43 protein-coding genes and 3 tRNA genes are annotated in these 51,763 nt (G+C 69.2%); 36 read left to right on the top strand and 10 right to left on the bottom strand.

Going from position 1 to position 51,763, the window contains the following annotated elements; genetic code table 11:
• Nucleotides 1–182 precede the first annotated feature (182 nt).
• On the bottom strand, nt 183–854 hold the full coding sequence (locus AAW13_RS23925; RefSeq protein ID WP_240528710.1) for an AfsR/SARP family transcriptional regulator: 672 nt from the start codon (nt 852–854) through the stop codon (nt 183–185).
• 1,073 nt (nt 855–1,927) lie between these two features.
• Here AAW13_RS23925 and AAW13_RS23920 point away from each other — a divergent pair.
• Nucleotides 1,928–2,140, top strand: coding sequence for a hypothetical protein (locus AAW13_RS23920; protein ID WP_071659666.1), 213 nt, complete (start codon nt 1,928–1,930; stop codon nt 2,138–2,140).
• Nucleotides 2,141–2,188: 48 nt separating this feature from the next.
• Here AAW13_RS23920 and AAW13_RS23915 read toward each other — a convergent pair whose 3' ends face one another.
• Together AAW13_RS23915 and AAW13_RS23910 are read right to left on the bottom strand one after the other, a co-directional pair.
• Nucleotides 2,189–2,845 carry an SDR family oxidoreductase gene (locus tag AAW13_RS23915; protein ID WP_046731119.1) on the bottom strand — a complete coding sequence of 219 codons (657 nt, stop codon included), beginning with the start codon at nt 2,843–2,845 and terminating at the stop codon, nt 2,189–2,191.
• 258 nt (nt 2,846–3,103) lie between these two features.
• Nucleotides 3,104–4,390, bottom strand: a complete 1,287-nt coding sequence (locus tag AAW13_RS23910; protein ID WP_046731090.1) for an amidohydrolase family protein — start codon at nt 4,388–4,390, stop codon at nt 3,104–3,106.
• A 278-nt stretch (nt 4,391–4,668) separates the two neighbouring features.
• Here AAW13_RS23910 and AAW13_RS23905 point away from each other — a divergent pair.
• The 8 genes from AAW13_RS23905 (at nt 4,669) to AAW13_RS23870 (ending at nt 9,815) form a co-directional block, all read left to right on the top strand.
• Nucleotides 4,669–4,741, top strand: a tRNA-Thr gene (locus AAW13_RS23905).
• A gap of 44 nt (nt 4,742–4,785) precedes the next feature.
• Nucleotides 4,786–4,858, top strand: a tRNA-Met gene (locus AAW13_RS23900).
• 91 nt (nt 4,859–4,949) lie between these two features.
• Entirely contained in the window at nt 4,950–5,114 is a 165-nt protein-coding gene (gene rpmG, locus AAW13_RS23895) for a 50S ribosomal protein L33 (RefSeq protein WP_003948671.1), read from the top strand.
• Between the two features lie 117 nt (nt 5,115–5,231).
• Nucleotides 5,232–5,696: a MaoC family dehydratase N-terminal domain-containing protein gene (locus AAW13_RS23890; protein ID WP_046731091.1), complete on the top strand. Its 465-nt coding sequence runs from the start codon at nt 5,232–5,234 to the stop codon at nt 5,694–5,696.
• A gap of 7 nt (nt 5,697–5,703) precedes the next feature.
• Nucleotides 5,704–6,132, top strand: coding sequence for a MaoC family dehydratase (locus AAW13_RS23885; protein WP_046731092.1), 429 nt, complete (start codon nt 5,704–5,706; stop codon nt 6,130–6,132).
• A gap of 366 nt (nt 6,133–6,498) precedes the next feature.
• On the top strand, nt 6,499–7,080 hold the full coding sequence (locus AAW13_RS23880; protein ID WP_079178935.1) for a TetR/AcrR family transcriptional regulator: 582 nt from the start codon (nt 6,499–6,501) through the stop codon (nt 7,078–7,080).
• A gap of 98 nt (nt 7,081–7,178) precedes the next feature.
• The gene (locus tag AAW13_RS23875) at nt 7,179–8,639 is read left to right on the top strand and encodes an MFS transporter (protein WP_046731093.1); all 1,461 of its coding nucleotides are present in this window, start codon (nt 7,179–7,181) and stop codon (nt 8,637–8,639) included.
• Between the two features lie 102 nt (nt 8,640–8,741).
• Complete coding sequence (locus AAW13_RS23870) at nt 8,742–9,815, top strand: UDP-N-acetylmuramate dehydrogenase (RefSeq protein WP_046731094.1); 1,074 nt, start codon at nt 8,742–8,744, stop codon at nt 9,813–9,815.
• Here the strand turns inward: AAW13_RS23870 and AAW13_RS23865 are convergent.
• Nucleotides 9,809–10,438 carry an NAD(P)-dependent oxidoreductase gene (locus tag AAW13_RS23865; protein WP_046731095.1) on the bottom strand — a complete coding sequence of 210 codons (630 nt, stop codon included), beginning with the start codon at nt 10,436–10,438 and terminating at the stop codon, nt 9,809–9,811. The two genes, AAW13_RS23870 and AAW13_RS23865, sit on opposite strands and share 7 nt — an antisense overlap.
• A gap of 151 nt (nt 10,439–10,589) precedes the next feature.
• Here AAW13_RS23865 and AAW13_RS23860 point away from each other — a divergent pair, with 151 nt between their 5' ends.
• Both AAW13_RS23860 and AAW13_RS23855 read left to right on the top strand, forming a co-directional pair.
• A complete protein-coding gene (locus AAW13_RS23860; RefSeq protein ID WP_046731096.1) occupies nt 10,590–11,213 on the top strand; it encodes a TetR/AcrR family transcriptional regulator in 624 nt (207 codons plus the stop codon).
• 18 nt (nt 11,214–11,231) lie between these two features.
• On the top strand, nt 11,232–11,897 hold the full coding sequence (locus AAW13_RS23855; RefSeq protein WP_046731097.1) for a hypothetical protein: 666 nt from the start codon (nt 11,232–11,234) through the stop codon (nt 11,895–11,897).
• Here the strand turns inward: AAW13_RS23855 and AAW13_RS23850 are convergent, their stop codons facing one another.
• Both AAW13_RS23850 and AAW13_RS23845 read right to left on the bottom strand, forming a co-directional pair.
• Nucleotides 11,898–12,938 carry an adenosine deaminase gene (locus AAW13_RS23850; RefSeq protein WP_046731098.1) on the bottom strand — a complete coding sequence of 347 codons (1,041 nt, stop codon included), beginning with the start codon at nt 12,936–12,938 and terminating at the stop codon, nt 11,898–11,900.
• Nucleotides 12,939–13,118: 180 nt separating this feature from the next.
• Nucleotides 13,119–14,345: a pyridoxal phosphate-dependent aminotransferase gene (locus tag AAW13_RS23845; RefSeq protein ID WP_046731099.1), complete on the bottom strand. Its 1,227-nt coding sequence runs from the start codon at nt 14,343–14,345 to the stop codon at nt 13,119–13,121.
• A gap of 261 nt (nt 14,346–14,606) precedes the next feature.
• Between AAW13_RS23845 and AAW13_RS23840 the strand changes: the two genes are divergently transcribed.
• From AAW13_RS23840 to AAW13_RS23765, 15 genes are all read left to right on the top strand, one after another.
• Nucleotides 14,607–14,679, top strand: a tRNA-Trp gene (locus AAW13_RS23840).
• Between the two features lie 106 nt (nt 14,680–14,785).
• Nucleotides 14,786–15,070: a preprotein translocase subunit SecE gene (gene secE / locus AAW13_RS23835; RefSeq protein ID WP_046731100.1), complete on the top strand. Its 285-nt coding sequence runs from the start codon at nt 14,786–14,788 to the stop codon at nt 15,068–15,070.
• Between the two features lie 80 nt (nt 15,071–15,150).
• Nucleotides 15,151–16,005 carry a transcription termination/antitermination protein NusG gene (gene nusG, locus AAW13_RS23830; protein ID WP_046731101.1) on the top strand — a complete coding sequence of 285 codons (855 nt, stop codon included), beginning with the start codon at nt 15,151–15,153 and terminating at the stop codon, nt 16,003–16,005.
• 192 nt (nt 16,006–16,197) lie between these two features.
• Nucleotides 16,198–16,632 (top strand): 50S ribosomal protein L11, encoded by a 435-nt coding sequence (gene rplK, locus AAW13_RS23825; RefSeq protein WP_037858373.1) that lies wholly within the window; start codon nt 16,198–16,200, stop codon nt 16,630–16,632.
• Between the two features lie 81 nt (nt 16,633–16,713).
• A complete protein-coding gene (gene rplA / locus AAW13_RS23820; protein ID WP_046731102.1) occupies nt 16,714–17,439 on the top strand; it encodes a 50S ribosomal protein L1 in 726 nt (241 codons plus the stop codon).
• Between the two features lie 366 nt (nt 17,440–17,805).
• A complete protein-coding gene (locus AAW13_RS23815) occupies nt 17,806–18,675 on the top strand; it encodes an SCO4651 family lipoprotein (protein WP_046731103.1) in 870 nt (289 codons plus the stop codon).
• A 346-nt stretch (nt 18,676–19,021) separates the two neighbouring features.
• Entirely contained in the window at nt 19,022–19,552 is a 531-nt protein-coding gene (rplJ, locus tag AAW13_RS23810) for a 50S ribosomal protein L10 (RefSeq protein ID WP_046731104.1), read from the top strand.
• 145 nt (nt 19,553–19,697) lie between these two features.
• Nucleotides 19,698–20,081: a 50S ribosomal protein L7/L12 gene (gene rplL, locus AAW13_RS23805; protein ID WP_107483391.1), complete on the top strand. Its 384-nt coding sequence runs from the start codon at nt 19,698–19,700 to the stop codon at nt 20,079–20,081.
• 555 nt (nt 20,082–20,636) lie between these two features.
• Nucleotides 20,637–24,122: a DNA-directed RNA polymerase subunit beta gene (rpoB, locus tag AAW13_RS23795; RefSeq protein WP_046731105.1), complete on the top strand. Its 3,486-nt coding sequence runs from the start codon at nt 20,637–20,639 to the stop codon at nt 24,120–24,122.
• 97 nt (nt 24,123–24,219) lie between these two features.
• Entirely contained in the window at nt 24,220–28,119 is a 3,900-nt protein-coding gene (locus AAW13_RS23790) for a DNA-directed RNA polymerase subunit beta' (RefSeq protein WP_046731106.1), read from the top strand.
• A 509-nt stretch (nt 28,120–28,628) separates the two neighbouring features.
• Nucleotides 28,629–29,000, top strand: a complete 372-nt coding sequence (rpsL, locus tag AAW13_RS23785; protein ID WP_003948652.1) for a 30S ribosomal protein S12 — start codon at nt 28,629–28,631, stop codon at nt 28,998–29,000.
• A gap of 2 nt (nt 29,001–29,002) precedes the next feature.
• Nucleotides 29,003–29,473, top strand: coding sequence for a 30S ribosomal protein S7 (gene rpsG / locus AAW13_RS23780; RefSeq protein WP_003992340.1), 471 nt, complete (start codon nt 29,003–29,005; stop codon nt 29,471–29,473).
• 39 nt (nt 29,474–29,512) lie between these two features.
• Nucleotides 29,513–31,639: an elongation factor G gene (fusA, locus tag AAW13_RS23775; RefSeq protein ID WP_046731107.1), complete on the top strand. Its 2,127-nt coding sequence runs from the start codon at nt 29,513–29,515 to the stop codon at nt 31,637–31,639.
• A gap of 169 nt (nt 31,640–31,808) precedes the next feature.
• Entirely contained in the window at nt 31,809–33,002 is a 1,194-nt protein-coding gene (tuf, locus tag AAW13_RS23770; protein WP_046731108.1) for an elongation factor Tu, read from the top strand.
• Between the two features lie 180 nt (nt 33,003–33,182).
• A complete protein-coding gene (locus tag AAW13_RS23765; protein ID WP_046731109.1) occupies nt 33,183–36,227 on the top strand; it encodes a glycosyl hydrolase 115 family protein in 3,045 nt (1,014 codons plus the stop codon).
• 131 nt (nt 36,228–36,358) lie between these two features.
• Here AAW13_RS23765 and AAW13_RS23760 read toward each other — a convergent pair whose 3' ends face one another.
• On the bottom strand, nt 36,359–37,636 hold the full coding sequence (locus tag AAW13_RS23760; protein ID WP_052768618.1) for a S41 family peptidase: 1,278 nt from the start codon (nt 37,634–37,636) through the stop codon (nt 36,359–36,361).
• 269 nt (nt 37,637–37,905) lie between these two features.
• Nucleotides 37,906–38,748, bottom strand: coding sequence for an FkbM family methyltransferase (locus AAW13_RS23755; protein WP_079178934.1), 843 nt, complete (start codon nt 38,746–38,748; stop codon nt 37,906–37,908).
• 314 nt (nt 38,749–39,062) lie between these two features.
• On the opposite strand from AAW13_RS23755, the gene AAW13_RS23750 reads away from it, so the two are divergent.
• The 4 genes from AAW13_RS23750 (at nt 39,063) to AAW13_RS23735 (ending at nt 41,300) form a co-directional block, all read left to right on the top strand.
• A complete protein-coding gene (locus tag AAW13_RS23750) occupies nt 39,063–39,938 on the top strand; it encodes a helix-turn-helix domain-containing protein (protein ID WP_046731112.1) in 876 nt (291 codons plus the stop codon).
• Nucleotides 39,935–40,162, top strand: a complete 228-nt coding sequence (locus tag AAW13_RS23745; protein ID WP_046731113.1) for a DUF397 domain-containing protein — start codon at nt 39,935–39,937, stop codon at nt 40,160–40,162. Before AAW13_RS23750 ends, AAW13_RS23745 begins: the two co-directional genes overlap by 4 nt.
• A complete protein-coding gene (locus tag AAW13_RS23740; protein ID WP_046731114.1) occupies nt 40,159–40,503 on the top strand; it encodes a hypothetical protein in 345 nt (114 codons plus the stop codon). Before AAW13_RS23745 ends, AAW13_RS23740 begins: the two co-directional genes overlap by 4 nt.
• 329 nt (nt 40,504–40,832) lie before the next feature.
• Entirely contained in the window at nt 40,833–41,300 is a 468-nt protein-coding gene (locus tag AAW13_RS23735; RefSeq protein ID WP_240528711.1) for a hypothetical protein, read from the top strand.
• A gap of 63 nt (nt 41,301–41,363) precedes the next feature.
• On the opposite strand, the gene AAW13_RS23730 is transcribed toward AAW13_RS23735, so the two are convergent.
• The gene (locus AAW13_RS23730) at nt 41,364–41,711 is read right to left on the bottom strand and encodes a hypothetical protein (protein ID WP_046731115.1); all 348 of its coding nucleotides are present in this window, start codon (nt 41,709–41,711) and stop codon (nt 41,364–41,366) included.
• Nucleotides 41,712–41,789: 78 nt separating this feature from the next.
• Here AAW13_RS23730 and AAW13_RS23725 point away from each other — a divergent pair, with 78 nt between their 5' ends.
• From AAW13_RS23725 to AAW13_RS23700, 6 genes are all read left to right on the top strand, one after another.
• Entirely contained in the window at nt 41,790–42,437 is a 648-nt protein-coding gene (locus AAW13_RS23725) for a hypothetical protein (protein ID WP_046731116.1), read from the top strand.
• A 12-nt stretch (nt 42,438–42,449) separates the two neighbouring features.
• Nucleotides 42,450–42,899 carry a hypothetical protein gene (locus AAW13_RS23720; RefSeq protein WP_046731117.1) on the top strand — a complete coding sequence of 150 codons (450 nt, stop codon included), beginning with the start codon at nt 42,450–42,452 and terminating at the stop codon, nt 42,897–42,899.
• Nucleotides 42,900–42,914: 15 nt separating this feature from the next.
• Nucleotides 42,915–43,514, top strand: a complete 600-nt coding sequence (locus AAW13_RS23715) for an SMI1/KNR4 family protein (protein WP_052768619.1) — start codon at nt 42,915–42,917, stop codon at nt 43,512–43,514.
• Between the two features lie 288 nt (nt 43,515–43,802).
• Nucleotides 43,803–48,449, top strand: coding sequence for an RHS repeat-associated core domain-containing protein (locus AAW13_RS23710; RefSeq protein WP_071659663.1), 4,647 nt, complete (start codon nt 43,803–43,805; stop codon nt 48,447–48,449).
• 3 nt (nt 48,450–48,452) lie between these two features.
• Entirely contained in the window at nt 48,453–48,917 is a 465-nt protein-coding gene (locus tag AAW13_RS23705; protein WP_046732364.1) for a hypothetical protein, read from the top strand.
• A 48-nt stretch (nt 48,918–48,965) separates the two neighbouring features.
• The gene (locus AAW13_RS23700; RefSeq protein ID WP_167391731.1) at nt 48,966–49,172 is read left to right on the top strand and encodes an RHS domain-containing protein; all 207 of its coding nucleotides are present in this window, start codon (nt 48,966–48,968) and stop codon (nt 49,170–49,172) included.
• A 124-nt stretch (nt 49,173–49,296) separates the two neighbouring features.
• On the opposite strand, the gene AAW13_RS23695 is transcribed toward AAW13_RS23700, so the two are convergent.
• Nucleotides 49,297–51,763, bottom strand: a 2,467-nt coding sequence (locus tag AAW13_RS23695; protein WP_071659662.1) for a poly(A) polymerase, incomplete at its 5' end; no start/stop codon positions are given.

Genomic DNA, 51,763 nt, shown 5'->3' with positions numbered 1-51,763 from the left:
GGACGAGTGGCGGTAACCAGAACAACCAGGCCTCGGATACCAGCGGGGTTAATCAGAACAACCAGGCGTGACCCTGTCGGTGAAGTGGTACAGCGAACCCGCCACTCACGGTGGTGGCGGGTTCGCGGATGTTTGCGGCCGAGCGCGTCGCGGTTTCGTCGGTCCGGCTCTCCTCGCGGTGCCTACCGTCCCCCTCCGGGTGGTGACTGCCGCAGGTCGGCTACGAGCTGGCGCAGCCGCTTTGTGGGGCGGAGCCCCAACTCGTTGCGGAGGCGCCGCGAGTAGCGTTCGAAGTGGTCAAGGGCCTCGGCAAGGTTGCCCTCCGCCAGGTGCGCGCGGATCAACGAGGCCTGGCTGCTCTCCCGCAGTGGATCTGCCTGCACGGCCGTATGAGCGGCCGTCACCGCCCCGGCGAACTGCTCGGCGTCGATGAATTCTCCGGTCAGTCTTTCAAGGGCATGAAGTCGAAGCTCGCGCCATTTCTCCGCCTCCAGCATGACCCACTCGTCGTACCACCCCGGCAGCAGGTCGGCGGAGAGATGGTCGACGGTCGCCGGATTGAGGCCGAGGTCCTCAGCCGGCACGCTGGGGTCGAGTATGCCCTGGGCCAGCGACCGAGCGTGGTAAAGGTCGACAGTGACCTTCCGCGCGAGACGCACCTCGCTGGGAGTGACATCCAGCGCTTTCCTGCCGAGGCCGTGCAGACGGGTGAGCGCCGCCCGGAGGTTCGTGTGCGCTTTCTGCTCGGATGCTTCGGGCCAAAGACTTCCGGCGATCAAAGCCCTGGGGACGGAGACGCGATAATTGAGCGCGATGAATGCCAAGAGCCGTTTCGAACCGACCTGGACTGTCACCGGGACATCGTCGACCACTAGGTCGAAACCGCCGAGAAGAGCTATGTGTACGGATGGACGGCTCTGTGCGGTCACAGAAAATGAGACGAGATAATCTGAGCTCATAGCTGTGTGATCGCCAGGAATCGGTGGCCCCGGGTGCCCGCAGACTGGCAGCACCGCCATTGCCGAAGGTCAGCGACCTCCACACCTCCCAACGGGTCCATGCTGCTCTGCCCGGTGAGGGTTGTCCAATGAGAATGTGTGAAAGTGGGACTGTTGAGCCGCTAAGTATCCCGGTGGTGCGGAGACGTGTCCATCCGGACGTGAAAATGCTGATCCTGGCGGCCCGTAGTAGACTCATTAGTCCCATTTCCCGGCGATAGTTGCGCTTGGCGAACTTGCGTGTGGCGCCGACGCGGAAAAATCGAATGTCACGACGTGGGAGTCGGCGATGGGACGGCACCGCCTGCTGTACTTGGCGCATCGACGCGCAGACGCACTCAGAAGCTCGCGAGGAAGCCTCGGCGCACCAGGGGAGTTCGACGCCGACCATCGGGGTGATGAATATGCGGAAGGTATTCCTGCGAAGCGGCAGTGTCGCAGTTGCGGCCCTATCGTGCTTCGTCGTTGGTATGTGGGGTGTCTCGACGGGTCAGGCAGGCGCGTCCGTGTGGCATTCTCGGCAACTGCTGGAGAGTTCTGCCCTCAAATGCTACGAAACCACTCGTGATTCGAGCACCATTGTTTGCTATCGGATTTCTTACAGGCCTCTGCTCAGGGACGGGCAGATGGTGTTCGTTCCCTTTCTGATCCAGGTTCCGACGCCTGCCAATCCGCCGACGCCCACATTGGTCACGAATCTCCCGGCGACTTAGCGGATGAGGGAGAGAACAGGGAGGCGGCCTTCAGGCCGGTACGAGCGACATCGAACGTCGTATCGCGGGTCGCACCAAGTAACAGCAGCGTGACGTGTCGCACATCGGCCCGGACGGGCAAGGTCATCTGGCTCTTCCAGTCGTGACGCACGAGCGGTGACTGAGGGACCCCACGCCCCCGATACGCGCGCCGCGCCTCGGGGCACACTGAAACACATGTCCTCCCGTCGCAGAACCTGTCCGGTGTGCCATCGCGAGATCGCCGTAGTAGCGGGTCGCTTCGCGCGGCACGACCCTCCTGGGGCGCGCGAGACGGGCGACCTGGTCTCCTGCGCCGGATCACGACGGCAGGCCCAACTCGGAGCGGCGCAGCCGACGTTGGACGGATACGTCGTGCCGGACTTCCCCGGACAGCTGCCGCTGTTCTGAGAACTCCGACCGGCCGCCGTCACCGACATCAACGGCCGGTCCGCGACCTCAGTTCCCGGCCACCGACTTCACGGCCACCGAGACCGGCGTCGACCCGCCGATCAGCTCCAGGGTCAGTCCCGCCGTCGCCGAGGTGTCCACCAACTCCGCCAGCACGGCGGCCACATCGTCGCGGGTGACCGGGCCACGGCCCGTGTGCGCCTCCAGGCGGACCAGCCCCGTTCCGGGCTCGTCCGTCAGTGCGCCGGGGCGCAGGATCGTCCAGTCCAGGGCGTCCTGCCTGGCGACATGGGCGTCGGCCGCGCCCTTGGCCCGCAGATACACGTCGAAGACGTCGTCGCCCGCGTGTGCCGGATCCGCGCCCATCGACGAGACGACCACGAACCGCCGTACGCCCGCCCGCACCGCCGCGTCCGCGAACAGCACCGCCGCGTCCTTGTCCACCGTCTCCTTGCGGGCCGTACCACTGCCCGGACCCGCGCCCGCCGCGAACACCGCGGCGTCCGCCCCCGCCAGGTGCGCCGCGACCCCCTCGACCGACGCCGACTCCAGGTCGAGCAGCACTGGTTCGGCGCCGGCCGTCCGCAGAGCGTCGCCCTGTTCGGCCTTCCGGATGATTCCCGCGACCTCGTCCCCGCGCGCGGAGAGCAGTCGCTCCAACCGCAACGCGATCTGACCATGACCACCAGCGATGACAATGCGCATGTTTCCGACCGTACGCCCGAAGCCCCGCATCCGCCGCACGACTTCACGCGCCCCACACGCACGAGTGGCCTCGAGGAACCGGCGCACGCCGGACCCGGGCCTGGACCTGTACGCCGCGTCTCCCGGGCCCGGGCCCGGACCTGTACGCCGCGTCTCCCGGACCCGGGCCTGGACCTGTACGCCGCGTCTCCCGGGCCCGGACCTGTACCCGTGCGCCGCGCCCGCCCGTGGCCGCCCCGCCCCCGGAGGCGTGCTTCCTCAGGACAACTTCCCCCGGCCCTGTCGCGGCAGTCCCAGCTCCGCCGCCACCGCCGAGTTGCAGTACTCGCGGACCGCGCTCGTGCGCGCCACCACGCGCCCCCGGTGCACCACGATCCGGCTGTAGGCGAGGGAGAGGGCGCCCGCCAGATGGTCGCCGCGTACGGCGAGGAGCTCGGCTGGGAAACCGGCCTCCACGCGGACCTCGGGCAGGCCGAGGGCCGCACGGGCGGAGGCGCTCACGGTGTCGTAGGCGTCCTCGGGGCGCAGGCCGTGGCGGGAGGCCAGGAGGTAAGCCGCCTCCAGGGGATCGCCACGGCCGACGGGGTTCGAGAGGTCGCGCAGGGCGCCGCTGCCGGCGGCGACCCGCACCCCGGCCGCGCGCAGCAGCCGTACCGGAGCCGTGCCGCGCCGGTCGACCGAACCGCAGCCGCCCTGCGGCAGGCACACCACCGTGACGCCCGCCGCGGCGAGTTGGTCCGCGACCCGGGCAGCCGCCTCGGCGGGCAGCCGTGCGAGGCCGGCGCACGGGCCGAGGAGTACGCCGGGGCGCATGCCCCCCGCCATCGCCGCGAGCCTGGCCAGCCGGGCCGGGTCGGCCGCGTCGGTGTGCAGGTCGACCGGACAGCCGTGCTCGGACGCCACCTCCAGCACGGCCTCCACGTAGCCCGTGGGATCGGGGTCCAGGTCGGGGCAGCCGCCCACCACGGACGCGCCCATCTTCGCGGCGTCCCGCAGTATCGCCAGCCCGTCGGCGCCCGCGACCCCGGTGAGCACGCGCGGCATCGCGACCGTCGTGAGTTCCGCGAGGCCGCGCAGCGAGCGGCGGGCCTGGAGGACCGCGGCCAGTGCGCCCAGCCCCTGGACGTCGCCCACGCGTACGTGCGCGCGCACCGCCGTCGCGCCGTGCCCGAGTTGCAGCAGGGCCGCCTCGGTGGCGCGGCGCTGGACGTCCTCCGGCTCGTAGGAGACGGGGCCGTCGGGTTCGGCGGAGAGCGCGGTGTCGCCGTGGGCGTGCGGTTCGGCCGGGGCCGGGAGGAGGAGATAGCCAGTGAGGTCCACGCGGGTGCCGCCCGCGCGGGCGAGGCCGGACGCGAGGCTGCCGGCCGTGCCGACCGCCTCGATGCGCCCGCCGCCCAGCCGTACGTCCACGGTCCGGCCGTCGGTGAGCCGCGCGCCGCACAGGAGGAGCGCGGCGGGGTCGGACTGGCCCGGGGAGCCTGAGGAGCCCGAGGAGCCCGACGAGTTGGACGACGACGAGGGCGGCTGCGGCTGGCTGTCGGGCATCGCGCTCCAGGAAGGTCGGTCCAGGCGTGGGACTCAAGATCACACAGAGTGAGTCGAGCCTAGGGTGGCGAGCCGCGTGGGGCGGGGAGGAGCGCAATAGTCGTACCGGAGCCGTCGGACCTGCGAGGAACGTGTCCGGCACGCGCGCGGGGGGAGCGTCGGGAGGGGCCCGGGAGGCGGTTGTGAGGGGGCTGCGAGCCGTGCGGAACGGGCCGCGAAGGGCGGCGGGAAACGGATTTGGGTGAACGGCTGCCGAGCGTGTAATGTCTTCATCGCTCGCCCCAATAGCTCAGTCGGCAGAGCGTCTCCATGGTAAGGAGAAGGTCTACGGTTCGATTCCGTATTGGGGCTCTGGTGTGAGAGGTCCCGTCGCGAGGCGGGGCTGATCTCATCAAAGCGGTGTAGCTCAGTCGGTAGAGCAAGCGGCTCATAATCGCTGTGTCACCGGTTCAAGTCCGGTCACCGCTACTGACAGTAGCCGATTGCGGGGTCGGTCCTTCGATCGGCTACTCTTTCTTGCGTTGAATCAAGTCCATCCGTTCGTCTTAGGAGCACTCACGTGGCTGCCACCGACGTCCGCCCGAAGATCACGCTGGCCTGCGTGGAGTGCAAGGAGCGGAACTACATCACCAAGAAGAACCGGCGTAACAACCCGGACCGTCTTGAGATGAAGAAGCACTGCCCGCGTTGCAACGCGCACACTGCGCACCGCGAAACGCGATAATCACAGGCTCGTTCGTGAGGCCGTCCCCGGTTCGGGGGCGGCCTCACGGCGTTTCGGGAGCAGGCTTTCCCGCTAGTTTGTGGGACAGCACAGCAGACATCAGGAGGTGCCGGGCCGATGGCGCTCGACCAGTCCTTCGTGGGACGGACCTACCCGCCCACCGAGCCCTACGAGGTGGGCCGGGAGAAGATCCGTGAGTTCGCCGAGGCGGTGGGCGACACCAATCCCGTGTACACGGACCCGGAAGCCGCCAAGGCGCTCGGCTATTCCGATGTGATCGCCCCGCCGACGTTTGTCTTCTCGATCACTTTCCGGGCTGCCGGACAGGTCGTCGAGGACCCGCAGCTCGGCCTGGACTACAGCCGGGTCGTGCACGGCGACCAGAAGTTCGCCTACCGGCGCCCGGTGCGAGCCGGTGACCGGCTGAGCGTGACCTCGACCATCGAGGCCGTCAAGTCGCTCGCGGGCAACGACATCATCGACATCCGCGGAGACGTCCACGACGAGGCGGGCGAGCTCGTGGTGAGCGCGCTGACCAAGCTGGTGGCCCGCGCGGCGGACGCAGCAGAAGGCGAGGCGTGAGGATCCGATGACGTCGAAGATCGCGTACGAGGACGTCGAGGTCGGCACCGAGCTGCCGGCGCAGACCTTCCCCGTGACCCGCGCCACGCTGGTGCGGTACGCGGGCGCCTCCGGGGACTTCAACCCCATCCACTGGAACGAGAAGTTCGCCAAGGAGGTTGGCCTGCCGGACGTCATCGCGCACGGCATGTTCACCATGGCCGAGGCGATCCGTGTGGTCACCGACTGGACCGGCGACCCGGGCGCCGTCGTCGACTACGGCGTCCGGTTCACCAAGCCCGTCGTGGTCCCGAACGACGACCAGGGTGCCCTGATCGAGGTCAGCGGCAAGGTCGCGGCCAAGCTCGACGACAACACGGTGCGCGTCGACCTCACGGCGACCAGCGCCGGACAGAAGGTGCTCGGCATGTCCCGGGCGGTCGTACGACTGGGCTGAGGCCTTCACAGGCCCGCGGACCGCAGCTACGCAGGCCAAAGCCGCGCAGGCCGCAGCTACGCAGGCCAAAGCCGCGCAGGCCGCAGCTATGCAGGCCAAAGCCGCGCAGGCCCGCAGGTCGCAGGCCGGAGCGCGCAGGTCGCAGGCCGCAGGGGCGCAGGCCGGAGCCGCGGCGGCGATCGCGGTTCGTGGTGCCGTATCAGAGGTAAGGGGCGTTCTCCATGCGAGGCGCCCCTTACGCATGGTGACCCTCACGCATGGTGACCTCGGCGTGCTGTGGCCCCGCCCGCGGCGATCCTGCGGCGGATCCGGGGGCGGGCGAGCGGGCCCTTGACCTAGTTAGTGATTGAGTACTAACTTTCTCGCATGGTCAGGATGAGTGCCGAGGAGCGGCGCGAGAGTGTCGTTCGTGCGGCGATCACGGAGTTCTCGCAGAGGGGCTACTACGGCACCTCCACCGAGGCGATCGCCAAGCGGGTCGGGGTTTCGCAGCCGTATCTCTTCCGGCTCTTCCCGAGCAAGAAAGCGATCTTCGGCGCCGCCTCGCAGCGTTGCATCGACGAGATGCGCGAGGTCTTCGAGGACGCGGCCAAGGGCTTGGAGGGTGAGGACGCCCTGCATGCCATGGGTGACGCGTACGTGCGGCTCATCCAGGAGCGGCCGGAGCGGCTCCAGATGCAGATGCAGACGTACATCACAGTTGCCGCGGCGGAGGCGGAGGGTGAGCACGAGTTCGGTGAGATCGTGCGGGCCGGCTGGTCGCGCCTCTGGGAGACCGTGCATCTGCTCTCGGGTGCCGACGTCGACCGCACGACGACCTTCCTGGCCAAGGGGATGCTCATCAATACCTACGCGGCCATGGGGTTTCCGCCCGATCACCGGGTCTGGCAGGGGATGTACCCGGATGCCGGGAGCACGGGGCGGCTGGAGAAGTGCCGTGACGAGTGAGAGGCCGGTTCGCCGTTCCCGCACCCGGCTTTTTCATGGCTCAGAAAATTAGTGATCAATAACTAATGAACGTTCGCAGACCACGCTCTGGGGGAGCGATGTCACAAGAGACCGCAACGCAGACAGGACGAGAGACCGTACGTCGCGGTGGTGCCGTATGGGCGCTCGTCATCACCGGTGTCGCCGGATTCATGGCGTCCCTCGACAACCTCGTCGTCACCACCGCCCTGCCGTCCATCCGCAAGGACCTCGGCGGAGCCCTGGACGACCTCGAATGGACCGTGAGCGCCTATACGCTCACCTTCGCCGTCCTGCTCATGTTCGGCGCCGCCCTCGGTGACCGGTTCGGCCGCCGCCGGCTCTTCCTCGCCGGCCTCGCCGTCTTCACCGGTGCGTCGGCCGCAGCGGCCCTGGCGCCCGGCATCGACTCCCTGATCGCCGCCCGCGCGGTCCAGGGCGTCGGCGCGGCCGTCATGATGCCGCTCACCCTCACCCTGCTGACGGCGGCAGTGCCCGAGGCCCGGCGCGGGATGGCCTACGGCATCTGGGGAGCCGTCAACGGGCTCGCGGTCGCCTCCGGGCCGCTCATCGGCGGCAGCCTCACCGAACACGTGTCCTGGCATTGGATCTTCTGGCTGAACGTCCCGCTCGGCGTCGCCGTCCTGCCTCTCGCCCGCCTCCGGCTCGCCGAGTCGTACGGCACCGGTGCCCCGCTCGACATACCCGGCACGCTGCTCGCCAGCGGAGGTCTGTTCGGGATCGTCTACGGCCTGGTGCGCGGCCCCGCCGACGGCTGGACCAGCCCCATGGTGCTCACCGGACTGTTCGCCGGCAGCGCGCTGCTCGCCGGGTTCGTACTGCACGGCAGCGTCGCCAAGAACCCCATGCTGCCCATGCGGCTCTTCCGCTCCCGCGCCTTCTCCGGGATCAATGCGGCCAGCCTGCTGATGTTCCTCGGCATGTTCGGCTCGATCTTCCTGCTCAGCCAGTACATGCAGGGTGTGCTCGGCTACTCGCCCACCGAGGCCGGTCTTCGGATGCTGCCCTGGACCGGCATGCCGATGATCGTCGCGCCGATCGCGGGCATCCTCTCCGACCGGATCGGCGGCCGCCCGGTCGTCGCCGCCGGGCTCTTCCTACAGGCCGCCGGGCTCGGCTACCTGGCCTCCGTGGTCACCGCGCACGCCTCCTACAGTGCCCAGCTGCCCGGTCTGGTCATCAGCGGAGTCGGCATGGCCCTGTACTTCGCCCCGGCCGCCAACCTGGTGATGTCCGCCGTACGCCCGCAGGAACAGGGCATCGCCTCCGGTGCCAACAACGCGCTCCGCGAGGTCGGCGGAGCCCTCGGCGTCGCGGTCATGTCGTCGATCTTCTCCGCGCAGGGCGGCTACCAGAGCGCCCAGAACTTCGTGGACGGGCTGCGGCCCGCCCTGGTGACCGGTTCGGCGGCGGTCGCGGTCGCCGGGGTGGCCGCGCTGCTGATCCCGGGGCGGCGCCGGGTCACGCGGGTCGCCACCGAGGGGGAGCCCGTGCCGGAGCCGGTGACCGTCGGCAGCTGACGGCACGCGCGCGTGGGGCCCCGTTCCGGGTGGACTGGGGCCCCACGCGCGCGTGCGGCTCGGCAGGCGGCACTGCCGGTGGCGTCTCGTAGTCTTGGGCGCGTGCAGGAACTCCACGACGCCCCTCTCGCCCCCCTCACCACCTTCCGGCTCGGCGGCCCCGCCACCCGGCTGGTCACCGCGACCACCGACGCCGAGGTGATCGCCGCGGTCCGGGCCGCCGACGACAGCGGGACCCCGCTGCTCGTCGTCGGCGGCGGATCGAACCTGGTCATCGGTGACAAGGGCTTCGACGGCACCGCCCTGCGCATCGCCACCACCGGCTTCGAACTGCGCGGGACGACCCTGGAGCTGGCGGCCGGCGAAGTGTGGACCGACGCCGTCGCCCGTACCGTCGAGGCCGGACTGGCAGGCGTCGAGTGCCTTGCCGGGATCCCGGGCTCGGCGGGCGCCACCCCGATCCAGAACGTGGGGGCCTACGGCCAGGAAGTGTCCTCGACCATCACCGAGGTCGTCGCGTACGACCGCAGGGCCGGGGCGGCCGTGACGCTCACCAACGAGGAGTGCGCGTTCTCGTACCGGCACAGCCGGTTCAAGGACGACCCCTCGCGGTACGTCGTGCTGCGGGTCCGCTTCGCCCTGGAGGACGCGGGCGGTCTGTCGGCGCCGCTGCGGTACGCCGAGACCGCGCGAGCGCTCGGCGTGGAGCCCGGCGACCGGGTGCCGCTGGCCGACGCCCGTGAGACCGTGCTGAAGCTGCGGGCCGGGAAGGGCATGGTGCTGGACCCCGAGGACCACGACACCTGGTCGGCGGGATCCTTCTTCACCAACCCGATCCTCACGGACGCTCAGTTCGCCGACTTCCACGCGCGCGTGCGCGAGCGGCTGGGCGACGGGGCCGAGCCCCCCGCCTATCCGGCGGGGGAGGGACACACCAAGACCTCGGCGGCCTGGCTGATCGACAAGGCCGGGTTCGGCAAGGGGTACGGCGACGGGGCGGCCCGGATCTCCACCAAGCACACGCTGGCACTGACCAACCGGGGCGGGGCGACGACGGAGGATCTGCTGGAGCTGGCGCGGGAGATCGTCGCGGGCGTTCGCGAGGCGTTCGGCGTGACCCTCGTCAACGAGCCGGTGACCGTCGGCGTGAGTCTCCAGGGAAGCCCCGTTCAGTAGGCCACCCCCACCCCCTGCTTCACGGTGGCCTCGTCGTCGATCGTCGCCAGCATCGCGTGGGCCACGTCCGCCCGCGCGATGAAGCGGCCCTTCGGCGGGAAGCCGCCGATCACCCTGCGGTAGGTGCCGGTCAGGGGCTTGTCCTGGAGGCGGGGAGGGCGCACCGACGTCCAGTCCGTGGAACTGCGGGACAGTTCCGCCTCCATCTCGCGCAGGTCGTCGTAGACGGCCTTGAGGACCTTCGAGACCAGCGCGCGGGCCGCGCGGTCCACGATGCCGTCGTCCGGTTCCGGGCCCACCGGTGCCGCGCTGACCACCACGAGCCGCCGCACCTCGGCCGCCTCCATCGCGGCCAGGACCGTTCGGGTCAGACGGGCGGCGACCCCGGCGTCCTTCGTGCTCCGCGGGCCCAGGCCGGACAGGACCGCGTCCCGGCCGGCGACCGCCGGGCGGACCGCCTCGGGGTCGGTGAGGTCCGCGCGGACCACCACCAGGCCGGGGCCGGTCACGGTCAGCCGGGCCGGGTCGCGGACCACCGCGGTCACCCGGTGCCCGGACGCCAGTGCCTGACCGACGATCTCCCGGCCGATCCCACCGGTCGCGCCGAAGACAGTGAGGTTCATGACTGCTCCCGTCGTGTTGGTCCCGCTGGTGGTGGGTGAGTGTTCACTCACCCATGTGTCGCTCCTAGGGTGGGTAAGTACTCACTCACCCGTCAAGCCCCCGCTCCACATCCGGCACACCCACCGAAGGGACATGTGATCCTTGGGCGTCATGCAGCAGAAACCGGCCCGCGCCCGCATCCTCGACGCCGCACACGAGCTGATGCGCACCGTCGGACTCGCCCGAGCCACCACCAAGGAGATCGCCAGGGCGGCCGGCTGCTCCGAAGCGGCGCTGTACAAGTACTTCCGCAACAAGGAAGAACTGTTCGTGCACGTACTGAGCGAGCGGCTGCCGCGGCTGCTGCCGCTGCTCGGCGAACTCACCGTCGAACCCGGCCGGGGCACCCTGGAGGACAACCTCACCCAGATCGCCCGCCAGGCCGCCCTCTTCTACGAGGAGAGCTTCCCGATCGCCGCGTCCCTGTACGCGGAACAGCAGCTCAAACGGAAGCTCGACGACCGGCTGCGCACCATCGGCGCCGGACCGCACCTCCCGATGCGGGCCCTGGCCGCCTACCTGCGTGCCGAGCAGGCGGCCGGGCGGGTGCGCCCCGACGCCGACACCTCCGCGGCCGCGTCCCTGCTGCTCGGCGCCTGCGTCCAGCGTGTCTTCGGCTACGACGCGACCCCGACCGGCGAACGCCCCCCGGTGGACGAGTTCGCCGCCCGGGTCACCCGCACCCTGCTGGGCGGAATCTCCGTTGCCGAGGACCCCGTGCGCCGGGGACCCTGACGCCATGAGGCATTCCGTATGCGGCTGAGACTGCGCGAGTACCGGCCCCGCACCGGACCGCACGGACACCGGGTCGTCCAGCCCTGGCAGCCGCTGCGCCACACCTCACTGCGCGCGCCCGCGCCGATCGGCTCGCTCATGGGCGACCACGACGGGCTCAACCGGCTCGCCGGGATGTTCTCCTTCGCCGCGTACTCACGGCACACGATCGTCCATGTGCCGCTGCGCGACGCCGTGCCGCCCGACGAGGGCCAGGGGCCGCTCGTCGACCTCGTCCTGGTCCACGAGACGCTCGGGCTGCGGGCCTCCCGGTGGCCCGAACTGCGCCACCGGCTGCGGCAGGGCACCCCGCTCACCGTCCGCACCGACGAGGCGCGCACCGCGCGGGACGCGGCCCTGTGGCGCGCGCGGCAGCGGCATGCCGGCCGCCGCGACGAGCTGCGGCACACCACCCACGCGAACACGTTCTTCCTCTTCGGCGACCGGGAGGCCTTCGCCGAGAGCGCCATGTCCCTGGCCTACGCGGCCGGCTGGGGCCCGCGCCAGAAGAACGTGACCAGCGGTCACGCGGCCCTCGTGTCGGGGCTGTGGGGGCTCCGACAGCCGCCGGGCGGCGGGCACCCGGTCGAGGTGCTGGTGTGCTTCAAGGCGTACCCGCCGTACGCCCACTTCCGAAGACCCTGATCAGGACGGCGGGGCGACGAGCCAGGCGTCGATGCCCGCCAGGAGCTTCGCCTTGGTGTCCTCCGGCGCCGCCGAGCCCCGTACCGACTGCCGGGCCAGCTCCGCCAGTTCGGCGTCCGTGAAGGCGTGGTGGCGGCGCGCGATGTCGTACTGGGCGGCCAGCCGGGAGCCGAACAGCAGCGGGTCGTCGGCGCCCAGGGCCAGCGGGACACCCGCCTCGAAGAGCGTCCGCAAGGGGACGTCCTCGGGCTTCTCGTAGACGCCCAGGGCCACGTTGGAGGCCGGGCAGACCTCGCAGGTGATCTCCCGGTCCGCCAGGCGCTTGAGCAGCCGCGGGTCCTCCGCTGCCCGCACCCCGTGCCCGATCCGGGAGGCGTGCAGGTCGTCCAGGCAGTCACGCACCGACGCCGGACCCGTCAGCTCGCCGCCGTGCGGGGCCGCCAGCAGCCCGCCCTCGCGGGCGATGTGGAACGCCCGGTCGAAGTCCCGGGCCATGCCCCGCCGCTCGTCGTTCGAGAGACCGAAGCCGACCACGCCCCGGTCCGCGTACCGCACCGCGAGCCGGGCGAGCGTGCGGGCGTCCAGAGGGTGCTTCATGCGGTTCGCGGCCACCAGGACGCGCATCCCGAGCCCGGTCTCTCGTGAGGTCGTCTCGACCGCGTCCAGAATGATCTCCAGGGCCGGGATCAGACCGCCCAGACGCGGGGCGTACGACGTCGGGTCCACCTGGATCTCCAGCCAGCCCGAGCCGTCCCTGACGTCCTCCTCGGCGGCCTCCCGCACCAGCCGCCGGATGTCCTCGGGCTCTCTCAGGCAGGAGCGCGCGGCGTCGTACAGCCGCTGGAAGCGGAACCAGCCCCGTTCGTCGGTGGCCCGCAGTCTCGGCGGCTCCCCGCTGGTCAGCGCGTCGGTCAGCGCCTCGGGGAGGCGTACGCCGTACTTGTCGGCCAGTTCCAGGACGGTTCCCGGCCGCATCGAACCGGTGAAGTGCAGATGCAGATGAGCCTTCGGCAGCTCAGAGACATCACGTACGTGCTCCATCCCAGGATCCTGCCGTACGCACCTGTCGTACCGGTAGCCGATTCCCCTTTAGTGGCCTTGCTCGCACACGGGAGCGGATCCGTGGCGCACACGGGAGCGGATCCGTGGCGCACACGGGAGCGGGCCGCCTCCCCGCAGGGAGACGGCCCGCACGCGCGCGTGGAGGGGCGGGACCGGACGTCAGTCCTTCGCCTCGGCCAGCAGCTTCTGCATCCGGCTGACGCCCTCGGCGAGGTCCTCGTCACCGAGCGCGTACGACAGCCGCAGGTAACCCGGCGTGCCGAAGGCCTCGCCGGGCACGACCGCGACCTCGGCCTCCTCCAGGATCAGCTCGGCCAGCTCCACCGAGGAGGCCGGGCGCCGGCCGCGGATCTCCTTGCCGAGCAGGGCCTTGACCGACGGGTAGGCGTAGAAGGCACCCTCGGGCTCCGGGCAGAGGACGCCGTCGATCTCGTTGAGCATGCGGACGATGGTCTTGCGGCGCCGGTCGAAGGCCTCGCGCATCTTCGCGACGGCCTCCAGGTCGCCGGAGACGGCGGCCAGGGCGGCGACCTGCGCCACGTTGGAGACGTTCGAGGTGGCGTGCGACTGGAGGTTGGTGGCCGCCTTGACGACGTCCTTGGGGCCGATGACCCAGCCCACCCGCCAGCCGGTCATCGCGTACGTCTTGGCGACGCCGTTGACGACGATGCACTTGTCGCGCAGCTCAGGGAGGATCGCCGGCAGCGAGGTGAACTTCGCGTCGCCGTAGACGAGGTGCTCGTAGATCTCGTCGGTGAGGACCCACAGGCCGTGCTCGACGGCCCAGCGGCCGATCGCCTCGGTCTCGGCCTCGCTGTAGACCGCGCCGGTCGGGTTCGACGGTGAGACGAACAGCACGACCTTCGTCTTCTCGGTGCGCGCCGCCTCCAGCTGCTCGACGGAGACCCGGTAGCCGGTGGTCTCGTCGGCGACGACCTCCACCGGGACACCGCCGGCGAGACGGATGGACTCCGGGTACGTCGTCCAGTAAGGGGCGGGCACGATGACCTCGTCACCCGGGTCGAGGATCGCGGCGAAGGCCTCGTAGATGGCCTGCTTGCCGCCGTTGGTGACGAGGACCTGGGAGGCGTCGACCTCGTAGCCGGAGTCGCGCAGCGTCTTGGCGGCGATCGCGGCCTTCAGCTCGGGCAGACCGCCGGCCGGGGTGTAGCGGTGGTACTTCGGGTTCTTGCAGGCCTCGATGGCGGCCTCGACGATGTAGTCCGGAGTCGGGAAGTCGGGCTCACCGGCGCCGAAGCCGATCACCGGGCGCCCGGCGGCCTTCAGGGCCTTGGCCTTGGCGTCCACGGCGAGGGTGGCGGACTCGGAGATCGCGCCGACTCGGGCGGAGACCCGGCGCTCGGTGGGAGGGGTTGCAGCGCTCATGGACCCATCGTTTCAGACCGGAAACCTGCCCGGCACGCCGGTTTCACAGACTGAACAGCTACGGGCCGAACCATGAACAAGCGTGCGGATCCGGCCCCCGGCCAGGACGATCTTCGGTACGGCCGCCCCGGACTGCCGCTTTCTGTTCGACGCGACGCCACGGAGCACGTACACTCTCACCTCGTTGGCCTTCAGCAGCCGCGGTCGAGCCGGTGCACACCGAGCACCCGTCCGGATGCGGTACGTTGGGGGACACACCAAAGGGTCGTAGCTCAATTGGTAGAGCACCGGTCTCCAAAACCGGCGGTTGGGGGTTCAAGTCCCTCCGGCCCTGCTACACACACCGCCAGGATGTGTGCGCATGTACGTACAAGCATTGCACCGCCGTGCGGCTCTGGAACCGGGCGCGGCACGGCCGACCCGGGATCAGGTGAGGACGAATGACGGACGCCGTGGGCTCCATCGACACGCCTGATGCCGATGAGGTGCCCGAGTCCCAGAAGAAGGCCCGCAAGGGCGGTAAGCGTGCCAAGAAGGGCCCGCTGAAGCGCCTCGCCACCTTCTACCGCCAGATCATCGCGGAACTCCGCAAGGTCGTCTGGCCGACTCGCAACCAGCTGACGTCGTACACCACCGTGGTGATCTTCTTCGTCGCCATCATGATCGCTCTGGTGACCGTGATTGACTATGGACTCAACCACGCTGCCAAGTACGTCTTCGGCTGAGCACAGAGCGAAGGGCGCCGTGGTAGCGGCGCCCGTTTTCGCATGTTCCACCCCTATGTATCCAGGAAGAAGCAGCCATCGTGTCTGACCCGAACCTGAACGACGCCGTCGAGCCCGCCGAGACCGTCGACGACGAGCTGGACATCGTCGAGGGCGCGGACGAGCAGGACGAGTTCGAGGCTGCCGAGGCCGCACTGGGGGAGCCGGCCGAGGAGACCGCGGTCCACGTCGAGGACGAGGACGAGGAAGCGGAAGAGGCCGACGAGGAAGAAGAACTCGAGGACGAGGCCGCCGAGGAAGAAGAGCCCGCCGAGCCGGTCGACCCCGTCCAGGCGCTGCGCGAGGAACTGCGCACGCTCCCCGGTGAGTGGTACGTCATCCACACCTACGCCGGCTACGAGAACCGCGTGAAGACCAACCTGGAGCAGCGCGCCGTCTCGCTGAACGTCGAGGACTACATCTTCCAGGCCGAGGTGCCGCAGGAAGAGGTCGTCCAGATCAAGAACGGCGACCGCAAGACGATCAAGCAGAACAAGCTGCCGGGTTACGTCCTGGTCCGTATGGACCTGACCAACGAGTCCTGGGGCGTCGTCCGCAACACGCCCGGTGTCACCGGCTTCGTCGGCAACGCCTACGACCCCTACCCGCTGACCCTGGACGAGATCGTCAAGATGCTCGCTCCGGAGGCCGAGGAGAAGGCGGCCCGCGAGGCCGCCGAGGCCGAGGGCAAGCCGGCGCCGCAGCGCAAGGTCGAGGTCCAGGTGCTGGACTTCGAGGTGGGCGACTCGGTCACCGTCACCGACGGTCCGTTCGCCACCCTCCAGGCCACCATCAACGAGATCAACCCCGACTCCAAGAAGGTCAAGGGCCTGGTGGAGATCTTCGGGCGCGAGACGCCGGTGGAGCTGTCCTTCGACCAGATCCAGAAGAACTAGTTTCTTCAGAACCAGTTTCTTCCGGACGTCACGCCCACCAGCGGGACGTACAGCTTCCGAGCAGGTCAGGCACTTGCCTGACCTGCTCGGTTTTTGGCCGCGCATCTATACCCGTTATCGTTGTGCGGTATGCCTGTGACCGGGTGGTCCCCGGACGCGGGCAGGACCCGAAATGAAAGGACCCGGAGAGCTATGCCTCCCAAGAAGAAGAAGGTCACGGGGCTCATCAAGCTCCAGATCAACGCCGGTGCGGCGAACCCGGCCCCGCCGGTCGGTCCTGCGCTCGGCCAGCACGGCGTCAACATCATGGAGTTCTGCAAGGCCTACAACGCCGCGACCGAGTCGCAGCGTGGCTGGGTCATCCCGGTGGAGATCACGGTCTACGAGGACCGCTCGTTCACCTTCGTCACCAAGACCCCGCCGGCCGCGAAGATGATCCTCAAGGCCGCTGGTGTCGAGAAGGGCTCCGGCGAGCCGCACAAGACCAAGGTCGCCAAGATCACCGAGGCGCAGGTCCGCGAGATCGCGCAGACCAAGCTCCCCGACCTGAACGCCAACGACCTGGACGCCGCGTCGAAGATCATCGCCGGCACCGCCCGTTCCATGGGCATCACGGTCGAGGGCTGAACCCCACCTTCGTAGAACCACCGTGGTAGGGCCTGCTCGGCCCGTACACCACGACTCCTTCAGAACACACAGGAGCAAGTTGTGAGCAAGCGCAGCAAGGCCCTTCGCGCTGCGGACGAGAAGATCGACCGGGAGAAGCTGTACGCCCCGCTCGAGGCCGTCCGTCTCGCCAAGGAGACCTCCACGACCAAGTTCGACGGCACCGTCGAGGTCGCCTTCCGTCTGGGTGTCGACCCGCGCAAGGCCGACCAGATGGTCCGTGGCACCGTGAACCTCCCGCACGGCACCGGCAAGACCGCCCGGGTCCTGGTCTTCGCGACCGGTGACCGTGCCGAGGCCGCGCGTGCCGCGGGCGCCGACATCGTCGGCGCCGACGAACTGATCGACGAGGTGGCGAAGGGCCGTCTGGACTTCGACGCCGTCGTCGCCACCCCGGACCTCATGGGCAAGGTCGGCCGCCTCGGCCGCGTCCTCGGCCCGCGTGGTCTGATGCCGAACCCGAAGACCGGCACCGTGACCCCGGACACCGCCAAGGCCGTGACCGAGATCAAGGGCGGCAAGATCGAGTTCCGCGTCGACAAGCACTCGAACCTGCACTTCATCATCGGCAAGACGTCCTTCGAGGACGACAAGCTGGTGGAGAACTACGGCGCCGCGCTGGAGGAGATCCTCCGTCTGAAGCCGTCCGCCGCCAAGGGCCGCTACATCAAGAAGGCCGCCATCAGCACCACGATGGGCCCCGGCATCCCGGTCGACTCCAACCGCACCCGCAACCTCCTCGTCGAGGAGGACCCGGCCGCCGTCTGAGCCACGCGCTCGGTCCGGTAGCCGCGTCAGGGACGCGTCAGCACCAGGGCGGGCCCCGCGATCCGAGAGGATCGCGGGGCCCGTCGCGTTTCCCGGCGATGGCCCTGTCGTGTTTCCCGGCGGCGGGGCTCGTCGTGTTTCGCGGCGACGGGGCTCGTCGTGTTTCCCGGCGGCGGGGCTCGTCGTGTTTCGCAGTGGCGGGGCCTGTCGGGTCTCCCGGCGGCGAGGTGACGAGGCCTGCCGGGTTTCCGGCGGGTGGTCCGGTCCGGGTACGACGGCTCCCCGGCCCTCGTCGACTTCCCGCACGGTGTCGGTGGCCTGGGTTAGCGTCGAGGGGGCGGGACTCGTATCGGGGGGTGGGCCGGGATGACGAACAGGGGTGTGCGCCGGGTGGCCCTGGCGCTCGCGGCGGCCATGGCGCTGGCCGGGCCGGCCGCATGCACCTCCTCGGCGGACCGCGGCTCCGGAAGCGGGACCGCCACCCACGATGCCCGCTCCCTGGCGGCCCTGCGCTCCGCCGAGCGGTCCACGCACCGGGCCCGGTCGGTCAGGGTCCGCTCCACCACCACCCTGGGCGCCCTGATGTCCACCAGGGCCGAGGGCACCCTCGGCTGGCGGAAGGGCCTCACCGGCACCCTCACCATCACCTACACCGGCGGCAGCACCGCCGACCTGATGCGGAAGCTCGACTCCACCTCCATGGAGACCCGCTACCTCCCGGACGCGTACTACGCCAAGGTCGGCGGGGGATTCGCCCGGCAGCTCGGCGGCAAGCACTGGATCCGGTACCCGTACGCCTACCTGGCCACGCTCGGCAGCGGCTCCGGCGCGATGATGACGGACCTGATGCGCAACACCACCCCCAACCAGTCGGTACGACTGCTGCTGGCCTCCGGGGACGTACGCAAGGTCGGCGAGGAGCGGATATCCGGTGCGCCCACCGCCCACTACAGGGGCACGGTGCGCCTCTCCGACCTGGCCGGCGACGGCGAGCTGCACCGGCAGCTCAGCGGAGCCGGGGTGGCCGGGGAGACCGTGGACATCTGGGTCGACGGCAAGAACCTGCTGGTCAAGAAGGTCGAGAAGGCCGACACGGCGAGCGGCACGATGACCCAGACCGCGTACTACAGCGACTACGGCGTGAAGGTCAGCGCGCGCCAGCCGCCGGCCGGCGACACCGAGGACTTCAGGACGCTGCTGGGGAGACAGGGCGGCAGCGGCGCGCCCGCGTCGTGAGAGAAGCCGCCGGAGAAGCCATGGGAGCGGTCGTGGGAATGGCCGTGCAAGCGGTCGTGGGAGTGGCCGTACGGAGCCGATTTGCTTGACAGCGCGCCGGTCCCGTACCCTCCTCGTGAAGCCAAAGACCGCTGGTCGTTGCCGTGTGCTCGTGAGAGCGTGCGGTGGCCGAAGGATCCGCTGAACCGCGGACGACCCGCGCAGGTGACCGTGGAAGAGCTCCTGGAACATGCGCCCCGCGCGTGTGTGCCCGGTCGAGCTACGCCCCGTGCGCCTGCGCCGGGGCGTTTCGTTTTCCCAGCCCCTTCCGAGCGGTCCTCATCACCCGGAAGGAGGCCGACGCTCTATGGCAAGGCCCGACAAGGCTGCCGCGGTAGCCGAGCTGACGGAGCAGTTCCGCAGCTCGAGCGCCGCCGTGCTGACCGAGTACCGGGGTCTCACCGTGGCGCAGCTCAAGACGCTGCGCCGCTCGCTCGGTGAGAACGCCCAGTACGCCGTGGTGAAGAACACGCTGACCAAGATTGCGGCCAACGAGGCCGGGATCACGACGCTCGACGACCTGTTCAACGGTCCGACGGCGGTCGCCTTCGTCACCGGTGACCCGGTGGAGTCGGCGAAGGGTCTTCGTGACTTCGCCAAGGACAACCCGAACCTCGTCATCAAGGGCGGTGTCCTTGACGGCAAGGCGCTGTCCGCCGACGAGATCAAGAAGCTCGCGGACCTCGAGTCCCGCGAGGTTCTGCTCGCCAAGCTGGCGGGCGCCCTGAAGGGCAAGCAGACGCAGGCTGCTCAGGTCTTCCAGGCGCTCCCGTCGAAGCTCGTCCGCACCGTGGACGCGCTTCGCGCCAAGCAGGACGAGCAGGGCGGTGCCGAGTAACTCGGCTCGCGAAATGACCGCCGCCTGAGGCCCAGCGCCGAGGAAAGCGGTCGTAGCGGGCCGAACGTCTACGCAGTAACGCCGCAAGGCGCACGCCCGCCAGACATGTACATACGGCACCAGCCGAATCACTGAAAGGAAAGCCATCGTGGCTCTCACCCAGGACGAACTGCTCGCCGAGTTCGAGGGCATGACCCTCATCCAGCTCTCCGAGTTCGTGAAGGCGTTCGAGGAGAAGTTCGACGTCACCGCCGCCGCCGCGGTTGCCGTCGCGGGTCCGGCCGGTCCGGCCGCCCCGGCCGAGGCCGCCGAGGAGCAGGACGAGTTCGACGTCATCCTCACCGGCGCCGGCGACAAGAAGATCCAGGTCATCAAGGTCGTGCGTGAGCTCACCTCGCTCGGCCTGAAGGAGGCCAAGGACCTCGTGGACGGCGCCCCGAAGCCCGTCCTCGAGAAGGTCGCCAAGGAGGCCGCGGAGAAGGCCGCCGAGTCCCTCAAGGGCGCCGGCGCCTCCGTCGAGGTCAAGTAACACCTCCGAGGTCGCAAAGACCTCTGTGTGCTGAAACACCCCCTCGGGGGCTGTAACGCGCAGACCGCGAAGAGCGATCATCCATCCGGGTGGTCGCTCTTCGGCGTTTCCGGGAGGCCGACCACGGTTGCCTTGCACCCGTGACGGCGGGGGGTATGGTGATCTTCGTCGTTGTCTCCGGCGCGCCGGGTTTGCGCAGCGGGGCCTTGACGAACCGCACGCAGCGCGCAATTCTCAGGACGCGTCGCCAGAACGGTCCGAATCCGAGGCATGGATCGGCGACGAAGAGGGCAGTATCAACGTGCGTTGAGGGCAGGCATGACGCAGGCGTTGACGATGAAGAGGGTCTCAGAAAATGGGGACTGGACATCAGTGTGCCAAGTGGCTACACTGACCCTTTGCGCTGCCTGTTAGCTGCCCCCTGCCCGTCACCAGGGGTCTGCCCTCACCCGAACGCCGACGACGAACCTCCTCTGAACTGGGGTTTCTGTCTCTGTGTCCCGGGAAGGGACCGGGGAGCGCGTAGTGAGTCCGAGCCCTCGGAAGGACCCCCTCTTGGCCGCCTCGCGCACTGCCTCGAACGCGAATATGAACAACGGCGCCAGCACCGCCCCGCTGCGCATCTCTTTTGCAAAGATCAAGGAGCCTCTCGAGGTTCCCAACCTGCTCGCGCTGCAGACCGAGAGCTTCGACTGGCTGCTCGGCAACACCGCCTGGCAGAGTCGGGTCGAGGAGGCTCTGGAGTCAGGTCAGGACGTCCCCACCAAGTCCGGTCTGGAGGAGATCTTCGAGGAGATCTCCCCGATCGAGGACTTCTCCGGGTCGATGTCGCTGACGTTCCGCGACCACCGCTTCGAGCCGCCTAAGAACAGCATCGACGAGTGCAAGGAGCGCGACTTCACGTACGCCGCCCCGCTCTTCGTCACGGCCGAGTTCACCAACAACGAGACCGGTGAGATCAAGTCCCAGACGGTCTTCATGGGCGACTTCCCGCTCATGACGAACAAGGGCACCTTCGTCATCAACGGCACCGAGCGTGTCGTGGTGTCGCAGCTGGTCCGTTCGCCCGGTGTCTACTTCGACTCCTCCATCGACAAGACGTCCGACAAGGACATCTTCTCGGCCAAGATCATCCCGTCCCGGGGTGCCTGGCTGGAGATGGAGATCGACAAGCGCGACATGGTCGGTGTCCGTATCGACCGCAAGCGCAAGCAGTCCGTGACCGTCCTCCTGAAGGCGCTCGGCTGGACCACCGAGCAGATCCTCGAGGAGTTCGGCGAGTACGAGTCCATGCGCGCCACCCTGGAGAAGGACCACACCCAGGGCCAGGACGACGCGCTGCTCGACATCTACCGCAAGCTGCGTCCGGGCGAGCCCCCCACGCGTGAGGCCGCGCAGACGCTGCTCGAGAACCTGTACTTCAACCCGAAGCGCTACGACCTCGCCAAGGTCGGCCGCTACAAGGTCAACAAGAAGCTGGGCGCGGACGCCCCGCTGGACGCCGGCATCCTGACCGTCGAGGACGTCATCTCGACGATCAAGTACCTGGTCAAGCTGCACGCCGGCGAGACCGAGACGACCGGTGACAGCGGCGGCACGATCGTCGTCGAGACCGACGACATCGACCACTTCGGCAACCGTCGTCTGCGCAGCGTCGGCGAGCTCATCCAGAACCAGGTCCGTACCGGCCTGGCCCGGATGGAGCGCGTCGTCCGCGAGCGCATGACCACCCAGGACGTCGAGGCGATCACGCCCCAGACCCTGATCAACATCCGGCCGGTCGTCGCCTCCATCAAGGAGTTCTTCGGCACCAGCCAGCTGTCCCAGTTCATGGACCAGAACAACCCGCTGTCGGGTCTCACCCACAAGCGCCGTCTGTCGGCTCTTGGCCCGGGTGGTCTCTCCCGTGAGCGGGCCGGCTTCGAGGTCCGTGACGTGCACCCGTCGCACTACGGCCGCATGTGCCCGATCGAGACGCCCGAAGGCCCGAACATCGGTCTGATCGGCTCGCTCGCCTCCTACGGCCGGGTCAACGCGTTCGGTTTCGTCGAGACCCCGTACCGCAAGGTCGTCGACGGCCAGGTCACCGACGAGGTGGACTACCTGACCGCCGACGAGGAGGACCGCTTCGTCATCGCGCAGGCCAACGCCGGCCTCAACGACGACATGCGCTTCTCCGAGGCCCGCGTGCTGGTCCGCCGTCGTGGCGGCGAGGTCGACTACGTCGCCGGTGACGACGTGGACTACATGGACGTCTCGCCGCGCCAGATGGTGTCGGTCGCGACCGCCATGATCCCGTTCCTCGAGCACGACGACGCCAACCGTGCCCTCATGGGCGCGAACATGATGCGCCAGGCCGTGCCGCTGATCAAGAGCGAGGCCCCGCTCGTCGGCACCGGCATGGAGTACCGCTCCGCCGTCGACGCCGGTGACGTGGTCAAGGCCGAGAAGGACGGTGTGGTCCAGGAGGTCTCCGCGGACTACATCACCACCGCCAACGACGACGGCACGTACATCACGTACCGCCTGGCCAAGTTCTCCCGGTCCAACCAGGGCACCTCGGTCAACCAGAAGGTCATCGTCAACGAGGGCGACCGCATCATCACCGGCCAGGTGCTGGCCGACGGTCCGGCCACCCAGAACGGCGAGATGGCCCTCGGCAAGAACCTGCTCGTGGCGTTCATGCCGTGGGAGGGTCACAACTACGAGGACGCGATCATCCTGTCGCAGCGCCTCGTGCAGGACGACGTCCTCTCCTCGATCCACATCGAGGAGCACGAGGTCGACGCCCGTGACACCAAGCTCGGCCCCGAGGAGATCACCCGGGACATCCCGAACGTCTCCGAGGAGGTCCTCGCCGACCTCGACGAGCGCGGCATCATCCGCATCGGCGCCGAGGTCATCGCCGGTGACATCCTCGTCGGCAAGGTCACCCCGAAGGGTGAGACCGAGCTGACGCCCGAGGAGCGCCTGCTGCGCGCGATCTTCGGTGAGAAGGCCCGTGAGGTCCGTGACACCTCGCTGAAGGTGCCGCACGGCGAGACCGGCAAGGTCATCGGTGTGCGCGTCTTCGACCGCGAGGAGGGCGACGAGCTTCCCCCCGGTGTGAACCAGCTGGTGCGCGTCTACGTCGCGCAGAAGCGCAAGATCACCGACGGTGACAAGCTCGCCGGCCGGCACGGCAACAAGGGTGTCATCTCGAAGATCCTGCCCATCGAGGACATGCCGTTCCTCGAGGACGGGACCCCGGTCGACATCATCCTCAACCCGCTCGGTGTGCCGTCCCGAATGAACCCGGGACAGGTCCTGGAGATCCACCTCGGCTGGCTCGCCAGCCGCGGCTGGGACGTCTCCGGCCTCGCCGAGGACTGGGCACAGCGGCTCCAGGTCATCGGTGCCGACCAGGTCGCCCCGCGCACCAACGTCGCCACCCCGGTCTTCGACGGTGCCCGCGAGGACGAGCTGGCGGGTCTGCTCCAGCACACCATCCCGAACCGCGACGGCGACCGCCTGGTGCAGCCGTCCGGCAAGGCGCGGCTGTTCGACGGCCGCAGCGGTGAGCCGTTCCCGGACCCGATCTCCATCGGCTACATGTACATCCTGAAGCTGCACCACCTGGTCGACGACAAGCTGCACGCCCGTTCGACCGGCCCCTACTCGATGATCACCCAGCAGCCGCTGGGTGGTAAGGCCCAGTTCGGTGGCCAGCGGTTCGGCGAGATGGAGGTGTGGGCGCTGGAGGCTTACGGCGCCGCGTACGCCCTCCAGGAGCTGCTGACCATCAAGTCCGACGACGTCACCGGCCGCGTGAAGGTCTACGAGGCCATCGTCAAGGGCGAGAACATCCCCGAGCCCGGCATCCCCGAGTCCTTCAAGGTCCTCATCAAGGAGATGCAGTCGCTCTGCCTGAACGTGGAGGTGCTGTCCAGCGACGGTATGTCCATCGAGATGCGTGACACCGACGAGGACGTCTTCCGCGCTGCGGAGGAGCTCGGCATCGACCTGTCCCGGCGCGAGCCGAGCAGCGTCGAAGAGGTCTGACGGGAGTCCGGCGGGCCCTGAGCCATCAGGGCCCCGCCGACCCCCAGGCCCCCGTTTCAGACCACAGACTCACGACCCTGAGAGGGATTGACGCATAGTGCTCGACGTCAACTTCTTCGACGAGCTCCGGATCGGCCTGGCCACCGCTGACGACATCCGTCAGTGGAGCCACGGCGAGGTCAAGAAGCCCGAGACCATCAACTACCGCACGCTCAAGCCGGAAAAGGACGGGCTCTTCTGCGAGAAGATCTTCGGCCCCACCCGGGACTGGGAGTGCTACTGCGGCAAGTACAAGCGCGTCCGCTTCAAGGGCATCATCTGTGAGCGCTGCGGCGTCGAGGTGACCCGCGCCAAGGTGCGCCGTGAGCGGATGGGCCACATCGAGCTGGCCGCGCCCGTCACGCACATCTGGTACTTCAAGGGTGTCCCGAGCCGCCTGGGCTACCTGCTGGACCTGGCGCCGAAGGACCTCGAGAAGGTCATCTACTTCGCGGCGTACATGATCACGTTCGTCGACGAGGAGCGCCGTACCCGCGACCTGCCCTCCCTGGAGGCGCACGTCTCCGTGGAGCGCCAGCAGGTCGAGAACCGCCGGGACGCCGACCTGGAGGCCCGCGCCAAGAAGCTGGAAAGCGACCTGGCCGAGCTGGAGGCCGAGGGCGCCAAGGCCGACGTGCGCCGCAAGGTGCGCGAGGGTGCCGAGCGCGAGATGAAGCAGCTGCGCGACCGTTCGCAGCGCGAGATCGACCGCCTCGACGAGGTCTGGACCCGCTTCAAGAACCTCAAGGTCCAGGACCTGGAGGGCGACGAGCTCCTCTACCGCGAGCTGCGTGACCGCTTCGGCACGTACTTCGACGGCTCGATGGGTGCCGCGGCGCTTCAGAAGCGCCTGGAGTCCTTCGACCTCGACGAGGAGGCCGAGAAGCTCCGCGAGATCATCCGCACCGGCAAGGGCCAGAAGAAGACCCGTGCGCTCAAGCGCCTGAAGGTCGTCTCCGCGTTCCTTCAGACCAGCAACAGCCCCAAGGGCATGGTGCTGGACTGCGTGCCGGTCATCCCGCCGGACCTCCGCCCGATGGTGCAGCTGGACGGTGGCCGCTTCGCGACCTCCGACCTGAACGACCTGTACCGCCGTGTGATCAACCGGAACAACCGCCTGAAGCGCCTTCTCGACCTCGGTGCCCCCGAGATCATCGTGAACAACGAGAAGCGCATGCTCCAGGAGGCCGTGGACGCCCTCTTCGACAACGGTCGTCGTGGTCGCCCGGTCACCGGCCCCGGCAACCGCCCGCTGAAGTCCCTCAGCGACATGCTGAAGGGCAAGCAGGGTCGTTTCCGTCAGAACCTGCTCGGCAAGCGTGTCGACTACTCGGCGCGTTCCGTGATCGTCGTCGGTCCGCAGCTGAAGCTGCACCAGTGCGGTCTGCCGAAGGCCATGGCGCTGGAGCTCTTCAAGCCGTTCGTGATGAAGCGCCTGGTCGACCTGAACCACGCGCAGAACATCAAGAGCGCCAAGCGGATGGTCGAGCGCGGCCGCACCGTCGTGTACGACGTCCTCGAAGAGGTCATCGCCGAGCACCCGGTGCTGCTGAACCGTGCGCCCACCCTGCACCGCCTCGGCATCCAGGCCTTCGAGCCGCAGCTGGTCGAGGGCAAGGCCATCCAGATCCACCCGCTCGTCTGCACCGCGTTCAACGCGGACTTCGACGGCGACCAGATGGCCGTGCACCTGCCGCTGTCCGCGGAGGCGCAGGCCGAGGCCCGCATCCTGATGCTGTCCTCGAACAACATCCTCAAGCCCGCCGACGGCCGTCCGGTGACGATGCCGACCCAGGACATGGTCCTCGGTCTGTTCTTCCTCACCACCGACGGCGAACTGCGTGACACCAAGGGCGAGGGCCGGTCCTTCGGCTCCACGGCCGAGGCGATCATGGCGTTCGACGCCGGCGAGCTGGCGCTTCAGTCGGCGATCGACATCCGCTTCCCGGTGGGCACCATCCCGCCGCGCGGCTGGACCCCGCCGGCCGCCGAGGAGGGCGAGCCGGAGTACCAGACCGGTGACACCTTCCGGCTGCGCACCACCCTGGGCCGCGCGCTCTTCAACGAGCTGCTGCCCGAGGACTACCCGTTCGTCGACTACTCGGTGGGCAAGAAGCAGCTCTCCGAGATCGTCAACGACCTGGCCGAGCGCTACCCCAAGGTCATCGTGGCGGCGACGCTCGACAACCTGAAGGCGGCCGGCTTCTACTGGGCGACCCGTTCCGGTGTCACCGTGGCCATCTCCGACGTCGTCGTTCCCGAGGCGAAGAAGGAGATCGTCCGCGGCTACGAGGCGCAGGACGAGAAGGTCCAGAAGCAGTACGAGCGCGGTCTGATCACCAAGGAAGAGCGCACGCAGGAGCTCATCGCGATCTGGACCAAGGCGACCAACGAGGTCGCCGAGGCGATGAACGCGAACTTCCCCAAGACCAACCCCATCTTCATGATGGTTGACTCGGGTGCCCGAGGAAACATGATGCAGATGCGGCAGATCGCCGGTATGCGTGGTCTGGTGTCGAACGCGAAGAACGAGACCATCCCGCGTCCGATCAAGGCCTCGTTCCGTGAGGGCCTGTCCGTGCTGGAGTACTTCATCTCCACGCACGGTGCCCGTAAGGGTCTCGCCGACACCGCCCTGCGTACCGCCGACTCGGGTTACCTGACCCGTCGTCTGGTGGACGTCTCGCAGGACGTCATCATCCGCGAGGAGGACTGCGGCACCGAGCGCGGCCTCAAGCTGCACATCGCGGAGGTCGGCGCGGACGGTGTGCTGCGCAAGGCCGAGAACGTCGAGACCAGCGTGTACGCCCGTGCGCTGGCCGAGGACATCGTCGTCGACGGCGTGGTGCTGGCCCCGGCCAACACCGACCTCGGTGACGTCCTCATCGACGAGCTGGTGGCCCGTGGCGTCTCGGAGGTCAAGACCCGTTCGGTCCTGACCTGTGAGTCCGCCGTCGGCACCTGCGCCATGTGCTACGGCCGTTCGCTGGCCACCGGCAAGCTGGTCGACATCGGTGAGGCGGTCGGCATCATCGCCGCCCAGTCCATCGGTGAGCCCGGTACCCAGCTGACGATGCGTACCTTCCACACCGGTGGTGTGGCCGGTGACGACATCACCCAGGGTCTGCCGCGTGTCGTCGAGCTCTTCGAGGCCCGTACCCCGAAGGGTGTCGCCCCGATCTCCGAGTCGGACGGCCGTGTCCGCATCGAGGAGACCGAGAAGACCAAGAAGATCGTCATCACGCCGGACGACGGCAGCGACGAGACGGCGTTCCCGATCTCGAAGCGCGCCCGACTCCTCGTCAGCGAGGGCGAGCACGTCTCGGTGGGCCAGAAGCTCACCGTGGGTGCCACCAACCCGCACGACGTGCTGCGCATCCTGGGTCAGCGTGCCGTCCAGGTCCACCTGGTCGGCGAGGTCCAGAAGGTCTACAACTCGCAGGGTGTGTCGATCCACGACAAGCACATCGAGATCATCATCCGGCAGATGCTGCGCCGGGTGACGATCATCGAGTCCGGCGACGCCGAGCTGCTGCCCGGTGAGCTGGTCGAGCGCTCGAAGTTCGAGACCGAGAACCGTCGTGTGGTCCAGGAGGGCGGTCACCCGGCCTCCGGTCGTCCGCAGCTCATGGGTATCACCAAGGCCTCGCTGGCCACGGAGTCCTGGCTGTCGGCGGCGTCCTTCCAGGAGACGACGCGAGTCCTCACCGACGCGGCGATCAACGCCAAGTCGGACTCGCTCATCGGCCTCAAGGAGAACGTCATCATCGGTAAGCTCATCCCGGCCGGTACGGGTCTGTCCCGCTACCGCAACATCCGGGTGGAGCCGACCGAGGAGGCCAAGGCCGCGATGTACTCGGCCGTCGGCTACGACGACATCGACTACTCGCCGTTCGGCACGGGCTCCGGCCAGGCCGTGCCGCTGGAGGACTACGACTACGGTCCGTACAACCAGTAGCAGCGGGTTCTGAAGGGCGGTCACCCCGGCACGGGGTGGCCGCCCTTCGGCGTGCCAGGGCCCGCCGCGCGGGGACGACGAGTGAGGGTGAGCCCCGGTTCAGCCGTTCCCGGCATGCAGCCGGCGCGCGGAACCGGGACCGTGCCGGCCGCGTGTGGGGGCATCTGAGGGCCGCGGAAGCCTCCGCCTCCGCCCGTTCGCGTGTCGGTCGGCTTTTGTGGTAGATCGGAGGCTCTCCTGAAACCGCAGGTCACAGGCCCCGGCCCCGGTGCTCCTCCTTTTGTTTTGACCGGAGTGATTGCGCTAGGTACGCTCAGACCTTGTGCCTGGGGTGTGCCCTGATCCTCGTGCGTGCCTTCAAACCGCACCTGAGTGACGAAGTGGCCACCGTGATCCGCGCCCCCTTCTGCCGTCCGGCAGGAGTCCGCGGAATCCGACACACCCGACCGCGTGGGTCGGCGACGTTCCAGGTTAGCTTCACCATTCGGCACACAGAAACCGGAGAAGTAGTGCCTACGATCCAGCAGCTGGTCCGCAAGGGCCGGCAGGACAAGGTCGAGAAGAACAAGACGCCCGCACTCGAGGGTTCCCCTCAGCGTCGTGGCGTCTGCACGCGTGTGTTCACGACCACCCCGAAGAAGCCGAACTCGGCCCTGCGTAAGGTCGCGCGTGTGCGTCTGACCAGCGGGATCGAGGTCACCGCTTACATTCCGGGTGAGGGACACAACTTGCAGGAGCACTCCATCGTGCTCGTGCGCGGCGGCCGTGTGAAGGACCTGCCGGGTGTTCGCTACAAGATCATCCGCGGCTCGCTCGACACCCAGGGTGTCAAGAACCGCAAGCAGGCCCGCAGCCGCTACGGCGCCAAGAAGGAGAAGTAAGAATGCCTCGTAAGGGCCCCGCCCCGAAGCGCCCGGTCATCATCGACCCGGTTTACGGCTCCCCTCTGGTGACCTCCCTGATCAACAAGGTGCTGCTGAACGGCAAGCGTTCCACCGCCGAGCGCATCGTCTACGGCGCCATGGAGGGTCTGCGTGAGAAGACGGGCAACGACCCGATCATCACGCTGAAGCGCGCGCTGGAGAACATCAAGCCGACCCTCGAGGTCAAGTCCCGCCGTGTCGGTGGTGCGACGTACCAGGTTCCGATCGAGGTCAAGCCCGGTCGCGCCAACACCCTCGCGCTGCGCTGGCTCGTCGGTTACTCCCGCGCCCGTCGCGAGAAGACCATGACCGAGCGTCTGCTCAACGAGCTTCTCGACGCTTCGAACGGCCTCGGTGCGGCCGTCAAGAAGCGCGAGGACACGCACAAGATGGCCGAGTCCAACAAGGCCTTCGCGCACTACCGCTGGTAGTCGCTACCCACATCGAGACCGAGAGAAGACCGAAGCCTTATGGCTACCACTTCACTTGACCTGGCCAAGGTCCGCAACATCGGGATCATGGCCCACATCGACGCGGGCAAGACGACCACCACCGAGCGGATCCTGTTCTACACCGGTGTGTCGTACAAGATCGGTGAGGTCCACGACGGCGCTGCCACCATGGACTGGATGGAGCAGGAGCAGGAGCGTGGCATCACGATCACCTCTGCTGCCACCACCTGTCACTGGCCGCTGGAAGACGTCGACCACACCATCAACATCATCGACACCCCGGGCCACGTCGACTTCACCGTCGAGGTGGAGCGTTCGCTGCGCGTGCTCGACGGTGCCGTGACGGTGTTCGACGGCGTCGCCGGCGTGGAGCCCCAGTCCGAGACGGTGTGGCGTCAGGCGGACCGCTACGGCGTTCCGCGTATCTGCTTCGTCAACAAGCTCGACCGGACCGGTGCAGAGTTCCACCGCTGCGTCGACATGATCAGCGACCGCCTGGGCGCGCAGCCGATCGTCATGCAGCTCCCGATCGGTGCCGAGGCCGACTTCCAGGGCGTCGTGGACCTCGTCCGCATGAAGGCGCTCGTGTGGTCCGCCGAGGCCACCAAGGGCGAGATGTACGACGTCGTCGACATCCCGGCCACCCACGTCGAGGCTGCCGAGGAGTACCGCGGCAAGCTGGTCGAGACCGTGGCCGAGAACGACGACGAGATCATGGAGCTGTTCCTGGAGGGCCAGGAGCCCTCGGAGGAGCAGCTGTACGCCGCGATCCGCCGTATCACCATCGCGTCCGGCAAGTCCAAGGACACCACGGTCACCCCGGTGTTCTGCGGTACCGCGTTCAAGAACAAGGGCGTCCAGCCCCTGCTCGACGCGGTCGTGCGCTACCTGCCCTCCCCCCTGGACGTCGAGGCCATCGAGGGCCACGACGTGAAGGACCCGGAGGTCGTGGTCAAGCGCAAGCCGTCCGACGACGAGCCGCTGTCCGCGCTGGCGTTCAAGATCATGAGCGACCCGCACCTCGGCAAGCTCACCTTCGTCCGGGTCTACTCGGGCCGCCTGGAGTCCGGCACCGCCGTGCTGAACTCCGTCAAGGGCAAGAAGGAGCGCATCGGCAAGATCTACCGCATGCACGCGAACAAGCGTGAGGAGATCGAGTCGGTGGGCGCCGGCGACATCATCGCCGTCATGGGTCTGAAGCAGACCACGACCGGTGAGACGCTGTGCGACGACAAGCAGCCGGTGATCCTGGAGTCCATGGACTTCCCGGCGCCGGTCATCCAGGTCGCCATCGAGCCCAAGTCCAAGGGTGACCAGGAGAAGCTGGGTGTCGCCATCCAGCGTCTCGCGGAGGAGGACCCCTCCTTCCAGGTCCACTCGGACGAGGAGACCGGCCAGACCATCATCGGTGGTATGGGCGAGCTGCACCTCGAGGTGCTGGTCGACCGTATGCGCCGTGAGTTCAAGGTCGAGGCCAACGTCGGCAAGCCGCAGGTCGCGTACCGCGAGACGATCCGTCAGGCCGTCGAGCGCGTCGACTACACCCACAAGAAGCAGACCGGTGGTACCGGTCAGTTCGCGAAGGTGCAGATCGGCATCGAGCCGCTCGAGGGTGGCGACACGTCGTACGAGTTCGTGAACAAGGTGACCGGTGGTCGTATCCCGAAGGAGTACATCCCTTCGGTCGACGCCGGTGCGCAGGAGGCCATGCAGTTCGGCATCCTCGCCGGTTACGAGATGACCGGTGTCCGCGTGATCCTGCACGACGGTGCCTACCACGAGGTGGACTCCTCCGAGCTCGCCTTCAAGATCGCCGGTTCGCAGGCCTTCAAGGAGGCCGCGCGCAAGGCCAAGCCCGTGCTCCTCGAGCCGATGATGGCCGTCGAGGTCACCACGCCCGAGGACTACATGGGTGAGGTCATCGGCGACATCAACTCCCGCCGTGGCCAGATCCAGGCCATGGAGGAGCGGGCCGGTGCCCGCGTCGTGAAGGGCCTCGTGCCCCTCTCGGAGATGTTCGGTTACGTCGGCGACCTGCGCAGCAAGACGTCCGGCCGGGCCAGCTACTCCATGCAGTTCGACTCCTACGCCGAGGTTCCGCGGAACGTCGCCGAGGAGATCATCGCGAAGGCCAAGGGCGAATAAGCACCGCGTTCACCGCAGTGCGCACCACGCCTTAGGCTTGACCCCGGAGCCTCACGGGTCGTTCTTCCGCATTCGTGGCGGAACGGCCCGGGGCCCGGGACCCAACAGCAAAGATCACCTGGCGCCGATTGAACCAAGGCGTACAGAACCACTCCACAGGAGGACCCCAGTGGCGAAGGCGAAGTTCGAGCGGACTAAGCCGCACGTCAACATCGGCACCATCGGTCACATCGACCACGGTAAGACGACCCTCACGGCCGCCATTACCAAGGTGCTGCACGACGCGTACCCGGACCTGAACGAGGCGACCGCGTTCGACAACATCGACAAGGCGCCCGAGGAGCGTCAGCGCGGTATCACCATCTCCATCGCGCACGTCGAGTACCAGACGGAGACCCGTCACTACGCCCACGTCGACTGCCCGGGTCACGCGGACTACATCAAGAACATGATCACCGGTGCCGCGCAGATGGACGGTGCGATCCTCGTCGTCGCCGCCACCGACGGCCCGATGCCGCAGACCAAGGAGCACGTGCTCCTGGCCCGCCAGGTCGGCGTTCCGTACATCGTCGTCGCCCTGAACAAGGCCGACATGGTGGACGACGAGGAGATCCTGGAGCTCGTCGAGCTCGAGGTCCGTGAGCTCCTCTCCGAGTACGAGTTCCCGGGCGACGACGTCCCGGTCGTCAAGGTCTCGGCGCTCAAGGCGCTCGAGGGCGACGCCCAGTGGACCCAGTCCGTCCTGGACCTCATGAACGCCGTCGACACCGCGATCCCGGAGCCGGAGCGCGACGTCGACAAGCCGTTCCTCATGCCGATCGAGGACGTCTTCACGATCACCGGTCGCGGCACGGTCGTCACCGGCCGTATCGAGCGTGGTGTCCTCAAGGTCAACGAGACCGTCGACATCATCGGCATCAAGACCGAGAAGACCACCACCACGGTCACCGGTATCGAGATGTTCCGCAAGCTGCTCGACGAGGGCCAGGCCGGTGAGAACGTCGGTCTGCTGCTCCGCGGCATCAAGCGCGAGGACGTCGAGCGCGGCCAGGTCATCATCAAGCCGGGCTCGGTCACCCCGCACACCGAGTTCGAGGCGCAGGCCTACATCCTCTCCAAGGACGAGGGTGGCCGTCACACGCCGTTCTTCAACAACTACCGTCCGCAGTTCTACTTCCGTACCACGGACGTGACCGGCGTCGTGACCCTCCCCGAGGGCACCGAGATGGTCATGCCGGGCGACAACACTGAGATGAAGGTCGAGCTCATCCAGCCCATCGCCATGGAAGAGGGCCTGAAGTTCGCCATCCGTGAGGGTGGCCGCACGGTCGGCGCCGGCCAGGTCATCAAGATCAACAAGTGATCTCGGCCCGCGAGGGCTGACCAGGCAGGTCTGAAGGGGCCCGTACGACTCCGGTCGTACGGGCCCCTTTGTCGTCGGCCGGGTTCGAAACTATTCGGCGCGTACGACCCCTGGCTCACGGGAAGCGCCCGCCCCACCATTTGTCATGCCGCTGAGCAAATTCTGACGGAGGGGTGAGGCATGTCTGTGAGCCGCAGGACGGTGCTCGGTGCGGGCGCCGCCGCCGTACCGGTGCTGTCGTCGGGGGGCGCCCGGGGTGTCGCGGAACCGGGACTCCGAGACGCGGACCCGGAGTCCGCGCCCCGGATCACGGACCCGGGCGCGTACATCTCCTTCACCGGCGGGGCGTTCTCCCTCGTGGGTGCCCCGGTCGTGGTGAGCGCCGACGATCACCCGGGGGTGGTACGGGTCGCGGCCGACCTCCGCGCCGACCTCGAACGGGTGACGGGGATCCGGCCGGGCGCGACGATCGCCCCGCTCGCCGTCCTGGTCGGCACGATCGGCCGCAGTCCGCTGATCGACGGGTTGGTGGCGGCGGGCAGGCTCGACGTGACCGGGGTGCGCGGGAAGTGGGAGACCTCGCTCCAGACGGTGGTCGAGCATCCGCTGCCCGGAGTGGCGAAGGCCTTCGTCATCGCGGGCAGCGACCCGCGCGGCACGATCTTCGGGGTGTACGACGTCTCGTACGGCATCGGGATCTCGCCCTGGTACTGGTGGGACGACGTGCCCCCGGCGCGCCGGACCGGGGTGTGGGTCCTGCCCGGCAGGTTCACCCAGGGCACGCCGGCCGTGCGGTACCGGGGCTTCTTCATCAACGACGAGAACCCGGCCCTCGGCACCTGGGCCCCCGCCCACTTCGGGCCGGGCAAGGCCCCCGGCTACCCCGGCGGCTTCAACGCGGACTTCTACGCCCGGGTCTTCGAGGTGCTGCTCCGGCTGAAGGGCAACTACCTCTGGCCGGCGGTGTGGGGGCGGGCGTTCGCCGAGGACGACCCGGAGAACCACCGGCGGGCCGCCGACTACGGCGTTGTCATGGGCACGTCTCACGAGGCGCCGATGATGCGCGGCATCGAGGAGTGGAACCGGCATGCCGCGGGCGGCAGGGACCCCTACGGGGGCACGGGCGAGTGGTCGTACCTCCGCAACGCGGAGGCGATCCGCGCCTACTGGCGGGCGGGTGTCCGGCGGATGGTGGACGAGGGCTTCGAGGGCGTGGTCACCCTCGGCATGCGCGGCAACGGCGACACCGGACTTCCCGACGGCGACGGCATCGAGCTGATGCGGGAGATCATCGCGGCGCAGCGGAGGATCATCGAGGAGGAGACGGGCCGGCCGGCGGCCGAGACCCCGCAGGTGTGGACCCTGTACAAGGAGGTCCAGCGCTACTGGGACCGCGGGCTGCGGGCACCGGACGACGTCACCGTCGTCCTGACCGACGACAACTGGGGCAACATCCGCAAGCACCCGTCGCCCGCGGAACCCCGCGGCGGCGGATACGGCCTCTACTACCACTTCGACTACGTGGGCGCGGGCCGCAACTACAAGTGGGTCGACACCGCGAACCTCCGCAACGTCTGGGACCAGCTCCACCAGGCGCACGCCTACGGCAACCACGGACTGTGGGTCGCGAACGTGGGCGACCTGAAGGGGAACGAGCTGCCCACGGAGTTCTTCCTCACCTATGCCTGGAACCCGGGGCGTTGGGACATCGACCGGCTGGGGGAGTGGGAACGGCGGTACGCGCGGCAGAACTTCGGCGCCGAGGTGGCCGGCGAGGCGGCCGAAGTCCTCGCCGCGTACGGTCAGTTGCAGGCCCGTCGCAAGCCCGAGCTGCTGAACCGCCGGATCACCCTCTCCGACACCGGCCAGGTGGTGTACGACGACCGGCAGACGCCCTTCTCCTTCGGCCACCGGGAACTGGAGCGGGTCACCGGGGAGTGGCGGGAGCTGGGCAGGCGGGCGGCGCGGATCGCCCGCCGGCTGCCCGAGGCCACCCAGGACGCGTGGTTCGAGCTGGTCGGCTACGAGGTGGCGGCGACCGCGAACCTGTACGCGCTGCGGGAGGCCGAGTTCACCAACCTGCTGTACGCCGGGCAGGGCAGAGCGGCCACGAACGACCGCGCGGCGGACGCGGAACAGGCCCTGCTGCGGGACTTCGCGCTGGCCGACCGTTTCAACTCCGAGGTGGCGGGCGGCAAATGGCGTGGTTTCCAGACGCAGCCGCACATCGACTACGGGGACGTCGACCGGTACGGCCCCAACGCGCCCTGGCAGCAGCCGGAGAAGGACAACGTGGCACTGCCGGACGTGCTCTTCCCCGCGGTGCGCCGCATCGAGGTCCCCGAGGCGGCGGGGCTGGGCGTCTGGGCGGACGGCGCGGAGGACGCGGAGGGCGCGGGAGCCGGGGAGCTGCCGCCGTTCAGTCCGTACCAGACCCGGCCGCAGCAGTTCGTCGAGGTGTTCAACCGGGGCCGTACCCCCTTCGACTACCGGGTGGAGAGCTCGGTCCCGTGGCTGGTGGTGGACCGGCCGCGGGGCCGGGTGGAGCGGCAGGTGCGGGTGGAGGTGCGGGTGGACTGGTCCCGGGCGCCGGGCGGACGGTCGTCCGGGGCGCTGACGGTGAGCGGGGCGGGGGAGTCGGTGACCGTGCGGTGCGTGGCGGAGCAGCCGACGGCGCGGGGGCCGCGGGGGCCGCGGGGGCTGAGGGGCTTCGTCGAGGCGGGCGGCTATGTGGTGATCGACGCGGAGCACCACGACCGTGTGGTGGGGCGGTGGCGGCGGCTGGCGGGGATCGGGCGGACCGGTGCGGGGATGACGGCGTGGCCGGTGACGGGGGGCTGGGGCGACTCCGCGGCCTCCTGGCCCCGGCTGGAGTACGAGGTGAGCCTGCTGTCGGCGGGGGAGGTGACGGTGTGGGCGTACCTGTCCCCGCGCAACCCGTCCCTCGGCTCCCCGGGTCTGCACTACGCGCTCTCCTTCGACGACGACGAGCCCCGGTCCGTCGACATCACCGCGGGCGCGGACGACGGCCTGCTGAACGCGGTGTGGGCGAGGAACACGTCCGACAACGTGAACCGGACGGCGACCCGGCACACCGTGACGGCCGGGACTCACCGTCTGAAGTTCTGGTCGGTGGACCCGACGGTGGTGGTGCAGCGGCTGCTGATCGACACGGGCGGGCTGACCCCGACGTACCTGGGGCCGCTGGAGAGCCGCCGGCTCTGAAGGTGGCGGCGGCCCTGAAGAAGGGCAGCGGCTCTGAAGGAGGCAGCGGCTCTGAAGGAGGGCGGCGGCCCTGAAGAAGGGCAGCGGCTCTGAAGGAGGTGGTGGGAGGCGGGCCGGAGGCCGGGGGCGGGTCAGGGGGCGGGGCGCAGCAGTGCCACCGCGCGGTCGAACGCCGAGTCCCGGTCCTTCGCGAACTCCTCGTCGGTGAACACCGGTTCGGTGACGTTCGGCGGGATGCCGGCGCCGTCGAAGGTGCGTCCGGTGCGGGTCAGGAACTCCTCGTTCGGGAGCCAGGCCGCCATGCCGTCGGGCAGGTAGCGGACCATGATGTCCGAGAAGACGCCCTGGGTCGGCTGTCCGACGCGGACCGTGCGGCCCGGGCGGTCGATCAGGGCCTGGGTGAAGGTCTCGCCGGCGCTGATGGTCGAACCGCCGGTGAGGAGGGCGATCGGACCGGTGTAGCGGGGGCCGCGGGCCGGGGTGACGCGGACCGGCTCGGGCGGGGTGTGGCGGGCCGGGTCGGCGGGGTCGTCGCGGACGCGTTTGGAGTAGGCGACGTACGGGGTGTCCGTCAGCCGTTCGGCGATGTGGATGCCGAGGGCGTCGGAGCCGCCGCCGTTGACCCGCAGGTCGATGATCAGACCGCGCAGGGAGCGGGTGCGGGCCGGGGTGAGGACGGTGTTCAGCACCCGGTCTAGCTCGGTGAGGTCGGCGGCGTACGAGTCGTCGTCCCGGTTGTATCCGTCGAAGTCGGCGATCCGCAGGTATCCGAGGTTTCCCCCGGCGAGATCCGCGTAGGTGATGAGTCCGTCCGCGAAGTCCCGCCGGCCGGTGGCCCCCTTGAGGTCGCGGGCGATCACGAACTTCTTCACCTTGGCGTCGAGCTCCGGGCCCGGCACGGTGGTCCCGGGCCGTCCCACGCCGTAGTGGCGGTCACCGTCCTGGACGAGCACGTGCGCGTCGTGGAGGGGTTCGATCATGCGGCTGAAGACGTCGAAGAGCGCGGCGCGGGTGGTGTCCTCGTGCACGAGCGGCCGGTAGCGGTCGCGCACGGCACGCCAGTCGACGCCCTTGGCCGCGAAGAAGGGGTAGTTCTCCTGGAAGGACTGCCAGAAGACGTCGAAGGCCGCGCGGGGGTCGGACGAGGGCGGCCGGGTGCAGGCGGCCGGCAGCGAGGCGATCCGTGCCAGCCGCCGGTGCCCGACCGCGCTGTCGTCGCCGAGCAGGGCGTGCCCGGGGTCCGAGGTGAGCCGCAGGGTGAGGACGTCGCCGTCGGACTCGTAGGTCCCCTGCGTCGCCCCGGCAGGCGAGAAGTCCCCCTTGAGGCAGCTGACGGCGGTCGTCTGGTACTCCTGGAGGCCCCGTGCGTCGACGGTGAGGATCGTCCCGTAACCGTCGCTGCGCCACACGCCTTCCGTGGCCGTGCCCGTGGCCGTGCCCGTGGCCGTGCCTGTGCCTGTGCCGGTGACCGTTCCTGTGCCGGTTCGGGGCGCTGCCGGCGCCGTGACGGCGAGGGCGAGGGCCAGGAGTAGAGCTGCGGTCCCCACGACGTTTCGCACGATGGCGTCCTTCCACCCACACGCGACTGACGCTTGCGCCCCTCACGTTGCCGGACGGCGAGGGTCCCGGCCATCCGGCAGACGGGTGGGGCGGGGGTGGGGAGAGCCCGAGCGCGCGGTCAGTCCCACGGGGCGAAGAGCAGGTTCCGGGTGTGCGGGGGCCGCTCGTCCTGCCAGGGCACGAGTGAACCGTCGTGCTCGGTGATCCAGTGGACGTCGTAGCCGAGGGGCTCGAACTCGGCGACGAGCTCACCGAGGGCGGCGTCGGCCAGGGCCTCCAGCACCACGGTCGGACGGTCGCGCTTCAGCACCCGGCGCGCCCCGTGCAGCACCGACATCTCGTGCCCCTCCACGTCGATCTTGACGAGGTCCAGCCTGGTGTCGGCGAAGACCTCGTCGAGGGTGCGCAGGGGGATGCGCTTGAGCTGGGCGTCGGGGGCGGCGGCCTCCAGGGTGGAGCCGGTGGACAGCAGGTTCCCGGAGAAACGGACGCCGATGTCGGCCCAGCCGGGCTCGCTGGAGACGCCTGCCTGGTAGAGCCTGACGTTCTGGACGCCGTTGGAGCGGACGTTCACCGAGAGCCGGGCGTGGATGTGGTCGACCGGTTCGAAGGAATGCACCTTCGCGTGCGGGTTGGCGTGCGCGGCGATCATCGAGAAATAGCCGACGTGCGCGCCGACGTCGGCGATCGTCGAACTGGTGGCGGCCAGCCGGGACCAGGTGGCGAGGGTGCCGGGCTCGTAGCCGAACGCGCCGTTCCACAGGGTGTCCATGGCCACCGCGTCGTCGTTCACGCAGAACATCACGAACGGCGGACAGTACGGCGACTCGATCTCGACGAAACCCCGGTACGGGAACTTCTTGCGGTGCACCCGGATGATGTCACCGGCGGCGACCGGCCGGACCGACGGGGCGTGGGCCAGCATCCGGGCGTTGGCGGTTTCGATCTCCGAAATACGCATTGGGCGATGGTAAAGCCGGACCCAGGGAATGTCACAGGGTTTGGAAATGATCAGCGAGGGAAATTCGCAGGCTTCCGTGCCCGATATCGCGCCTGATATTTCGGGAGGCTGTTCCTTTCGAATAACCCAGAATTAACCCCCTCTTTCACCTGGCCTGCCCGAAGAGCCCGGGTGGCGTCGGGCGTACCGTGAACGGTGACGGAGCCGTTGCGTACGGTCACTGTCCGCTGCTTGTCCGGCCTGTCCGGGCTGTCGGACGCGGTCGTACGGGTAGGGCGTCGTCGAGGCACGGTCGTACGACGGAGGGGTGCGGGATGAGCGTGGACGGCGCGGTGGGGCGGCTCAGGAGCGAGGCGGACGAGCCGGGTTGGGAGGTGGATCCCGACGACGAGTGGGGTGTCGCGGTCATCGCGACCGTCGGGCGGCAGCTGAAGCTGCGGCGGGAGGCGGTGGGGATGCGGGCCGCCGAGTTCGGGGAGGAGGTCGGCTATGGCGAGGACATGGTCTACAAGATCGAGGGCGGGAAGCGGATTCCCCGGCCGGAGTACCTGGACAGGGCGGACGAGGTGCTGGGGGCGGAGGGGCTGCTCTCGGCGATGAAGGAGGACGTACGGCGGGTCCGGTACCCCAAGAAGGTGCGCGACCTGGCGCAGCTGGAGGCGAGGGCGGTCGAGCTCCAGCTCTACGACCCGCTCCACATCCACGGGTTGTTGCAGACCCCCGAGTACGCACGCGGGCTGCTCCTGATGCGGCGCCCGGCGTACACAGGGGACGAGGTGGAGAGGTTCATCGCCGCGCGCGTGGCCCGCAAGACCGTCTTCGAGCGGGACCCGGCCCCCGAACTCAGCTTCGTTCTGGAGGAGTGGACGCTTCGGCGTCCGCTCGGCGGGCGGACGGTGCTCCGTCAGCAGCTGGAACACCTGCTGGAGGTGGCGCAGTTGCGGAACGTCGAGCTTCAGGTGATGCCCATGGACCGTGAGGAGCACGCGGGCGTCGACGGCGGAATCGAGGTGCTGAAGTCCGAGGACGGCTCGGCGGTGGGGCGTTCGCCGGCAGTGGCCAACGGCCGACCGGTGTCCGATGCGAAGCAGCTCCGTATCCTTGAACTGCGGTATGGCATCATCCGGGCGCAGGCGCTCACGCCGCGTGAGTCGACGGCCTTCATCGAACAACTGCTGGGGGAGACATGATCCGCAAGACCACGGCCGAGGACGCCTCCGGTCTGACGTGGTTCAAGAGCAGCTACAGCAGTGGCAGTGAAGGCGACTCCTGCGTCGAAGTCGCCCTCAGCCCCTCCACCGTCCACATCCGCGACTCCAAGAACACCGCGGCCCCCTCCCGCGGCCCCCACCTCACCTTCCCGCCCGCCACCTGGACGGCCTTCCTCTCCCACGCGGCCGCCGCCCGCGAGTGAGGTACGCCCGCGAGCTGTTCGCACCGCTCGGGGCGGTCGTCGCCGTGGGAGCGCTGCACGCCACCGGCATCCGGTCGTTCGCCGACGTCTCGGTCGGCGCGTTCCTGGCGGGCAGGCGGGAGCAGTGGGACCGCCTCTTCACCGCGGTCTGCGCGCTCTGCGCCTTCGACCGCGACGAGGCGACGGCGATCGCCGACGAGATGGCCTGCTTTCGCGACTACGACCTGTCCGCGCCGCTCCTCGTCCTCTGGTCCGCCGGAGTGACGGGGGTCGAGAGCCTGCACGACCGTCACCGCCGGTCGTACGCCGCATGTGCCGCATGGCTGCCGACCTCCAACTGACCGAGTTCCTGGCCATGCTGGTGGGGGTGGCCCTCGACGCGGGTACGGACGCTGCTACCGGCGCGCCTCAGGTCATCGAGATCCTCACCGCTGCCTGCGACCTGGCGGACCCGGCCGGGTACGTCACCCCGCACCACGTCCACCGCATGTGGCGAGTCTCCCGTCTGGCGTCGGTGCTCCGCCCGGACTCACCGACCCCGGACCACTTCAAGGCGGGGCTCCGGGCGTACGACGAGACGCTGGAGGAACTGCTGGGCGGCGGCCTGCCGGAGCGCGGCTACCGCTATGTCGGCCCGGCCGAACTCGCCGCCGGGGCAGCGCGATCCACGTTGTCCGGCACCCGGATCGCGTCCCTGGCCGACTTCGCGTCGTGGGCCGCGCGGCAGACACCGGGGGAGTGGGCCGAGCCGTTCACATATGTCGTCGGCCTTGACGGGCGGCTACGGCTGGCGCCCCGGCGCAGCGAGCACGTGGCCTGCGCGGGCGGCGCGGCCGTACTCGGCGCCGGGGAGATCACCTTCGTACGCGAGGCGGGTCGCTGGGCGGTGGGCGAGGTCAGCAACCAGTCGACGGGCTACTGCCCCGACGTCACGTCCTGGCGTGCCGTGGCCCGCGCACTCGACGGCATCCCGCTCCGCCGCCCCACCGCCTTCACCCACGAAGTGGTGTTCCGCCGCTGCCCGGCCTGCGCGGAACACAACATCGTCCGGGAGGTCGACTTCGTCTGCGTCTTCTGCGGCGGCGACCTGCCGGAGGCCTGGAACGTGGACGGCGTCGTCAGGTCAGCTCGTCCGTGAGGCGTCGAAACGGGCCGCCGCCGGAGGCACCGCGACCGACCGTCCCGCATACCGGAGGGCGGTCTACTCCGCCTTGTTCCCGCCGCTGCCCTGTTGCTGCCCGCCCTCCGGGCGGACCGCGTCCTTCGCCTTCTTCGCGAGGTCGTCGTCCAGTTTCTTGAACTCGCGGACGACGGTGTCGGACATGTCGGCGAGGGAGTCGATCTGCTTGGTGATGTCCTCGCGGCCGTCGTGCCAGTTTGACTCGAAGTCGTCGAGGGCGTCGTAGACCGTGCCGCTGCCGACGTCGTCCTGGTAGGACTCGAACATCTTCTTGGTGTGGTTGAGGCGCTCCTTGATGGAGCGCAGCTTGCGGCCGTAGTCCTCCAGCTCGCTGAGCGGTATCGCGAGGTCGCTCTTGCCGTTGCCCATGTGACCGTCCCCCGTCCGCCCATCTCGTAGTCTGGGCCGCACCGTATATCAGATCATCGGACGGGGGCGGCGTACACCATGGCGCGCTATATGGAGACGCTCACCATCGAGCGCGGCGGGTTCCGGATCAAGGTGCCGGAGTCGTGGTGGGAGTTCGACGTACGGCCGGAGTCGCGGGACGACTCGATCCGGCGGATGGTGAACGAGCGGATCGCCCAGCACCCGGAGCTGGCGCAGTACCGCGACACGTACGTCGGCTTCCTGCGCAAGTCCGCGGCGGACGCCTGGAAGTCGGGCGCGATGTACTGCGGCTGCATGGCGGAGAGCTTCGGCGGCGACACCCCGATCACCGGCTCGGTCACGGTGTCGCTGGTCGGCGGCCGGACCCGCGAGGGCGCTCCCCTCTCCAACGACCCGGCCGCCATCGCCGCCCAGCTCGCCCCCAAGGAGGCCCACCGGGAGGGCGACTCCTGGCGCAAGGTGACGACCGTCGACATCCCCGGGGTCGGGCCGGCCGCGCGCACCTACGGCATCGAGGACATCCCGATGCCGGAGGACAGCCTCAACCGCACGATCCGCGCGGTCCTGATGCAGACGTTCATCCCGGTCCCGGGTCAGGAGGGCAAGGTCGCCCTGGTGGCGGGCAGCAGCCAGGTCCTCGACCTGGCCGACTCCTTCTTCGACATCTTCGACGCGATCACGTCGACGTTCCGCTTCGCGGACTGAGCGACGGCCCTCTTGGACTGGGAGAGCGGCGAGGGCCTGCTGGGGCTCGACGACCCGGCGGAGTGGGACGCCGCGTTCGAGCGCGGTGAGGACCATCTCGGTACGGCGGTGATCGGGCTGGCTCTCAACTGCCCGTTGGAGGAGGCGTCCCCGCGGATCGTGAGGGCGATGAAACTCCCGGACCAGGAGCAGCGGGGTTACGCCTGCACCGCGGCGGGCACCGCGGCCCGCCGCAACGGCCGGCTGACCCCGGAGCTCTTCGCCGCACTGCGCGCCGAGGGGCCGGGCGGCCCGGCCGACGACGCGATCGGCGACACGCTCACCTTCGTGCCGTCCCGGGAGCTGCCACCGTGGTTCAAGCGCCGACGGGTCTACGTGACGGTGCGCGGCACGCTGGAGCACTGGTGCGTGGGCGCGGTCGAGGCCGGACAGCGGGCCCTGGGCGGACACCGCCCCCGTTGAACGGAGGGAGACGCAATGACGATCGCACTGGAAGAGCTGTTGCGACTGGTACCGCCGCCGACTGACGCGCCCCGGGCCGCCGTCGACTGGGAACGGGTGGAGGACGAACTCGGGGTCCGGCTGCCGGACGACTACAAAAGGTTGTCGGAACGCTACGGGCCGGGCGACTTCGACGGCTTCATGACCATCCTGCATCCGCATTCGCAGTTCTGGCCGACACGCCTCGCCGGCGCCGCCGAACGCGCCGCCGAGCTGCTGGAACAGATGCCGGAGAGCCTGCGGAAGCGAGTCCCGTACGACATCGACCACCTGCTGGCCGCCGGGAAGACCGACAACGGAGACACGATCTACTGGGTCACCGAACCCGATCACGCCCCCGACGAGTGGACCGTCACGGCGAACGGGGCGCGGAACACGAAGTGGTCCCACTTCGAAGGCGGAATGGTGGAATTCCTCGTCGCAATCCTTTCCGGGACGACCAGGCTGGACGTGTTCCCCAGCGACTTCCCCAGTGTCCGCCCTGCCTTCGCCCCGGAGCCGGATCCGGAAACCGTCCGCCGCCGACCGCGGTCGCCGCGCCCCGACCGTCCGACGCCAGAAGGGGAACCGGGGTGAGAACCCAGGAGTTCCTCATGGAACTCGACGACGGAATGCTGGAGTTCTTCCGGGACATCGCCGAAGTGCCGGTGACCAGGTTCGGTGTTTCTTCCGAAGAGGCGGTGGCGCGGGTGAACGCGGTCTGAAGGGTGCACGCTTCTGGACCCTCCGCGATCGTCCCGGCGCCTGATCACCCGGCTCACGGCCCAGCCTGTGCGCCGGGCTTCACCTCGAACGACCGTTCCTTGTAAGTTCGCGTGTGCACAGGCTTGTTGACGGGGCGTACGCGACGGGGGTGGCGGGGACATGGCGGGGTACCGACCGGCGGACTGGCATCCACTCGACCTCGACAGGGACCCCACCCCCGGCGACCCGCAACGCGTCCGTACTCTCGCCGCGCAGCTGCACTCCTTCGCCGACGACGTCTCCGACGCGCTGCGTCTGGTCAAGGGCATGGCCGGCGAGGACACCCTCCTCCAGTGGGCGGGCAAGTCGGCCGACGTCTTCAAGGAGCAGTTCAAGGACGTTCCGAAGAACCTGAAGAAGCTGAAGAAGTCCTACGAGATGTGCGGCGACGCCCTCGCGGACTACTGGCCGAAGCTGGAGCGGGCCCAGGCGCTGGCCGACAAGGCCCTCGCCAAGGCCAAGGACGCCCAGTCCGATCTGTCCTCCGCCAAGTCCCGCCTCTCCTCCGCCGATTCCTGGGTCACCCGGGCGTCGAAGGAAGCGGACAAGTACAAGGACGACCCCACCGGCAGCAAAAGCGCTGAGAAGCCGGACGAGGGCAAGGTGCGGGCCGCGACCCGGGACGTGCAGAGCGCCAAGTCCGCGCACACCAAGGCCCAGTCGGACGTCACCTCCGCGCAGAGCGCCCTCGACGCGGCGAAGAAGATGGCCGAGGACGCCCGGAAGATGCGCGACGACGCGGCGGGTGAGGCGAAGCGGAAGATCGACGAGGCGTCCGACGCCGGGATCCCGAACCGGCACTGGTGGCAGGACGTCGGCCACTGGTTCGAGGACAACTGGGACACCATCGTCACCGTCTGCAAGGTCGTCGTCGCGGTCGTCGGGATCATCGCGATGATCATCGGTGGGCCCATCCTCGGCGCGATCGTCCTCGTGGCGGCGCTCGTCGTCCTCGCGGACACCCTCTACAAATACTCAAAAGGCCAGGCGTCCCTGTGGGATGTGGCGTTCGCCGCGCTGGACTGCATACCGGGCGGCAAGGGCATCACCAGCCTCGGCAAACTCGCCAAGGGCATGCGGGGACTCGGCAAGCTGGGGCTCAAGGGCATGGCCGAGGCCGTGCGTGGGCTCGGAACCCGTGGTCTGACGAGTCTGCGCTCCGGCATGACGGATCTGGTCGCCAGAGGCAAGGCACTTGCGGGGCGCTGCCCGGGCGGCGATCCCATCGACCTGGTGTCGGGCGAGATGCTCATGGTCGCTTCAGATGTGACGCTGCCGGGCATCCTGCCGCTCGAAGTCAAACGGACTCATCTGTCCACCTACCGCTACGGCAGGTGGTTCGGTCCGTCCTGGACGTCGACGCTTGACGAACGACTGGAGGTGGACGACCACGGGATCGCCTTCGCCTCGGACGACGGAATGCTGCTCGCCTACCCCCGTCCCACGCCCGGCGGTTCCGTGTACCCGCTGGAAGGGCCCCGCTGGCCGTTGGAGTGGGACGGAAACCCCGGCGGGCCGATGACCATCACGGATCCGGAGACCGGGGTCACCCGTGTGTTCCAGCGGGACGGTGCGCCGGGTGCCGACGGCAGCACGGTGTTCTCCCTGCACAGCCGGAGCGACCGCAACGGACATCGCATCGACGTCGAGTACTCGGCTGCCGGGGAGCCGGTGGCCCTGCACCACAGCGGGGGGTACCGCGTCGCGATCGAAACGGAAGCGGGGCGCATCTCGTCGCTGCGACTGGCGGAAGCGAACGGCTCGGACGACGTGACTCTCGTACGCTACGCCTACCGCGACGGTGACCTGGTCCACGTGTACGACTCCTCCGGACTGCCCTTCCGGTACGCCTACGACGACCGGGGGAGGATCACCAGGTGGGAGGACCGGTGCGGTTCCTGGTACGAGTTCGAGTACGACGAAGAGGACCGCTGCGTACGGGGCGCGGGCGCGGACGGGTTCCTCGACTGCCGGCTCACGTACGACCGTGACTCCCGCCGGACGGTGTACACCGACTCGTTCGGACACGCCACGGTGCACGAGTACAACGAGCGGCTACAGCGTACGGCGGTCATCGACGCGCTGGGAAATATCACGCGATACGAATGGGACCGCCGGGACCGGCTGACGGGGCATACCGACGCGCTGGGCAACAGCACCCGTTATGCCTACGACGCCGCCGGAAACCTCATCGGCATCACGAGCGCCGACGGCACCACCGCGCGGGCCGAGTTCAACGAGCAGCGCCTTCCCGTGATGACCGAGGCCGCCGACGGTGCCCGCTGGTCCTACGCCTACGACGACCGCGGTAACCGCACATCGGTCACCACTCCACTCGCGGAGACGACCCGGTTCGCCTATGACGACAAGGGGGCGCTGACCGAGATCACCGATCCGGACGGAGCGGTCACAAAGGTCGAGACCGATGCGCGTGGGCTCCCCGTGAAATCGGTCGATCCCCTCGGCGGAACCGTGCGGCACACCCGGGACGCTTTCGGCCGGGTCTCCGAGATCCGCGACGCTCTGGGCAATGTGACCCGCCTGACCTGGAACGTCGAGGGCAAGCCCCTGTCGCGGACGACGCCCGACGGCGGCAGGGAGGTGTGGGAGTGGGATGCCGAGGGGCGTCTCGTGCACCACACGGATTCATCGGGCTCCGTCACTCGTTTCGGGTACACCCATTTCGATCTTCCTGCCTGGCGGTCCGATGCCGACGGCCGGCAGCGGCACTTCCGCTACGACACGGAACTCAGACTGGTGGGCGTCACGAACGAGCAGGGCCTCGCGTGGCAGTACCGATTCGGCACCACGGGGCTCCTGGAGTCGGAGACCGACTTCGACGGCCGCACTCTGGTCTATTCGTACGATGCCGCAGGCCGGCTCGCCCGGCGCACCAACGGTGCCGGGCAGGTGACGTCCTACGAGCGCGACGCCGTGGGCAGAGTCGTCGGCAAGCGCACTGCGGAGTCCTCGACGACGTTCTCCTACACGCCGAGCGGACAGGTGTACCGGGCCCGGTGCGGTGATGTCGTCGTGGAGGCGGAGCGCGATCCGCTCGGCCGCGTGCTGAGCGAGACGGTCGACGGCCGAACCATCAGCCACGCCTATGACCGACTGGGCCGCCGCACGGTGCGGAGGACGCCGTCCGGAGCGGTGAGCCGTTGGGAGTACTCGAAGCGGAGTCTGCCGGCGAGGCTGTCGAGCGCCGGGCACGAGATCGTCTTCCGGCATGACGAAGACGGCAACGAGGTGGAACGGGACTTCGGCGGCGCCCTCCGTATGGAGCGTCACTGGGACGCGTGCCGCCGTATGACTTCCCATGTGCTGCGCGTCCCCGATGGCGAGCGCCCAGCTGACGAGAGCCGTGTCGTCAGCCGTCGCGACTATGTGTACGGAACCGGTGGCCGACTGACCGAGACCCGCGACCTCCACGGTGGTCGCCGACAGTTCCGGCACGACGAGCGCGGTCGCGTCGTGGCGGTCGACGGTGACTCCTGGCAGGAACGCTACGCGTACGACGCCGCGGGCAACCCGACGTCCTCGTCCCGCACGGGCCGGGCGGACGGAGAGCAGGCCCTACACAGGTATGCGGGGAACCGCGTCCGTCGAGCGGGCAGGAGGTCGTACACGTACGACGGCCAGGGCCGGGTCACCGGACTGGTGCAGCGGACACTGTCCGGGGGACGCCGGGCGTGGTCGTTCAGTTGGGACGCGGACGACCGGCTCACCGGCATGACCGGCCCCGACGGCCGTCGCTGGAGCTACGACTACGACCCGTTCGGACGTCGCACGCAGAAGCGGTGCCACGCCGAGGACGGGCAGGTCGTCGAGCGGACCGCGTTCACCTGGGACGGCCGGCGCCTGGCGGAGCAGTCCCGCTGGAGCGACACGGGCGAGCACACGGTCACATGGGAGTACGAACCGGGTACGCACCGTCCGATGGCGCAGGCGGAGCGGACGCGTTCGCGCGAGCTGCCCCAGGAGGAAGTCGACGAGCGGTTCTTCGCCGTCGTCACCGACGTCGTCGGCACACCTGTCGAACTGATCGGTCTCGACGGCGTGGTGCGGTGGCGGGGCAGATCCGGTCTCTGGGGCGACGAAGACGAACCCGTCACGGCCGCGGCCGGCGGGCCATCGTGCCCGCTCCGTTTCCCCGGACAGTACGCGGACGCGGAAAGCGGCCTCCATTACAACTTCCACCGCTACTACGACCCGCACAGTGTCCGCTTCCTGACCCCCGACCCGCTCGGGCTCCAGGCAGGGCCGGACCACTATGCCTACGTCTCCAATCCCCATCTCTGGGTGGATCCGCTCGGCCTACAGAAATGCCCGACGTTCGTGGGCATCCAGTGGATGACCGACAAATTGCTGCAACGCGTCTCGTTCCGTTACCAACGGTTCGTCACGCACACGGACTACGAGCAGGTGTGGCGCCTCGGAGACGGCCGTGAAGTGCATGTGGACGGCGGTCCCACCGCGGACGGCTTCATCGTCGAGGCGAAGTGGACGGGTGGTGACCATCCGGGTGAGTGGGCGGCGTCCCAGTACAATCCTGCGCATCGTCACTACGACGAAGACCGGATCACGAGTCAGGCCGAGAAGCTTCTGGCGCTGAACGAAGGACTGGGCGGCAGGGGGGTGCGGTATGCCACCTCCTATCCGGAGGGGGCCGAGCACCTCCGGGATCTTTTCAGCACCAAGTTCCCAGACGAATTCGCCGATGGAAGGCTGAACGTCTTCCATGTGCCGGGAAACGGAATGGATTAGGGCGTGGACGAGGTTGTAGCGGTTCTGGAGTCCCTGGCAGGCGACGAGAACCTGACGGGCGAGGCGGTCAGCGCCGTCCTGGAACGGCTGGGCTGGGGCGTGGCGCGCCAGGTGCCGGGCGCGTTCCCTCGTGTCTGGCGCAAGGACGACCTGCTGGCGGGTATCGAGGGGGACGCCCCGCAGGTGCGCCTCGCTGTCACTCTGTGGGAGCGCGAGGTCGACGAGGAGGCCGGCTTCGACGCGCTGGAATCGCTGTACGACGAGTCCGCGCAGGTGGTCGGACGAATCGCAGACCAGGTGGAGACCGGTGTTCTTGCCGGTCGCCTCGCCCGACTGGACAGTGCCGAGTCGGTGGGCATCGATTACATCGAGCAGCGGGCCTGGGGTCTGGGACGCCGGACGCTGCTCGTCGGTGCGGTCCAGGACGACACGGAACTCCCGGTCAGGGTGGACGCCGTCGTTTCATGAACCCGGACGCCGGATGACGAGATGACGCTCATGTGGGAGCGCGACGACATGACGCCTCTGACCCGGTCGGAACGCCGCAGGTCGGACGGGCTGTCCCAAGACGAGGTCGACCGGCGTTTCTACGCGATCGTCACCGATGTGGTCGGCATCCCGACCGAGCTGGTGGAATCCAGCGGGGAAACCGCCTGGCAGGCACAGGCCACCCTCTGGGGATCGACCCGTACTGAAGCCGCCGCGGGTACCGGTACCCCCTAGCCATCGGCCGCTCCGCACCCCGACGAACTGCTGCCGGCCGGGAGCCCGGTACCCGTCACCGGCTGCCGCAGTTCCCCCGCGCCGTCCAGTGGAACGGCCTCGCGGCTCCTCGGGCTCGCCGGCGTCAGCGCAAGGTCGGCATCGCGCCTCCCTCGGCCCGCGTCAGTGTGACCCCGGGCAGGCCGCGCAGTCGGCGTTCCGCGAGAGCCGCGAGGTGGCCGGCGGTCGGTGGGGCGGAGCCCAGGCCGATGGCGTAGCGGAGCGGGTTCGTGGTGAAGGGACGGGGCCAGGCATGGCAGTCGGGGACCGACGCCGAGAGGTCGGCGAGGAGGGCTCGCATCCTGCCCCGCACCCGGCCCTCGTCCGCGTCCGGGCCCACCGTCAGGACTGCCCAGGCCGCGTGGCGGCGGTGGAGTGGGGGAAGGGCGAGGAGTTCGGACCGGGGGTACGGGTCCGTGGTCGCGGCCAGCAACTCCCAGGCGTGGAACAGCTCTTGGGTCACCAGGTCACGCATGCCCGCCGTCACCTGGTCGGTGCAGGGGCGTACGGGGGCGGAGGGGGTCGTGACGGTGAGAGGGAGGAGGGGCTGGGTCGGGCCGGGTGCCCTGCCCACCGGTTCCCGCCAGTCCCAGGCCGCCCACGTCGCGAAGAAGTGCCGTAGGAGATCGCCCGGCGCGAGGTCGCCGGCCTCGGCCGCGGTGCGGGCGGCCAGGACGGACCAGGCCAGGCCCGGCAGGCCTCCGAACGGCGCCGAGTCCAGGCCCCGGGCCTTTGCCCATGCCTTCACCTGCGTCGCCAGCCGGGCGAAGGCAGGCCCGTGCCCGCCCACCGAGGCCAGTACCGCCTCGGCGTCGCTCACCGCGCTGAGTGCGAGTGCGGCCGCCTCGCCCAGCTCGGTCCGGCGGGAAACCGCCTCCGCGGGGTCCGTCGAACCCGTGGTGACCACGGCCAGGTCCACGTCCAGCCCGTCGATCCGCAGCCGCAGACCGGGCACGCGGGCCCCGACCACCTCACGCACGTCCGTCGCCTCGGGGAGAGCGGCGGCCAACCGTGCCTGGACGGCCGGGAGTCCGACCGTGCCCGGCAGCACCGCGACCAGGTCCAGGTCCGCACCGGGCAGCGCGCAGCCCATCCGCCGAGAGCCGACGACGTGCACGACGCCGTCGGAGAACGCCTTCTCGACGCGGTGAGCGGTCTCCTCGGCGACCCGCGTCACCTTTTCCTGCGTCCCGCCTGGCGCAGCCTCCTCCTCCGTCCAGCGCACCTCGCCCGTTCCCAGGGTCACCGTGGCCCGCACCCGCATCGGCTCGTCCCCGCGCCGTGAGAGCAGGGTCAGCTCGCCGACCCTGACCGGCATCGGGGCGAGCCGGGCCGCGCAGGCGTCGGCCAGGGTGTTCGGGTCGGTGGTGCGGCCCAGGCTGAGGTGCGGGGTGAAGCCCGGGTGCCGGCCGCCGCAACGGGGGAAGCGACGCAGGAGCGTGCGGTGCAGGTCGGCCCAGGGCTCCTCACCCGCCGCGGCGGGGTCGAGCCAGACGGTCGCGTCGTCCCGGTGGCCGAACCACTGCACGCCCTCCAGCCGGGCGTCGAAGGGAGCGGTGGCGGCCGTCGCGAGCACCGCCGCCGCCCGCTCGAAAACGTGCTCCGGTACGAACCCGAAGAGCAGGTTCACATGCGGGGGCCAGCGGCGGACCTGCGGGTCGTGGTCCCGGCGGATCTCCTGGAGCGGGGGCCGCAGTTCCTCGGGCGGCAGCCACGCCAGCGCCGTGCGGGGCGTCGGTCCCTCGGCGAGGGAATCCAGGGCGTCCGCCTCCGGAGCGCCCGCCGTGAGCTCGGCGAGGACCCCGTAGTGATCGGAGATGTACGTTCCCTCCGCCGACGGCACGTCACCGCGGAGTTCGGCGCGCCGTGCCCGCAGCCCCTCACCGCGCAGCAGCACCCGGTCCAGTCGCGAGGCCCGGCCCGTCAACGACGAGATCGCGGCCAGCGGATTGCCGCCCGGGTCGAAGGTCGGGGTCGTGTCGTCGGCGCCGTGCACCTCGCTCCACGCGTCCCGAAGGCCCAGCGTCAGCTGCGGTGTGGAGCCGCCGTCGTTGAAGTCGCCCATCAGGATCAGATCGGCGTCCACGGCCGCCAGGCCCTCGGCGGCGCGGGTGAGTTCCGCCGTGCGCCGGCCGGCGCCGTTCTCCGAGTGGTCGCTGCTCAGATGGGTCGCCGTGATGACCACGGGCCGCCCGTCCGCCGCCACCACGAGGGCGGTCAGCGCCTTGTGCGGGCCCAGTTCGTGGTGTGCGGCCTCGATGACGGGCAGCCGGCTCAGGAGCAGCAGACCGCACGCGTCGACGTCCCGCCCTCGCGGGTCCGTGCCCAGCGTCCAGTCCGCCCGCACCCACTCCTCGCCCAGCAGCAGGGCGAGGAGCTCCGCCTCGACCTCCTGCAACGCGATCACGTCCACGTCCGCGTCGCGCAGGGCCCGCGACAGCAGGGGCCTGCGCCGGGCACTGTCGATGCGGTCGGCGTCGTACCGGTCCCAGAGGGTGTTCCAGGTCAGTACCCGCACACCCCCGGCCGCCCGCACACCCCCGGCCGCCCGC

It is taken from the genome of Streptomyces humi, assembly GCF_001005085.2.
Classification (GTDB): domain Bacteria; phylum Actinomycetota; class Actinomycetes; order Streptomycetales; family Streptomycetaceae; genus Streptomyces; species Streptomyces humi.
This window is presented reverse-complemented; position numbering and strand designations above follow the sequence as displayed.

What these genes read in the sequence shown, in the direction of transcription:
- AAW13_RS23885 (WP_046731092.1), top strand. Translation starts at nt 5,704, where the DNA reads ATGACGTCGAAGATCGCGTACGAGGACGTCGAGGTCGGCACCGAGCTG.
- AAW13_RS23845 (WP_046731099.1), bottom strand. Translation starts at nt 14,345, where the DNA reads ATGAGCGCTGCAACCCCTCCCACCGAGCGCCGGGTCTCCGCCCGAGTC.
- AAW13_RS23880 (WP_079178935.1), top strand. Translation starts at nt 6,499, where the DNA reads ATGGTCAGGATGAGTGCCGAGGAGCGGCGCGAGAGTGTCGTTCGTGCG.
- AAW13_RS23765 (WP_046731109.1), top strand. Translation starts at nt 33,183, where the DNA reads ATGTCTGTGAGCCGCAGGACGGTGCTCGGTGCGGGCGCCGCCGCCGTA.
- AAW13_RS23860 (WP_046731096.1), top strand. Translation starts at nt 10,590, where the DNA reads ATGCAGCAGAAACCGGCCCGCGCCCGCATCCTCGACGCCGCACACGAG.
- rplK (WP_037858373.1), top strand. Translation starts at nt 16,198, where the DNA reads ATGCCTCCCAAGAAGAAGAAGGTCACGGGGCTCATCAAGCTCCAGATC.
- AAW13_RS23910 (WP_046731090.1), bottom strand. Translation starts at nt 4,390, where the DNA reads ATGCCCGACAGCCAGCCGCAGCCGCCCTCGTCGTCGTCCAACTCGTCG.
- secE (WP_046731100.1), top strand. Translation starts at nt 14,786, where the DNA reads ATGACGGACGCCGTGGGCTCCATCGACACGCCTGATGCCGATGAGGTG.
- AAW13_RS23700 (WP_167391731.1), top strand. Translation starts at nt 48,966, where the DNA reads ATGACGCCTCTGACCCGGTCGGAACGCCGCAGGTCGGACGGGCTGTCC.
- AAW13_RS23915 (WP_046731119.1), bottom strand. Translation starts at nt 2,845, where the DNA reads ATGCGCATTGTCATCGCTGGTGGTCATGGTCAGATCGCGTTGCGGTTG.
- AAW13_RS23715 (WP_052768619.1), top strand. Translation starts at nt 42,915, where the DNA reads ATGACGATCGCACTGGAAGAGCTGTTGCGACTGGTACCGCCGCCGACT.
- AAW13_RS23920 (WP_071659666.1), top strand. Translation starts at nt 1,928, where the DNA reads ATGTCCTCCCGTCGCAGAACCTGTCCGGTGTGCCATCGCGAGATCGCC.
- rplJ (WP_046731104.1), top strand. Translation starts at nt 19,022, where the DNA reads ATGGCAAGGCCCGACAAGGCTGCCGCGGTAGCCGAGCTGACGGAGCAG.
- AAW13_RS23850 (WP_046731098.1), bottom strand. Translation starts at nt 12,938, where the DNA reads ATGGAGCACGTACGTGATGTCTCTGAGCTGCCGAAGGCTCATCTGCAT.
- AAW13_RS23710 (WP_071659663.1), top strand. Translation starts at nt 43,803, where the DNA reads ATGGCGGGGTACCGACCGGCGGACTGGCATCCACTCGACCTCGACAGG.
- rpsG (WP_003992340.1), top strand. Translation starts at nt 29,003, where the DNA reads ATGCCTCGTAAGGGCCCCGCCCCGAAGCGCCCGGTCATCATCGACCCG.
- AAW13_RS23875 (WP_046731093.1), top strand. Translation starts at nt 7,179, where the DNA reads ATGTCACAAGAGACCGCAACGCAGACAGGACGAGAGACCGTACGTCGC.
- AAW13_RS23890 (WP_046731091.1), top strand. Translation starts at nt 5,232, where the DNA reads ATGGCGCTCGACCAGTCCTTCGTGGGACGGACCTACCCGCCCACCGAG.
- fusA (WP_046731107.1), top strand. Translation starts at nt 29,513, where the DNA reads ATGGCTACCACTTCACTTGACCTGGCCAAGGTCCGCAACATCGGGATC.
- AAW13_RS23730 (WP_046731115.1), bottom strand. Translation starts at nt 41,711, where the DNA reads ATGGGCAACGGCAAGAGCGACCTCGCGATACCGCTCAGCGAGCTGGAG.
- AAW13_RS23855 (WP_046731097.1), top strand. Translation starts at nt 11,232, where the DNA reads ATGCGGCTGAGACTGCGCGAGTACCGGCCCCGCACCGGACCGCACGGA.
- AAW13_RS23745 (WP_046731113.1), top strand. Translation starts at nt 39,935, where the DNA reads ATGATCCGCAAGACCACGGCCGAGGACGCCTCCGGTCTGACGTGGTTC.
- AAW13_RS23755 (WP_079178934.1), bottom strand. Translation starts at nt 38,748, where the DNA reads ATGCGTATTTCGGAGATCGAAACCGCCAACGCCCGGATGCTGGCCCAC.
- AAW13_RS23865 (WP_046731095.1), bottom strand. Translation starts at nt 10,438, where the DNA reads ATGAACCTCACTGTCTTCGGCGCGACCGGTGGGATCGGCCGGGAGATC.
- AAW13_RS23725 (WP_046731116.1), top strand. Translation starts at nt 41,790, where the DNA reads ATGGCGCGCTATATGGAGACGCTCACCATCGAGCGCGGCGGGTTCCGG.
- AAW13_RS23815 (WP_046731103.1), top strand. Translation starts at nt 17,806, where the DNA reads ATGACGAACAGGGGTGTGCGCCGGGTGGCCCTGGCGCTCGCGGCGGCC.
- AAW13_RS23750 (WP_046731112.1), top strand. Translation starts at nt 39,063, where the DNA reads ATGAGCGTGGACGGCGCGGTGGGGCGGCTCAGGAGCGAGGCGGACGAG.